49 protein-coding genes and 1 pseudogene (1 of these 50 only partly in view) are annotated in these 51,854 nt (G+C 49.6%); 21 read left to right on the top strand and 29 right to left on the bottom strand.

Going from position 1 to position 51,854, the window contains the following annotated elements; genetic code table 11:
* The 7 genes and pseudogenes from NT073_RS08880 to NT073_RS08850 form a co-directional block, all read left to right on the top strand.
* A pseudogene (locus tag NT073_RS08880) lies at positions 1 to 211 on the top strand (NAD-dependent epimerase); the annotation flags it as partial.
* Positions 212 to 320: 109 nt separating this feature from the next.
* A complete protein-coding gene (locus NT073_RS08875) occupies positions 321 to 1,268 on the top strand; it encodes a hypothetical protein (RefSeq protein WP_297371938.1) in 948 nt (315 codons plus the stop codon).
* A gap of 112 nt (positions 1,269 to 1,380) precedes the next feature.
* Positions 1,381 to 2,205, top strand: a complete 825-nt coding sequence (locus NT073_RS08870) for a hypothetical protein (protein ID WP_297371935.1) — start codon at positions 1,381 to 1,383, stop codon at positions 2,203 to 2,205.
* A 70-nt stretch (positions 2,206 to 2,275) separates the two neighbouring features.
* Positions 2,276 to 3,244 carry a glycosyltransferase family 2 protein gene (locus tag NT073_RS08865; protein ID WP_297371932.1) on the top strand — a complete coding sequence of 323 codons (969 nt, stop codon included), beginning with the start codon at positions 2,276 to 2,278 and terminating at the stop codon, positions 3,242 to 3,244.
* Between the two features lie 76 nt (positions 3,245 to 3,320).
* Positions 3,321 to 4,109, top strand: a complete 789-nt coding sequence (locus NT073_RS08860; RefSeq protein WP_297371929.1) for a TauD/TfdA family dioxygenase — start codon at positions 3,321 to 3,323, stop codon at positions 4,107 to 4,109.
* A 149-nt stretch (positions 4,110 to 4,258) separates the two neighbouring features.
* Entirely contained in the window at positions 4,259 to 5,233 is a 975-nt protein-coding gene (locus tag NT073_RS08855) for an aldo/keto reductase (protein WP_297371926.1), read from the top strand.
* Positions 5,234 to 5,263: 30 nt separating this feature from the next.
* On the top strand, positions 5,264 to 6,034 hold the full coding sequence (locus tag NT073_RS08850) for a glycosyltransferase family 2 protein (RefSeq protein ID WP_297371921.1): 771 nt from the start codon (positions 5,264 to 5,266) through the stop codon (positions 6,032 to 6,034).
* A gap of 71 nt (positions 6,035 to 6,105) precedes the next feature.
* Here NT073_RS08850 and NT073_RS08845 read toward each other — a convergent pair whose 3' ends face one another.
* Both NT073_RS08845 and NT073_RS08840 read right to left on the bottom strand, forming a co-directional pair.
* A complete protein-coding gene (locus tag NT073_RS08845) occupies positions 6,106 to 6,867 on the bottom strand; it encodes a cupin (protein ID WP_297371918.1) in 762 nt (253 codons plus the stop codon).
* Between the two features lie 44 nt (positions 6,868 to 6,911).
* The gene (locus NT073_RS08840) at positions 6,912 to 7,355 is read right to left on the bottom strand and encodes a hypothetical protein (protein WP_012929648.1); all 444 of its coding nucleotides are present in this window, start codon (positions 7,353 to 7,355) and stop codon (positions 6,912 to 6,914) included.
* A gap of 53 nt (positions 7,356 to 7,408) precedes the next feature.
* On the opposite strand from NT073_RS08840, the gene NT073_RS08835 reads away from it, so the two are divergent.
* The gene (locus tag NT073_RS08835; RefSeq protein WP_297371915.1) at positions 7,409 to 8,380 is read left to right on the top strand and encodes an alpha/beta fold hydrolase; all 972 of its coding nucleotides are present in this window, start codon (positions 7,409 to 7,411) and stop codon (positions 8,378 to 8,380) included.
* Here NT073_RS08835 and NT073_RS08830 read toward each other — a convergent pair whose 3' ends face one another.
* The 6 genes from NT073_RS08830 to NT073_RS08805 form a co-directional block, all read right to left on the bottom strand.
* Positions 8,381 to 9,256, bottom strand: coding sequence for a MerR family transcriptional regulator (locus NT073_RS08830; protein WP_297371912.1), 876 nt, complete (start codon positions 9,254 to 9,256; stop codon positions 8,381 to 8,383). It lies immediately after the preceding gene.
* 162 nt (positions 9,257 to 9,418) lie between these two features.
* Positions 9,419 to 10,819, bottom strand: a complete 1,401-nt coding sequence (locus tag NT073_RS08825; protein WP_297371909.1) for an MBL fold metallo-hydrolase — start codon at positions 10,817 to 10,819, stop codon at positions 9,419 to 9,421.
* A 64-nt stretch (positions 10,820 to 10,883) separates the two neighbouring features.
* Positions 10,884 to 11,690, bottom strand: a complete 807-nt coding sequence (locus NT073_RS08820) for a sulfite exporter TauE/SafE family protein (protein ID WP_297371906.1) — start codon at positions 11,688 to 11,690, stop codon at positions 10,884 to 10,886.
* A 108-nt stretch (positions 11,691 to 11,798) separates the two neighbouring features.
* Complete coding sequence (locus tag NT073_RS08815; protein ID WP_297371903.1) at positions 11,799 to 13,301, bottom strand: amino acid permease; 1,503 nt, start codon at positions 13,299 to 13,301, stop codon at positions 11,799 to 11,801.
* Between the two features lie 165 nt (positions 13,302 to 13,466).
* Positions 13,467 to 16,556 (bottom strand): protein translocase subunit SecDF, encoded by a 3,090-nt coding sequence (secDF, locus tag NT073_RS08810; protein WP_297371901.1) that lies wholly within the window; start codon positions 16,554 to 16,556, stop codon positions 13,467 to 13,469.
* A gap of 139 nt (positions 16,557 to 16,695) precedes the next feature.
* The gene (locus tag NT073_RS08805) at positions 16,696 to 17,079 is read right to left on the bottom strand and encodes a hypothetical protein (protein ID WP_012929641.1); all 384 of its coding nucleotides are present in this window, start codon (positions 17,077 to 17,079) and stop codon (positions 16,696 to 16,698) included.
* 162 nt (positions 17,080 to 17,241) lie between these two features.
* Here NT073_RS08805 and nadC point away from each other — a divergent pair, with 162 nt between their 5' ends.
* Positions 17,242 to 18,075 carry a carboxylating nicotinate-nucleotide diphosphorylase gene (gene nadC / locus NT073_RS08800; RefSeq protein ID WP_297371898.1) on the top strand — a complete coding sequence of 278 codons (834 nt, stop codon included), beginning with the start codon at positions 17,242 to 17,244 and terminating at the stop codon, positions 18,073 to 18,075.
* A gap of 77 nt (positions 18,076 to 18,152) precedes the next feature.
* Here nadC and NT073_RS08795 read toward each other — a convergent pair whose 3' ends face one another.
* Together NT073_RS08795 and NT073_RS08790 are read right to left on the bottom strand one after the other, a co-directional pair.
* Positions 18,153 to 18,512, bottom strand: a complete 360-nt coding sequence (locus NT073_RS08795; RefSeq protein WP_297371895.1) for a hypothetical protein — start codon at positions 18,510 to 18,512, stop codon at positions 18,153 to 18,155.
* 251 nt (positions 18,513 to 18,763) lie between these two features.
* Positions 18,764 to 19,744, bottom strand: a complete 981-nt coding sequence (locus NT073_RS08790) for a pyruvate dehydrogenase complex E1 component subunit beta (RefSeq protein WP_297371892.1) — start codon at positions 19,742 to 19,744, stop codon at positions 18,764 to 18,766.
* Positions 19,745 to 20,198: 454 nt separating this feature from the next.
* Between NT073_RS08790 and NT073_RS08785 the strand changes: the two genes are divergently transcribed.
* Positions 20,199 to 22,640, top strand: coding sequence for a TonB-dependent receptor (locus NT073_RS08785; RefSeq protein WP_297371889.1), 2,442 nt, complete (start codon positions 20,199 to 20,201; stop codon positions 22,638 to 22,640).
* A 17-nt stretch (positions 22,641 to 22,657) separates the two neighbouring features.
* On the opposite strand, the gene NT073_RS08780 is transcribed toward NT073_RS08785, so the two are convergent.
* Both NT073_RS08780 and NT073_RS08775 read right to left on the bottom strand, forming a co-directional pair.
* The gene (locus NT073_RS08780; protein ID WP_297371886.1) at positions 22,658 to 24,985 is read right to left on the bottom strand and encodes a two-component regulator propeller domain-containing protein; all 2,328 of its coding nucleotides are present in this window, start codon (positions 24,983 to 24,985) and stop codon (positions 22,658 to 22,660) included.
* A complete protein-coding gene (locus NT073_RS08775; protein WP_297371882.1) occupies positions 24,975 to 25,604 on the bottom strand; it encodes a thymidine kinase in 630 nt (209 codons plus the stop codon). Before NT073_RS08775 ends, NT073_RS08780 begins: the two co-directional genes overlap by 11 nt.
* A gap of 217 nt (positions 25,605 to 25,821) precedes the next feature.
* On the opposite strand from NT073_RS08775, the gene NT073_RS08770 reads away from it, so the two are divergent.
* Positions 25,822 to 27,090, top strand: a complete 1,269-nt coding sequence (locus NT073_RS08770) for a hypothetical protein (RefSeq protein ID WP_297371878.1) — start codon at positions 25,822 to 25,824, stop codon at positions 27,088 to 27,090.
* Positions 27,091 to 27,182: 92 nt separating this feature from the next.
* Positions 27,183 to 29,282 (top strand): helix-hairpin-helix domain-containing protein, encoded by a 2,100-nt coding sequence (locus NT073_RS08765; RefSeq protein WP_297371876.1) that lies wholly within the window; start codon positions 27,183 to 27,185, stop codon positions 29,280 to 29,282.
* An 83-nt stretch (positions 29,283 to 29,365) separates the two neighbouring features.
* Here the strand turns inward: NT073_RS08765 and NT073_RS08760 are convergent, their stop codons facing one another.
* Together NT073_RS08760 and NT073_RS08755 are read right to left on the bottom strand one after the other, a co-directional pair.
* A complete protein-coding gene (locus NT073_RS08760; protein ID WP_297371874.1) occupies positions 29,366 to 30,112 on the bottom strand; it encodes an ATP-binding cassette domain-containing protein in 747 nt (248 codons plus the stop codon).
* Between the two features lie 126 nt (positions 30,113 to 30,238).
* Positions 30,239 to 30,970: an ABC transporter permease gene (locus NT073_RS08755; protein ID WP_297371871.1), complete on the bottom strand. Its 732-nt coding sequence runs from the start codon at positions 30,968 to 30,970 to the stop codon at positions 30,239 to 30,241.
* 173 nt (positions 30,971 to 31,143) lie between these two features.
* Between NT073_RS08755 and NT073_RS08750 the strand changes: the two genes are divergently transcribed.
* Both NT073_RS08750 and NT073_RS08745 read left to right on the top strand, forming a co-directional pair.
* Positions 31,144 to 31,818 (top strand): SDR family oxidoreductase, encoded by a 675-nt coding sequence (locus NT073_RS08750; protein WP_297371868.1) that lies wholly within the window; start codon positions 31,144 to 31,146, stop codon positions 31,816 to 31,818.
* A 143-nt stretch (positions 31,819 to 31,961) separates the two neighbouring features.
* Positions 31,962 to 32,876 (top strand): ROK family protein, encoded by a 915-nt coding sequence (locus tag NT073_RS08745; RefSeq protein WP_297371866.1) that lies wholly within the window; start codon positions 31,962 to 31,964, stop codon positions 32,874 to 32,876.
* A gap of 83 nt (positions 32,877 to 32,959) precedes the next feature.
* Here NT073_RS08745 and murB read toward each other — a convergent pair whose 3' ends face one another.
* Positions 32,960 to 33,985, bottom strand: a complete 1,026-nt coding sequence (gene murB / locus NT073_RS08740) for a UDP-N-acetylmuramate dehydrogenase (protein WP_297371863.1) — start codon at positions 33,983 to 33,985, stop codon at positions 32,960 to 32,962.
* 121 nt (positions 33,986 to 34,106) lie between these two features.
* Here murB and NT073_RS08735 point away from each other — a divergent pair, with 121 nt between their 5' ends.
* Both NT073_RS08735 and gmd read left to right on the top strand, forming a co-directional pair.
* Entirely contained in the window at positions 34,107 to 34,688 is a 582-nt protein-coding gene (locus tag NT073_RS08735; RefSeq protein WP_297371860.1) for an SPOR domain-containing protein, read from the top strand.
* Positions 34,689 to 34,774: 86 nt separating this feature from the next.
* A complete protein-coding gene (gmd, locus tag NT073_RS08730; RefSeq protein WP_297371858.1) occupies positions 34,775 to 35,887 on the top strand; it encodes a GDP-mannose 4,6-dehydratase in 1,113 nt (370 codons plus the stop codon).
* Positions 35,888 to 36,023: 136 nt separating this feature from the next.
* Here the strand turns inward: gmd and NT073_RS08725 are convergent, their stop codons facing one another.
* The 14 genes from NT073_RS08725 to NT073_RS08660 form a co-directional block, all read right to left on the bottom strand.
* A complete protein-coding gene (locus NT073_RS08725) occupies positions 36,024 to 37,544 on the bottom strand; it encodes a Do family serine endopeptidase (RefSeq protein ID WP_297371855.1) in 1,521 nt (506 codons plus the stop codon).
* A 209-nt stretch (positions 37,545 to 37,753) separates the two neighbouring features.
* Positions 37,754 to 38,200, bottom strand: coding sequence for an Hsp20/alpha crystallin family protein (locus NT073_RS08720; RefSeq protein WP_297371853.1), 447 nt, complete (start codon positions 38,198 to 38,200; stop codon positions 37,754 to 37,756).
* 225 nt (positions 38,201 to 38,425) lie between these two features.
* Positions 38,426 to 39,187 (bottom strand): ribonuclease III, encoded by a 762-nt coding sequence (gene rnc, locus NT073_RS08715; RefSeq protein WP_297371850.1) that lies wholly within the window; start codon positions 39,185 to 39,187, stop codon positions 38,426 to 38,428.
* A 3-nt stretch (positions 39,188 to 39,190) separates the two neighbouring features.
* Positions 39,191 to 40,441 carry a beta-ketoacyl-ACP synthase II gene (gene fabF, locus NT073_RS08710; RefSeq protein WP_012929622.1) on the bottom strand — a complete coding sequence of 417 codons (1,251 nt, stop codon included), beginning with the start codon at positions 40,439 to 40,441 and terminating at the stop codon, positions 39,191 to 39,193.
* Between the two features lie 147 nt (positions 40,442 to 40,588).
* Entirely contained in the window at positions 40,589 to 40,828 is a 240-nt protein-coding gene (locus NT073_RS08705) for an acyl carrier protein (RefSeq protein WP_012929621.1), read from the bottom strand.
* A 155-nt stretch (positions 40,829 to 40,983) separates the two neighbouring features.
* Positions 40,984 to 41,832: a TIGR01459 family HAD-type hydrolase gene (locus tag NT073_RS08700; protein ID WP_297371847.1), complete on the bottom strand. Its 849-nt coding sequence runs from the start codon at positions 41,830 to 41,832 to the stop codon at positions 40,984 to 40,986.
* Positions 41,833 to 41,947: 115 nt separating this feature from the next.
* Complete coding sequence (locus tag NT073_RS08695) at positions 41,948 to 42,637, bottom strand: SCO family protein (RefSeq protein ID WP_297371845.1); 690 nt, start codon at positions 42,635 to 42,637, stop codon at positions 41,948 to 41,950.
* Positions 42,606 to 43,220, bottom strand: a complete 615-nt coding sequence (locus tag NT073_RS08690) for a membrane-binding protein (RefSeq protein WP_297371842.1) — start codon at positions 43,218 to 43,220, stop codon at positions 42,606 to 42,608. Before NT073_RS08690 ends, NT073_RS08695 begins: the two co-directional genes overlap by 32 nt.
* Positions 43,177 to 43,980: a YHYH protein gene (locus tag NT073_RS08685; protein WP_297371944.1), complete on the bottom strand. Its 804-nt coding sequence runs from the start codon at positions 43,978 to 43,980 to the stop codon at positions 43,177 to 43,179. Before NT073_RS08685 ends, NT073_RS08690 begins: the two co-directional genes overlap by 44 nt.
* A gap of 117 nt (positions 43,981 to 44,097) precedes the next feature.
* Positions 44,098 to 44,628, bottom strand: coding sequence for a periplasmic heavy metal sensor (locus NT073_RS08680; RefSeq protein ID WP_297371839.1), 531 nt, complete (start codon positions 44,626 to 44,628; stop codon positions 44,098 to 44,100).
* On the bottom strand, positions 44,607 to 44,930 hold the full coding sequence (locus NT073_RS08675; RefSeq protein ID WP_297371836.1) for a hypothetical protein: 324 nt from the start codon (positions 44,928 to 44,930) through the stop codon (positions 44,607 to 44,609). The genes NT073_RS08680 and NT073_RS08675 overlap by 22 nt, the downstream gene beginning before the upstream one ends.
* Positions 44,931 to 45,088: 158 nt before the next feature.
* Entirely contained in the window at positions 45,089 to 45,679 is a 591-nt protein-coding gene (locus NT073_RS08670) for an RNA polymerase sigma factor (RefSeq protein WP_297371833.1), read from the bottom strand.
* A 23-nt stretch (positions 45,680 to 45,702) separates the two neighbouring features.
* Positions 45,703 to 46,743, bottom strand: a complete 1,041-nt coding sequence (locus NT073_RS08665; protein ID WP_297371830.1) for a hypothetical protein — start codon at positions 46,741 to 46,743, stop codon at positions 45,703 to 45,705.
* 105 nt (positions 46,744 to 46,848) lie between these two features.
* Positions 46,849 to 48,222, bottom strand: a complete 1,374-nt coding sequence (locus tag NT073_RS08660; RefSeq protein ID WP_297371827.1) for a glutamine synthetase family protein — start codon at positions 48,220 to 48,222, stop codon at positions 46,849 to 46,851.
* 211 nt (positions 48,223 to 48,433) lie between these two features.
* Here NT073_RS08660 and NT073_RS08655 point away from each other — a divergent pair, with 211 nt between their 5' ends.
* The 5 genes in view from NT073_RS08655 to NT073_RS08635 are tightly spaced (at most 40 nt apart) and all read left to right on the top strand, a layout consistent with a single transcriptional unit that may run on beyond the window.
* Complete coding sequence (locus NT073_RS08655) at positions 48,434 to 48,742, top strand: hypothetical protein (RefSeq protein WP_297371824.1); 309 nt, start codon at positions 48,434 to 48,436, stop codon at positions 48,740 to 48,742.
* A gap of 40 nt (positions 48,743 to 48,782) precedes the next feature.
* On the top strand, positions 48,783 to 49,532 hold the full coding sequence (locus tag NT073_RS08650) for a CPBP family glutamic-type intramembrane protease (protein WP_297371820.1): 750 nt from the start codon (positions 48,783 to 48,785) through the stop codon (positions 49,530 to 49,532).
* A 16-nt stretch (positions 49,533 to 49,548) separates the two neighbouring features.
* Positions 49,549 to 50,694 (top strand): histidine kinase, encoded by a 1,146-nt coding sequence (locus tag NT073_RS08645; protein ID WP_297371817.1) that lies wholly within the window; start codon positions 49,549 to 49,551, stop codon positions 50,692 to 50,694.
* Positions 50,695 to 50,713: 19 nt separating this feature from the next.
* Complete coding sequence (locus tag NT073_RS08640) at positions 50,714 to 51,556, top strand: type II CAAX endopeptidase family protein (protein WP_297371815.1); 843 nt, start codon at positions 50,714 to 50,716, stop codon at positions 51,554 to 51,556.
* 9 nt (positions 51,557 to 51,565) lie between these two features.
* On the top strand, positions 51,566 to 51,854 hold the beginning of the coding sequence (locus NT073_RS08635) for a LytTR family DNA-binding domain-containing protein (RefSeq protein ID WP_297371812.1). 395 nt of this gene lie beyond the right edge of the window; only the first 289 of its 684 coding nucleotides appear in the window; the start codon lies at positions 51,566 to 51,568; its stop codon lies off the right edge, out of view.

The raw sequence follows: 51,854 nt of genomic DNA, 5'->3' as shown, positions 1-51,854 counted from the left end.
GGAAGCGATTGCGTTGTGTGAGCAGATTTCGGGCAACAAGATGAACTACCAGTACTCGGAGACCAACCGGAGCGGGGACCACATCTGGTACATCTCGGACCTGAGCAAGTTCAAGGCGCACTATCCGGGCTGGGACTGGACCTTCGATCTGAAGGAGACCATGACCCAAATCCACGACAGCATGGTAGCCCGTTTGTCTACCAGTATTTAATTGTAACCGGTATGTACCCACGGGTCTTCAGCCCGTGTTTTTACGTTCTCAACTACACGGGCTGAAACCCGTGGGTACATAGGCTTAACTACTATAAGATCTGAATTCAATGACTTGGCATAAAAAAGGACTGGTTTATAAGCCCGATGGGTCAAAACCGTTCAGCCGTACTCACGCACAGGTTCCCTTTGGTTTCCCGATGCAGGACAAAGTGCGGGTTTATTTTTCTACCCGCGACGAGCACAGTGCATCAGCTGTATCGTTTGTTGAGCTGAATCCGGATAATCTGTCGGAAGTAACGTATGTACACGACAAGCCCTGTTTACAGAAAGGGGCTGTTGGTATGTTTGACGAAACCGGAACTATGCCATCCTGGTTTTTACCTGTAGGTGATGAAATCTGGCTGTACTATACCGGCTGGAACAAAAGCGAAACGGCCAGCTATCGACTTGCTATTGGGTTAGCCATTAGTCGGGATGGCGGCTTAACGTTTGAGCGTAAGTATACGGGCCCTTTGCTCGACCGCTCTATCTACGATCAGGTCTGGATAGCGCAGCCCTGCGTGATGCGGGAGGAGCAACTCGACGGCTCTGTTCGCTGGCGGATGTGGTACCTGTCCTGCACCAAAATAGAGGTGATCGACGGGCATCCCGAGCCGTTCTACGATGTCAAGTATGCGGAATCGGAAGATGGTATCGACTGGAAACGTACGGGGCATGTGTGCGTAGGTTACGACGAGTTCACGGATGCCATTGGCCGGCCAACGGTGTACAAAGACGGTGATTTGTATAAAATGTACTTTTCGTACCGCAACGCAACCAACTACCGCACCGATGTTGAACGGAGCTATCGGATCGGTTACGCCGAGTCGAAAGATGGCATAAGCTGGGAGCGGAAAGATGAACTTGCCGGTATAGAACGGTCGGCAGAGGGCTGGGACTCAGTCATGATGGACTATTGCCATATTTTCAAACACCAGAGCCAGTGGATCATGTTATATAACGGAAACGGGTTTGGTGCATCGGGATTTGGCTACGCAAATCAGCCAGGGAGTTGATCAGAATCAATAAACGACGCGTTGTATTATCTCCGGATACCACCCTACTTTGTGACAAAAATTAAACAATTGACAACAGCAGCGAAAATCGCGCATTGACAAGTTTTCTTTTATGAAAGAAGTTGCAAAATACCTGATAAAAGTTGACGCCGAATTTAAGGATGGACGGATCGTTCCTGAAGTTCCTTATGAGGAGGTGATGCGGTTGGTCAACGAACCAAACATCGTTATTATCAGAACCGGTATCCCGGAAAATACGCTCCGTAGCGTCATTGCTACTACCCGCGCCTGGGCCGACACAACCCCGCTGGCCGAGGGACCGGATACATTTGATAACAACCAGCATAAACAGCGTCTGCACATCGCTAAAATCCAGCAGGCGCCCCAGTTGTTTCACGACCATACCTTCGATGCCATTCTGGACCTCGACGAGTCGATGAAGCAAACACTGCTGAGCGTTTTTAACCCAATGCGGCAATTCTGGAACGACCTGACCGGCAACACCGAAGAATATGGAATTCATAAAGGCCAGCCATATTTCCATCCACAGGTAACGCATTACCCACTGGGTGGCAGTTTCTTTGGGCGCCACTGGCACCCGCTCAATCCGCAGAAGGTGGGCACCATTCTGGCCCTGAATCAGTACGGAAAAGACTACACATCGGGCGGAACCGGCTATGTTATCAACGACCACATTGTTGAGACAGAAGGCTTCCAGGATATGGGCGACATCATTCTGTTCCGGTATGATCTGCCGCACTGGGTTAGCCCATCGAGTTTTGCCGACCGTTTCAGTTGGGACGATCCAGCCGGACGTTGGGTGGCTATTTTGCCTTTCTATGACCCCTGGGCAAAACCCGCCGATAAAGATGAACCGCAGGGCTGGAAAGCTCATATTCAAACGGCCAAAAACACTTCCTCTGAAGTTGCGGTTTAATGCTTAGTTCACGGTTTTGGGAAATGCTATACAGTAGCGTCTGCCAAAACTGATTGACTCCCCGTTCTTTATGCCGAAAGTAAGCGTTCTGATTATTACTTATAATCAGCAGAATTTCATCCGTCAGGCCATCGATAGTGCGCTGGCTCAACAAACTACGTTTCCAATTGAAATCCTGGTTGGCGATGATTTCTCGAAGGATGGAACAAGGGAAATTATTCAGGAATATGAACGCCAGCATCCTGGTCTGGTACGCGGTATATTACACCCGCGTAACATGGGTAAGAACGGGGGGATTAATTTTCTGGAAACGCTGAAGCAGGCCAAAGGTGAATATTATGCCCTGATGGATGGTGACGATTATTTTACCGACCCGCTTAAAATTCAGAAGCAGGCCGATTTGCTCGATGCCCATCCGGATTATTCGATGGTTTTCCACAATGCGTTGATTACCTACGAAGATGGCAGTCCGTCGCATGTGCTGAACGGCCCCGACACAAAGCCGTTTTACACCATTGAGGATCTGATTGGCGAAGACGAAATCTGGTTCATGGCTACGTCGAGTACCATGTATCGAAACTCAATCAAAGAGTATCCGGCCTGGTTTAGCGAATCGGTTAGCGGTGACATCCCCCGGCTGATCCTGAAGGCCAAGATGGGTAAAATAGGGTATATACCCGATCTTATGTCGGTTTATCGGAAAAACAGTAATGGTACCAGCTATTCCGATAAGTACGACGATGCTGTTTTCCTGCAAAACCGAATTGATATGTACTCGAATATCAACCGCGAGCTGGACTACCGTTACGACGGCTTATTGAAAAAAAATATAGCCCGATATTATCGGATGATGCTGAGAAGCAAGCAGTTTCGTGATTCTTATTTTGCAAAAGTACGGCTCGCTTTTCGCTATTATAACTTGGCAAAACCAAACTGGGTTGACTTGAAATCAGTCATTTATGACTATTTAACGCCACCTGTTTTACAGCGTGCTTACGGAACGGTAGCCATTGGCCTACACCGTATTCTAAATAATTGATCAGTTGGGTTACACGTATTTGGGTAACCGTTTGACTTTTTCTATTTTGTGAACAAATAACGAAACTAAAAAGGCTATGAATTTTTTTCAGCAAGTTGTCTATACTACGCCGGAAGAAACGATTCAGAACGTGAAAGAAGCCGTTCAGAATAACAAGCTGGTTTTTCTGTCGGGCTTTCGCGAAGACTTGCCAGTACACGATTTTTACAGCAAACTGTCTGAGACGATTGGCCGCATCCATGCCGCCGACGAAGACCTTGCCACCGGTAAAATGACCGGAAATCGTTGGATCGACATTACCTACGACCCGCAGATTCCGGACCGTTACCGCTCCAGCAACACGCGTCAGCCCATGCATACGGATGATTCGTACGTTGAGCTGGGTGGCGAAGAGGCTGTAAACTTTTTCTACTGTGCTTCCAGAGCTAAAATAGGCGGAGCCACTACGTTCTTCGACCTGCCCGATCTGGTTGAGTGTATGAAGCTGGATGGGGAAGAAGCCCTGCTGGAAGAACTGATGGCTACCGATGTTATTCACGCCAAAGGTGGTGCCCGGAAGGTTCGGAAAATCATTGACAAAGATGGCGAAGGCTATCTGGCCAACTGGAATTACTTCTGCCTGTCGCGGGAGGAGAATACGCCGGAAGTGCTGGACCTCTGCGAGCGTTTTCACCAGTTTCTGGAGTCGCGGATCATGAATGCCGGTGTTATTTTACCGGTTCAACTGCAGAAAGGCGAAGCCGTTTTCTTTCACGATGATCGGGTGTTGCACGGCCGGAACGCGTTCTTTGCCGAATATCCGGGTCAGCGCAGCCTGATCAAAGGAAAAATCATCATCACGCCAGCCGCCGACGCTGTTTATTGATCCCATTTCCTGAATAAGACATTTCCCTTAAGTCGACCATAATCGCCGGAAGAGAAAGCGCTTTTCAGACTAATTACAGTCTGGTTATCCTTAAGCAGTTGACTTTGGTCGATGGCTTAAGGACAACCAGACTGTTTCATTACTTACTTATGCCTGAATCCATAAACGAGCAGCTTACATCCCGACTGGGGTTTGGTACCTGGCAGTTTGGCGGTCCCAACGTCGTAAACGGCAACCCGACAGGCTGGGGTGGAGTTGACAAAACGGAGGCCATCCGCGCCGTACATGCCGCCCTGGATGAGGGAATAAACTTCTTCGATACAGCTGATAGCTATGGCCGGGGACAGGCCGAAACTATACTGCATGAAGCGTTTATACAGAAGTCAGCGGCAAACGCCCTGATTTGTACCAAATTCGGTAACCTGCAAACGTCTGAGGGACAACCCATACAGGACTATAGCGCAGCCTATATGACCGAAGCCGTAGATGCCAGTCTGCGTCGGCTGGGTGTCGATACGCTCGACGTGCTGCTATTGCATAGCCCACCGGATGCCTTCGACTGGTCAGTCTACGACCCGAAACCGTTTGAGGATCTGGTGCAGGCGGGAAAAATTCGTTCGTATGGGGTTAGTTCCCGGTCGGTGTACGGCGCCAGGCGCGTTATGGAGGCTGGCTTTGGCAGTGTATTAGAAGTGATCTACAATGCGCTGGACCGCCGGGCCGAGGATCTTCTCTTCATTGGTCCCAATGCAAGCCAGTATTTTTTTATCGGGCGGGTACCGCTGGCTTCCGGTTTTCTGAACCCGGCTTATCTGACACAGGACCCCGTTTTTCCGGCCGATCAGTACCGGCATTATCTGCCCGAGCGTGACCGGAACTGGCTCCTTGAGTCTATTCGTAAACTGGCTTTTTTAGACGATCAGCCCGGTGGAATGGCAATTTCTGCCTTACGATTCAGTTTATCCAATGAAGCTATTGGCGTAGTTATTCCCGGTATGCGGAACGAGCGGCAGGTCGCTGCCAATCGCCGGGCCGAAGAGTTGGGGCCGCTATCGTCTGATGTACTATCCCGCATTCGGCAGGCCGTTCCTGATGTAGCCGATCATTGGAAACCCAAAGTTTAGCTTTACCAACTGTTATTTCTATTTTTGTGTATGAAATTAAGCGTTGTCATACCTGCCTATAATGAGGAAGAGTCGTTGCCGCCAACTCTTCGATCGCTCTACCAGACGCTGGCGAAACATGGCATTCCCCACGAAATCTGCGTGACAAACGACAATTCGAAGGATGGTACGCTGAAAACATTGGAGCAGTTAGCTGCTACTGAAATTCCAACGCTGGTTTATTATACCAACCCGGGTCCCAATGGGTTCGGATATGCCGTTCGCTATGGATTGGAGCGTTTCTCGGGCGATTGTGTGGCTGTCTTCATGGCTGATCTTTCAGACGATCCTGAAGACCTGGTACTGTTCTACAACAAAATGCTGGATACGGGTGTCGACGCTGTGTTTGGCTCACGATGGATAAAAGGCGGGAAAGTAATTGATTACCCCCCCCTGAAAAAATTCATTAACCGGATTGCCAACTTTATTGTCCGGATGGTAATGGGTATCAAATACAACGATACTACAAACGCTTTCAAACTTTATCGACGGGAGACCATCGAAGGTGTCAAGCCGTTTCTGTCCCCCCATTTCAACCTCACCGTTGAGTTGCCCCTGAAGGCCATTGTCCGGGGTTATACGTTTGATGTCGTTCCCAATAGCTGGACCAACCGGAAATACGGCGAATCGAAGCTAAAAATTAAAGAAATGGGTAGTCGCTATTTCTTTATCCTGATGTACTGCCTGATCGAAAAGTACTTCTCGCAGGGGGACTTTCGTAAAAAAACACCCGCATCCGTACCCCAGACCGTTAGCCGGTAACGACCGATGGTTTGAACCAGCGTGGTTGATACAAAAAGGGTGATGATTCCTATCCTGCACAACGTCAGGCGCTAAAACAGGACAGATACATAGCTGCAGCCTTCCGAACGGGCCGGATTAATGCCGTGCTCTACATCCGATTCGATAAAGATAAGGTCGCCGGCCTGTGCCTCTTTTTGCGCCCCGTCGATAGGCACATGAACCGGATTATCCAGGATGAGTAGGAGTTCGGCCGCCCGGTGCCTGTGAACCGTCTGTCCTGCCATACCCGCATTGACGCTCACAAACTCTATGGCTACACGGTCGCTCATGATGGTCGGGTAGGGCGACAGCTTGTGGCTACTCCCGTGTTGATTGGTGGTCGGGGCAATCTCCCGCCAGTCGGCCCAGAATGAACCACCCAATAGCCTGTATAAATCCAGATCGGGCATTTCGTTGGACGTGTAGCGTATCAGGTAATAGGTAAGGGGCTGACTGGACTTGTTGTCAACCCGGTAGTCATCGCCGGGCATAATCATAACGACGCTACCGGGCACCAGGTTTTTATGCTTTCCTCCAAGTAGCAGCGTTAATTCACCCGATCTGACGAGCAGCATCACTTCCTCATCGAGTTGCTGGACAGGCTGAGCGGGCTGATTGGCCTCCAGGGTTATTGCCTGAATCAGGAAGTGGGGGAAATCACGGGTGGTACCTTCGGCTAAGGTTCGTTCTTCATGACCAGTCTGTACAGAAACAGCGGAATGGCTATAAGAAAAGACGGTTGATAGAACAGCCTGCGGAAAGGCCGAGCGGGTAAACAGAACAAACACCCAGAAGAGCAGGATGGATTTCATGGATAGGGTGGCTACTGAATTCAAGCGGTTTATACAATAGTCTGCTAGTTGAACATGCCTTTAAGGCCCGGAATCTGATAAAAAGCGAGTGTTTGCACGATGGCCCACACCAGGGCGCTGACGAGCATATACAGCACCACCTGTCCGCGTTTAACCCCAAACGACAGAGCCAGAATGGTACCGCCAATTGGCGTAAGAATAAGGGGTGTCAGAAAGGCGATACCCGCCAGGCCGGAGCGTTTCCAGATACGGATAGCCATGCGGGTGCGTTTGGTAAAGCGTTTGGGGGGCTGTTTTCGGTAGCGTTGCAGCAGAGTTTGTAAAGCTGCTCCGGCAAACGTAACGATCACTACGCTGATCATCATGCCCAGTGCCGTACATACTGTTGTTTCCAGCCAGCCTAAGCCCAGTGCTGCACCTGAGATTGGCCCGCCCACAAATTTTATGGTGCTGGCAATAACGACAGATATATATTTGGCAAACTGCATAACTATAAGATGTGGTGAAACAACACCGTAAATGTATTCGTTGTTTGGTTAATATGCCGCTCATTCATTCGCCTTATTCCGGACCGCCCGCTTATCAATACAATGGCCATTTGCAAACCATCATTCCCAGCCTGACACGCGCAGTGACCGGAATCTCCTATGAGCGCGAACGCCTGATACTGACCGATGGTGATTTTGTTGACCTGGACTGGATTAAGCAGGGACAGAAGCGGCTGGTAATACTCACCCACGGCCTGGAAGGGGACAGTAACCGACAATACATTCTGGGAACGGCCAAGTTATTCGCCCAGCACAACTACGATGTTCTCGCCTGGAACTGCCGGTCGTGTAGTGGTGAGATGAACCAGGCTTTCCGCCTGTATAATCATGGCGAAATTGGGGACTTTGGCGAAGTGATAGATCATGCGCTTCAAGCAAAACGGTACCAGGAGCTTATTCTCGTTGGTTACAGTATGGGCGGCAACATCACACTTAAATACCTCGGAGTGCACGGAAATCAGCTTTCCAAAGCAATCAAAGGTGGTATTGCGATCTCGGCGCCAACGGATTTAGGTGCCAGCGCCTGTCTGCTCGACCGCCCATCGAACCGGTTTTACCGGAATCGCTTTATGAAAAAATTGCTGGTTAAAATTTCCCGGAAGGCGCAGATGTATCCTGGGCGGCTGGACATGAGCAAGATCCGACAGGTGAAACAGTGGAAAGATTTCGATGAGTTCTTTTCAGCCCCGGTGAACAATTACCGCGATGCTGACGATTTTTACACCCAAGCGTCGGCCGTTAATTTCATGCCGGATATTGCAGTGCCTACATTGCTGCTCAATGCCCAGAACGATCCACTACTTTCGGCAGAATGCTCGCCTGAAGCATTAGCAAAAGTTCATCCGCATATTTTTCTGGAAACACCTCGTACGGGTGGTCATGTTGGTTTTCAACTGGTTCGCGACCCGTATACCTATGCCGAACGGCGCGCACTTTGGTTTGCCCAGCGTTTGACGAATGCCTGACTAGCTGGCAAGGCGCATCAAATCATTGATTTGGTTGACGATGCGGGTATTTTCCGGCGTCTCGATGTCCTGCCCCACCACCTGATAACCTGTTAACAGAATTTGTGAATCAGGAAAAGCCTTTGCCAGTCGATCGACATAGGGCTGCACTTCATGGTTGGAGGGCACCGATGTAATGACCGAGAAAATACAATCCGGTTTATACAACGAGTGGGCAAATACCAGTTCATTGAAGGGCATGCTCTGACCCAGGTAAATCACCTTGTTAGCACGGCAGCGAATGATGTAATGCGCAAATAAAAGGCTGATCTCGTGGAATTCGCCTTCCGGCAGGAAGAGCATATACTTTTTGCCGTTACTCGGTGTAGTGGCAGATAATCCGTCAATAGCAACAATCAGTTTCTGCCGGATCAGGTTCGTGATAAAGTGCTCCTGTGCCGGGCCTACAGAACCCGTGAGCCAGAGCGTACCAATACGGCTTAGAAATGGGTAAACGATGTTGATCATCGTATTCTCGAAACCGAACTGACTGATATTGGTATTGATAATTTTTTCGAATCGATCTTCGCTCAGATCAAGCATCGAGATCGTCAGGGCATGAATCTGATCCGGGTAATTGAGCTGCCGTTCGGAAATTTTCACGACTTCATTGCTCAGTTCTTCTGACGACAGCTTCGCGATCTCCGAAATTTTGTATCCATGATCTTTTAACAGCGAAATATTCAGAACACGCTTGAGGTCCTCATCACCGTAAGAACGAATGTTGGTATCGCTTCGATCTGGCGTCAAAATCGCGTAGCGTTGTTCCCAGATGCGTAGGGTATGGGCTTTAATGCCAGACAACTGCTCTAAATCTCTGATTGAATACGTACTCATGGTCGCAACAATTAATAAACTATCAACGAAGATAAGTGAATTTTGTTTAATCTTTTCTCTGCATCTATTAAACAGAGTATTCGCCAAATTCGTTGGTTTCCAGACAAACTTCTGTCGGGAGGTTTCTAACGAAGTAAGAACCGAGCGTATACAGCGAATTTATTATAGAACAGACACACCACTTGTCACTGTGACGGCTGTATTCCGAATAGCCGCTAGTCCACCTTCTACATTTATAACGTTGTCGAACCCACGGGCTTTCAGAATGGAATTAGCCACCATGGAGCGGTATCCACCGGCACAATGCACATAAACCGGCTCATGACGTGGTATGTCGGCCATGTGGTCGTTGATGTTGTCCAACGGAATAGTGCTGGCTCCGGCAACGTGTTCTGCGGCAAACTCGGTTGATTTTCGTACATCGACAATCGGTATATGGGGGTTCTGCTGCCACCGGCTGGCAAATTCCTCTGCCGGAATGGAGTCGATCTGGTCCACTTCTTTCCCCGCCTTTTGCCAGGCCGAAAAGCCCCCTTCTAAAAAGCCGATGCAGTTATCGTAGCCAACACGCGCCAAACGCAGAACAGTTTCGCCCTCCTGGCCCTCAGGCGCGACAAGGGCAATAGGCTGCATTAAGTCCGGTATCAACGCACCAACCCAGGGAGCAAATTGCCCGTTCAGGCCAATATTGATAGCATTTGGAATAAATCCTTTAGCAAAATCAGCCGCTTCCCGTACATCCAGAATCAATGCTCCGGTTTCGTTTACGGCTGCTTCAAAGGCATCGGGCGAAAAGGTCTGACTACCCCGCTGTAAAACGCGGTCGATGGATTCATAACCTTCTTTATTGAGCCGGGCATTTTCGGCAAAGTAAGCAGGTGCTGTGGTAAGGCCATCGAGTACTTTCTCAATGAACTCCTCCCGAGACTTAGTGCGAAGCGCGTAGTTAAAACGTTTCTGGTTACCCAGCCTGTCGGTTGTTTCCTTACTCATGTTCTTGCCGCAGGCCGACCCGGCCCCGTGTGCGGGGTAAACGATTACATCGTCGGCAAGAGGCATGATCTTGGTTTGAAGACTGTCGTATAACATACCTGCCAGATCATGTTCGGTCAGATCACCTTTAATGGCCAAATCTGGCCGGCCAACATCGCCAATGAACAGAGTATCGCCAGTAAAAATGGCGTGGTCTTTTCCGGTTTCGTCGATCAGCAGGTAGGTGGTCGATTCGAGTGTGTGACCGGGTGTATGCAGCACTTTTATGGTCAAATGCCCGAGGGTGAAAGTTTCGCCGTCTTTGGCATGATAAGCCTCATAGGTGGTGTTGGCATTCGGGCCGTACACAATTGTAGCGCCTGTCTTTTGGGCTAAGTCGATATGACCGGATACAAAGTCGGCGTGGAAGTGAGTTTCGAAAACATACTTTATTTTGGCACCCGCCTTATCGCTTTTCCGGATGTAAGGCGATGTTTCCCGGAGGGGGTCAATGATGGCGGCTTCGCCGTTACTCTCGATATAATAAGCGCCCTGGGCCAGACAGCCCGTATACAGTTGTTCGATAATCATAGTGTAATGCGGGTGCCAGCCCCTGCTTTGTTTTGTAGTTGTGGATTGTAACGGCAGCGGCTGGTTATCCACGGCATAATATTTCCCGAATAAGCATGTAAATCGCCACGACCAAGACAAACCAGCCAAACCCTTTTCTGAGTTTATCGGGTGGTACAAACTGAGCCGAGTACATACCAATGAAGATCCCGATAATGGATAAACCGGTGAAAGGTAGCAGAAAATTCCAATCCGGCTGTGTATGCTGAATGTCGCCCATAAACCCGACGAATGAATTGACGGCGATAATCAGCACAGAGGTCGCCACGGCTCTGGGCATAGGCAATCCGGCCAGGAGTACCAGCAGAGGCACGATCAGAAAACCGCCCCCGGCACCAATTGTACCCGTTAATAAGCCAACCGCTAATCCATCTAGGGCCAGACTGCCGTAGCGTGGGCGTCCATCGGCAGCTTCGCCCTGCTCCGGGCGGTCGTTTTTAATCATGGCACGGGCGGCAATAATCATTACAATAGCAAAGAAGTACAGAATAGCCTCACTTTTGGATAAGACAAACCGCTCGAACTGAAACAGCGGGTCGGGGAGGGCCGGAACCAGAAACCGGCGACTTAAGTAAACCGATACAAACGACGGAAGCGCAAACGCTGCCGTTACGCGCAAATCGACCTTTCGATGCCAGATGTGGTTCACCGAACCCACCAGTGAAGTAGACCCTACCACAAACAGCGAATAGGTGGTAGCCAGTACGGTGGGTATCTGAAATACATACACGAAAATGGGGACGGTCAGTATGGAACCGCCCCCACCTGCCAGCCCAATTACCAGGCCTACCACGATGGCCGATGCATACCCAAACAACTCCTGTTCACTCATTGTGGGGCAAAACTACACTTGTTTAATCTATCAACTAATGGAAATGCCCTTCGATGTTAACATCGAAGGGCATTTCCATTAACGTATAAAATTCAACTGACTGGTAGCCTATTCCTGAGGCTTATTCAGATGACTATGCTTACGGCTGTAAGTGAAATACACAACCAGCCCAATAGCACACCAGATTACAAAAGAAATTTTGGTGTCGGTCCTGAGGTTATACATTAAGTACAAGTTTGCCAGAATACCTAAGGTGGCTATGAGCGGTAAAACCGGCGTCCGATAAGGACGTTCTAAATTAGGTTCCCGAACCCGCAGCAACCAGACGGCTCCGCAGATCATAGCAAATGCCAGCAGAGTTCCTGAACTTGTCAACTCCGATACTTTGTCGATAGGTGTTAAGGCAGCAACTATTGATACAATCAAACCGACCAGAATTGTGCTTTTCCAGGGGGTTTTAAAGCGTGGGTGAATAGACGCAAACAGACCTGGAGGAATCAGGCCATCCTTGGCCATGCCAAGGAATACCCGGGTTTGACCGAGCATCATCACCAGCATAACGGAAGTTAATCCACCCAAAGCAGCAATAGTGATAATGTAAACGGCCCACGTTAAACCTTTATCGGCAAAAGCCTGTGCCACAGGAGCTTTCAAGTCGAGACTTTTAAACGGTACCATGCCCGTCAGCACCAGAGAAACCAAAATGTAGAGTATTGTACAGATAATAAGCGAAGCAAGAATAGCAAACGGTACATCTTTCTTTGGGTTGATTGCTTCTCCGGCCTGGGTAGAAACAGCATCGAACCCGATATATGCGAAAAACACGATACTGGCCGCTGTCACGATACCATTGAAGCCGTAATGCTGCTGACCCGAACTGTCGACAATTGTATCGGGTATGAATGGTACCCAGTTGGTTGTGTCGACGTAAAATGCACCGACAACAATCACAAAAATGACTACGGCCACTTTCACAATAACGATAATATTGTTGGTACTGGCCGCTTCTTTAATACCCCGCACCAGAATATAGGTCACCACCAATACAATCAGGAAAGCAGGTAAGTTGAAGGCAAATGTAAAGTCTGGAATAGCTTCGCCGGCAGCTCGCAGCTTTTCGGCTTTTTCCTGAGCTGTAATGGGGTCATTCATTAGCCACAAAGGTGGGTTGATCCCGAACAAGTGAAGAAGTTTTTCGAAATAACCGGACCAGCTTACGGCCACGGTTGTGGCCCCCATCATGTACTCAAGAATCAAATTCCAGCCGATGAGCCAGGCAAAGATTTCGCCGACCGTTCCGTACGAATACGCATAGGCTGACCCTTCTACGGGCAGGATTGACGCAAACTCAGCATAACAGAGGGCTGCAAATGTACAGGCTATACCCGCCAGCACAAACGACAACGCAAGAGCCGGACCTGCCCAGTCATGAGCGGCAATACCTGTTAATACGAAGATACCGCCCCCAATAACGGCGCCAATGCCCAGCGAGGTTAATCCCCAGCGTGTTAGCACGCGTTTTAGTTCGCTCTTTTTCATGTCTGCCTCATAAGCCGCTAAAGGCTTTTTGCGCCAGACACTTGTATCAACAGGTTTTAGTTTGGTTTCCATGCAGGATTAATTAGAGTTTGGTGATTGTGTCGTTCAGGGAAATATCTTAAGCATTTAGGCGAAATATACGAAATATAATGAGTGAAAGAGCGAAAGAGTGAAAGGGCGAAGAAAACGGTTAACCAGATTTCGCTCTTTCACTCTTTCGCTCTTTCACTCTTTAAATTAGGACTGTGAAGGGCGGATCAACGGTTTTTTGTCCTTCTTCTCCTTCTTGGCAGTAAACTCTTCGGGCGTAGCCGGAGCTGCACTTGTGAAGTCGGCAGGAATAGCATCGAACCCGGTTTTCTTATCAGCCGCAGTGGCTATAGTGGGTGTGAGCGCTTCCTTTTCCTGAGCGTTGGTCAGGGCATCAACTACAATCGGGGTGGCTACGAACAAGGATGAATAGGTACCTACCACAACCCCAATAAGCATGGCGAACGAGAAACCACGGATGGTTTCACCACCGAAGATGAACAACACCAGCAATACCAGAATGGTTGAGAAACCGGTTACGGCCGTGCGGCTCAGGGTACTGTTGAGGGCGTTATTAATAATCGTGGCAATGGATTCTTTCTTGCCTTTGTTTTCGGCCAAATACTCGCGTACCCGGTCAAAAACCACAACGGTATCGTTCATGGAGTAACCCATAATGGTGAGCAGGGCACCTACAAACGCCTGGTCAACATCTAGTGAGAAAGGCAGCAGACCATTAAAGATCGAGAAAATAGCCAGAATGATCAGTACGTCGTGGAACATGGCAACAACCGCTCCATAACCAAAAGCTAGTTTCTTGAAGCGAATCAGGATGTACACGAATACTACCGCTACGGCCAGCAGGATCGACCAAAGGGCCGAGGTCAGCAAGTCGTACGCGATGGTCGGACCAACTTTCTGCGAACTTTCAATCTTGGCCGGATTGCCTTTAATGGCGCTAAGGCCCTGATAAATGGTCGCTTCGGCTTTCTTATCGGCACCCTGCGAATTATCATCCACCAGATAAGGCGTCGTTACTTTCACCTGATTGGCACCGATACCCGTACCACCATAGGTTTTCACCTCAGGCGAGCCACCTAAAACGGTTTCCAGCGAGTTGCGCACGTCTTCTGTACTGACAGTCTTCTCGAAACGAATCACATACGACCGGCCACCCTTGAAGTCAACACCAAGACCAAATCCTTTGAAAACAGCGGAGATAATACCGGCTGCAATGATGATCGACGAAACCGTGTAATACAGTTTCCGGCGTGATACGAAATCGAAGTTAGAATCGGCAAACAGATTCTTCGCCCAAGTCGAACTAAACGACAGCGTCTTGCCATTGCGGATGTAATATTCCAGCAACAGGCGGGTAATGAAAATAGCCGCAAACAAAGACGTTAGAATACCGATGATCAGCGTAGTGGCAAAGCCCAGAATCAGACCCGTTCCGAAGATAAACAGAACGATACCCGTCAGGAAGGTCGTTACGTTGGAGTCAATAATTGATGACAGTGCGTTCTTAAAACCATCAGAAACCGCCAGCTTAAACGTCTTGCCTAGCTCCAGCTCTTCTTTGATACGTTCGAAAATCAGTACGTTCGCATCAACGGCCATACCAATCGACAGTACGATACCGGCAATACCCGGCATAGTCAGGACGGCTCCTAGTGAGGCCATCACGCCCATCAGGAAGAACAGGTTAACGATCAGGGCGATGTCGGCAATGAAACCAGCACGGTTGTAATAGAATACCACAAAGGCCAGTACCAGCAGAATACCGATAATCGACGAAAGAACACCGGCGCTTACAGCTTCCGAACCCAGGGTGGCACCCACCACGCTCTCTTCAACGATGTTGGTCGGAGCAGGTAGCTTACCGGCCTTCAGTACGTTGGCCATATCTTTGGTTTCTTCTACGGTGAAGTTACCCGAGATGCTCGAACGACCGTTGGGGATTTCATTCTGTACGTTTGGCGCAGTATATACCAGATTATCCAGCAGAATAGCCACCGGGCGACCTACATTGGCAGCCGTCAGGTTCTTCCATTTACGAGCACCTTCGGGGTTCATGTTCATCGTCACCTCCGGACGGCCACGGTCGTCGTAATCATTCGACGCTTCTGTAATCACATCACCTTCGAGAGGAGCGCGTCCACCGGCTTTCTTCAGGAAATACAGGGGCAGAATTTCTTTACCATCCGTGGCTTTGAATGTCTTACGATCCCAGGCAAAAAAAGCATCGGCCGGGAAAAGACCTTTCACTTCAGGTGCGTTCAGAACGTCGTTGGCCCGGGCAGTATCTTTCAGGTAAACTCCCAGTTGATCCTGGCCGACGGGCAAGAATAACTGCGTCAGCGCGGTGCCCTGAGCAGAAGCCGCTGCCGTGTCGTTTTTCGCTGTCGAATCTTTCTTGCTTCCCTGCGCCAGTTGCGACTCAAGGCTCGATGCACCCTGTGCTGCCGAACCTGTTGCTGGCGTTGTTGCCGTTGTTTTCAGTGCGGCCTTACGGGCGGCTTCCTGGCTGAGCAGATACGCACCCATGCCTTCAATTGCTGGCGCAAGTTCGTTCAGGCGGTATACCTCGGTAAATTCAAGTTTAGCAGCACCTGTCAACAGACGACGGATACGCTCGGGGTTATCAACACCCGGCAATTCAATCTGGATACGGCCCGAACCTGGCAACCGCTGGATGTTTGGGTTAGCCACCCCAAATTTATCGACCCGCGCCTGGATGATCTGGAAGGCCCGCGTCGTAGCACCGTTTACTTCATCGTTCAATAACTTCCGTACTTCGGTATCCGACGATTGGAAGTTGATCTTGCTGCGGTTGGCACTGGTGGCAAACACAGAAGCAAGTTTGGTATCGGGAGCCAGTTTCTTGAACTCACTAGCAAACAGATCGACAAAGCTGGTACTGCTTGTTTTCTGATCTTCAACGGCCAGTTTCAGTGCTTCGTTGAATTTTGGGTCGCGGTTGTTACCCGACAGGCTGCGAAGAATATCGGCAGGCGATACTTCGAGCACAACGTGCATACCACCTTGCAGGTCAAGGCCAAGACCGAGTTCGCGTTCGGTAACTTCCTGAAGCGTGCTGCCCAGATAAATAGGTTCCTTCCAGAGGGAGTCGAGGTAGTGTTGCTTCTTGTCGCGATCAACTACGCCCTGTTTGTTAGTAGCGTAAGCCTCGGCATCGGCTTTAACGCCCCGAGAGACAAACGTGAACGACAGGAAGTAGATGCAGATGGCTGCAATAACGCCTGTCAGAATGATAATTCCGGTTCTGTTTTGCATTGGTTTACACAGGCTGCTGCCCGTGATTTGGCTATAAGTTACTGGGATAAAAAAAGATGGAGCCAGCACTGGGGCATAGCTTCGGGAAATAAACAGCGGGTTCAGGTCAATAGGCTGTTATTGGCCTGTCTGTAGTAGACTAGGGTGCATTCGTGGCTATATGATGCCCGAATACATGCCTGAAAAAGGAGAAATAGAAATGTGGTAAAGTAAAAAAACGAAGCAGCGGAACGCTCAGCAGCATTAGAATGAGCAGCGCAGGAGCAGGCAGCAGGAAGGCACTCTGACCCGACTCGCCCAACTGAATGGCGGGGGTAACAACGGCCTCGAACTGAGCCGCACTCAACGTTGCCGACGATGGTGAATCCGTGGCTTTTCCCGATTTTGCCTGTTCGGCAACCGCTTTGTGCGTTACGGGTGCTTTAGCCTGTGTCACGTTGCCATGCCCCCAAACGGCCGTAAACAGCAGCAGGGTCGCCAGCACGAAACTGGAAAAGCGTTGTATGACACGGGGTTGCTTCATATTATTCCTTAGCGGATGACAAATTTCGTACCATTTTTGATGGAATGCAAGTACTATGAAACAGGATTTTCAAACGTTAAATTAATCTCTGGCCGGGGCAACTGCGGAATACCGTAACTAAAGTAGAGCCACCCGTCGAAAAAAATCTGCTACCTTGCATCTATGAATCTACACGAGTTTATTCAGTTAGCCCTTGCCGAGGATGTCGGCGATGGCGACCATACATCGTTATCGACTATTCCGGCCGATGCGCAAAAGCGTGCCCGGTTATTAGTTAAAGAAACGGGAATCCTGGCGGGCGTTGAGGTAGCGAAGGCCGTATTTGCCGAAGTAGACCCCACTTTTGAGGTAGACATTCTCCTGCACGACGGGGCCAGCATCAGCCCCGGCGATGTGGTGCTGACCGTGAGCGGCAATGCTCGGAATATTCTGACGGCCGAGCGCCTAGTCCTGAACTGCATGCAGCGGATGAGCGGCATCGCTACGCATACCCGCGAGTTAGTCAACCTGCTGGAAGGAACGCGGGCTAAACTCCTGGATACGCGCAAAACCACACCCAACTTTCGGATTTGTGAGAAAATGGCCACGAAGATTGGCGGTGCCGTAAATCACCGGTTTGGGCTTTACGACATGATTCTTATCAAAGACAATCATGTCGATTATGCCGGAAGCATCGAAGCGGCCATTACCAAAGCCGTTACCTATTTGAGCGAAACCGGCCGGAAGCTGCGCATTGAAGTTGAAACCCGAAATCGCGCCGAAGTGGAGGAAGTTCTCCGCGTTGGGCAGGTTGATGTTATTCTGTTGGACAACTTCGCTCCTGATGGGATTCGGGATATGGTGCGCCTGATCAACGGTCGCTTTGTGACAGAAGCGTCGGGGGGCATCGACGAAACTAATTTGCGGGCCTACGCCGAAACCGGCGTCGATTATATTTCGTCCGGTGCGCTAACCCACCAGATCAAAAGTCTGGATTTAAGTTTGAAAGCTTATTAGTTTTGAAAGCTTATTGGTTATTCGTTAGTAGTTAATGGTGGCAGGTAATAAAACAACTACTAACGAATAATCATCACTCATTTTGCGGGGTTCTCATCAATGCCTAAGCGGGGTAGAGCCGGGTTGAGGACGCGGGGAACAACCTTAACCCGAAAAACCCGGGCACCCGCTACGTTGAAATCACAACTGTAAAATTCCCGTTGCTTTACACCCCGATACACCGCCGTATAGTTGACCTTGGAAGGCCAGTTGTTCAACGCCAATTCAGCCGTAATGGCATCCACCGCTTTTCGGAGATTAGAAAAGAAAATGACCGTTGGTTCCCGCTGACGTAATGTCGTTAACGTACCAACATGCTGGACCGTGACTTCATAAATAATACGGCCACTCTGCTTAAGAATCGCTTTTTTGGGCGTCTTTTCGGACAAATCGTTCATACATATCAATAATACGAAAAACTATTTGATTATTTTTCAAAGCGTAAACTTTTCAGATCGCCTTATAGTTTTACCTACAACTACGCGATAATGATTTGCCCGGCCATATTTGAATGGCCGGGCATTTTTATTTAACCTGCTTCAGAAAGCCTCGTCGTCGCCGGGTTTTTGACCTGTCGGGTCGTCAGAACTGGCAAATAAAAAGCGTCGACCTGGCAGGCCGACGCTTTTTACAATCGAAATCAGTATACTTACTTCTTATACATCACCGTTTCTACCGCTTGAAGCGTACGCTTCACGTTCGGTAAAATAGCTTCGATGAGGGTAGGCGCGTAAGGCAACGGCAAGTCCATACTGTTAACCCGAACAACGGGCGCATCGAGATAATCAAATGCATTCCGCTGAATGTTGTAGGTCAATTCCGACGAAATGGCGGCTAATGGCCAGGCTTCTTCAACAATAACGCAGCGGTTCGTTTTCTTAACTGAGTTGATGATAGTTGCATAGTCGATCGGACGAACCGAACGAAGGTCGATCACTTCTGCCGAAACGCCATTCTTGGCCAGTTCATCGGCAGCCGCGAGAGCTACTTTCATGATCTTACCAAACGATACAATCGTAACGTCGTTTCCTTCCCGAACAATGTTGGCCTGCCCAATGGGAATCAGGTATTCTTCTTCAGGAACTTGACCTTTGTCGCCATACATCAGCTCCGACTCCATGAAAATAACGGGATCATTGTCGCGGATACACGACTTGAGCAACCCTTTCGCATCATACGGATTTGACGGAACTACCACTTTCAAGCCGGATGTATTGGCGAACCAGTTTTCGAAGTTCTGCGAGTGCTGCGACGACAGCATCCCCGCATTACCCGTTGGGCCGCGGAATACGATGGGGCAGGAGTACTGACCGCCCGACATCGACATAACTTTGGCTGCTGAGTTGATAACCTGATCAATCGCCACGAGCGAGAAGTTGAAGGTCATAAACTCGATAATTGGGCGCAGCCCATTAATGGCTGATCCAACGCCAATACCGGCAAAACCAAGCTCGGCAATGGGGGTATCGATAACCCGTTCAGGCCCAAATTCATCCAGCATTCCCTGACTGACTTTGTAAGCTCCGTTGTATTCAGCGACTTCTTCGCCCATCAGATAAACTTTCGGATCCCGGCGCATTTCTTCCGTCATTGCCTCCCGCAGGGCTTCACGGAATTGTATTTCTCTCATAATGAGTGCGTTGATTGCATTTGGTTACTCGTTCGGGCCTGTTTGGCACGTGAACGAGGTGGCAGAAAAACGGTCAAAATTAGGCAAAATGCCCTGATTCATCAAATCGCTTTTCAGGCTTCTTTCGCCAGTGAAAACATCGGTCTCGAATCAATCGCAGATATTCCTGCTTTTTAGGTTCAATGCGCCTTGTGGTGAAGGTAAAAACGGATGAGAAACCACAAGGCTCGCATCCCCTTTGCAAAAAATCGCAGGTAGTCGTTAGCGCGGTGCAACTAAATCACATGTTTTCTCATCCCTTCAAAAAAGGCAGTCAGCAGCGTGAAATGTTAAATTTCCATAACGACATATATCCTTGCCAGATAGCCACATAGCTTTGCGTCAACGCTATCAGACAAAAGCCGGTAAATCGGCCCATGTCCTAATTTGCTGATTAATGCCACAACCTTCTGTTATGAAAAACCTTTTCCTGATTGCCCTCTGGCTAATGCCATTAATGGCGTTTACACAGACAAACCCCGGTCGTATCAGCGGTACACTTACCGACTCCACTACAGCCAACTCTGTTCCTTTTGCTACGGTAGCGCTGCAAATCCCAGATGGCACCTTAATAAAGGGGGTAACTACAGATGAAAAAGGAAATTTTTCGATCGAACAAGTAGCTCTTGGCACGTATAAAGTTGTCGTTTCTTTTGTTGGCTATCGCACCCGGACGATTGACAAAATTGTCATTACTGCCGAAAAACCTGCTGTGACCCTGGCACCCATTCCGCTGGCGTTGGATAGCCGTAGTTTGAAGCAAGTAGATGTAGTTGGGCAAAAGGCGCTGGTGGAAGATAAAGGCGATCGACTGGTGTACAACGCCGAAAGAGATGCGTCGAATACGGGTGGAACAGCCGCCGATGTACTGCGGAAAGTACCGATGCTGACGGTTGATCTGGACGGAAACCTGAAGATGCGCGGGAGTGGCAACATCAAGGTGCTGGTCAATGGGAAGCCGTCGAGTATCATGGCGCGTAATCTGGCTGATGCGCTGAAACAAATGCCCGCCAATAATATTAAGTCGGTGGAAGTGATCACCAGCCCCGGTGCCAAATACGATGCAGAAGGCTCGGCGGGGGTCATTAACATTATTACTAAAAAAGCGGTACAGGGAACGAACGGAACGGTCAATGCCACAGCAGGTAATCTGAATCGCTCGCTGGGTGGTAATCTGAACATCAAAGGCAAAAAGCTAGGGTTTGCCGTTTCACTCAACGGGTATCAATACCGTAATATTGGCGAGAATACCAGTACGCGCACATCGCTTTCGGACGGAGTACCAACCAGCATTCTTCGGCAGAGTACGTATCGTGATAATACCGGTACTGGCGGTTATGGCGAAATGAGTCTCGATTACGACCCCGATACCACAAACCGCATTAACTTTTCGGCCAACGCCTGGGGCGGAAACTTTCCCATGAACAGTACCCTTAACAGCCGCCTGACCGATGCGCAGGGACTTGTGTTGCAGGAGTATCACCGAGACATCCAGTTCCGTAATCCCTATGGTAATACCGAATTCAATCTTGGCTGGACTAAGTCATTCAAAAAACCGGGGCAGGAGTTTTCCCTGCTCACGCAGTACGCCCGGATGCCGGACAACTATTATTATACCATCCGGCAAAATAACATGGGTTCGGAAGTGCCCACGTATCTGGAACGAAGTACGAATCTGAGCCGCAACAACGAATACACGTTTCAGGCCGATTATACGCATCCGTTTACGGCACGTACCAAACGAGATACGCTCAATTTCAAGCTGGAAGCGGGAGCCAAAGCGATTCAGCGCAGTATTGGCAGTGAGTTTGTTATTGAACAGGCTACAACTGGCCTTGATGCCGACTACATGGTCGACCCGAGTCGCTCCAACGATTTTATGTACGATCAGCGGGTGGTATCCGGGTACACCTCTTTGAAGGTCGATACGAAACGGAAGTGGAATCTGACGGCAGGGGCTCGTTTGGAGCATACGACTATATCGGGTGATTTTATATCGACGAAGACCGCCTTCAACAGCCAGTATCAGAACCTGATTCCGAGTTTTACCCTGGCAAAAACCCTTCGGGACAAACATACGTTCAAGGTTAGTTATACCCAGCGGATCTCCCGCCCGCTGATCTGGTACCTAAATCCGTTCCGGAACTCCAGTGATCCAAATAACATTCAGACCGGCAATCCGTTCCTGAACCCTGAGCTGACCCATGCTACCGAATTGTCGTATAGCACATTCGGGAAGGAAGGCTCGTCGTTTAATGCGGCTTTGTTCTGGCGGCAAACTAACAATGCCATTGAGTGGCTGTCGACGGTCAATCCCCAGGGTGTTGCGCTGACGACGCCCCAGAACATTGGTCGTAATGCCAGCTATGGAGCTAACATGAACCTGACGCTTCAGCCGAGTAAGCAGCTCAATGCTACAATTAGCACCGATCTCACCTATGTAGATTTAACCAGCCTGGCGCTCAACCAACGGACAAACGGCTGGGTCTGGAGCGTAAGCCCAAATGTGTCGTACAAACTCCCGAAAGACCTTACTATACAGGCCAACGGCTATGTTGGCTCAGGTTGGATATCGCTGCAAAGCCGGAATTCGGGCTGGTATTATTACGGCCTGTCTGCCAAGAAGGAGTTGATGGATAAAAAAATGACCCTTACCCTGAACGTCAATAACCCGTTCAACCGGAGTGTTCGGATAACCGGCGATCAGTTTGCGCCCAGTTTCACGGCTCAGAACACGTCTATGTTCGTTAATCGCTCGGTGCGGCTGACGCTGAGTTATAAGTTTGGGCAGATGAGCTCGGGTGGTAAGCAGAGCAAAAAGATACGCAACGACGACAGCAAAGGTGGTGGGCAATAAGCCCGACCCACGGGTTATCAGCGAACTACAGCCAGTTTGCCGGCTAGTCCTTCGGAGCCGTCGGCCGTAACAACTACGACCAGATAAATGCCCGTTTGCGCCATACGGCCCCGGTAATCGCGAAGGCCCCAGGTAGCGGTCCCCCCCTGCGACCGGGTTTCATACACAAGTTGCCCGCCCGCATCAAGGATTTTTACCGTGGCATTGTCCGTTAAGCCATTGATGCCAACCGTGCCCCCGAAGTCCGGGCGGACGGGGTTTGGGAAGATCGTCAGCTTGCTGAGCGCCAAAGCGGGTTCTGTGGCGGTGCTCTGGTAAGAAACCAGGCCGTTGGGCTGGTCTGCCGTTCCGGTTTCGATGAATACCTTGCCGCCGACAGGCTCGATAGCCAGCGCCTGAACCGTGTTGTTCGGTAAGGGACTGTTGGCTGCGGTAAACGTGTTGAGCAGTTGCGAACCATCGGGTGCAACCTGGTACAGACCACTTCGGGTACCTAGCCATTTTCGGTTGCCGCCATCGACAGCAATGGCCGTGATCAGCTCATTGGCCAGCAACCGACGCCGGTTAATTACGGGCGGCTGGGCGTCAATGGCTGCATCGAACGCGCCCGCCGGATTATCAAAAACCGTTGGCCCCAGATCAGTCCCTACCCAGATCGCGCCCGTCCGGTCTTTCACCAGTGCCCGAATGGTGTTGGTTAATAAGCCGCCCTGACCTGTTCCGGTACCTAAAAATCGGATGCGGTTTGTTTGAGGATCAAAAACCTGCAAGCCGCCACCCAGATCGGGGCGAAGCCACAGGAAACCGTTGTCGTCGGGTACAATCTGGACGATGTTTGTCTGGTTGACGGTCGGAAACGATTGAAACTGTCCATCGTGCCGACGAACGTGCAGAGTGGCCTGGGTAGAGGTTGTTCGCCCGGTTGTCAGCCATAGATTTCCGTCGATATCTGTGGCTAGGCTGGTGATAAACGGACTGATCGCTACGGGGAGGGTAACCGACGTGGGAGCAACTACCGTTGTGGCCTGCCCGTCTGCCCGGCTCCAGAGTCCCCCGCCGAAACTACCCAGATAAAGTTTTTGCTCGACCGATACATAGGCGGCTGCGTTGAACCCGCGTGTCAGGCCGGAGATCGGATTACTGGTCCAGCGTTCAGTTGGCACCGATAGTACATCAACAGGCGGCTGATTGCCCGCCAGCGGGGTAGCGTCTAAGGGACCAGCAGGTAAGGCAACCAGCGTTTGGGCGTAGACGTATAGTTGAGGAAACAAATCGCGGGATGGGCCTTCCGGAGCAATTCGTTGAAATGTACTGGCATTGCCCGCCAGCAGACCGCTTGACGCATCGGCAACCCATACCGTGTTGCCATCGGCGAGTGCCTCCCTTGGATTATTCAGTAAAGAGCCGGTTAATGAACCAGGGCCCGGAAGAGTTACCGCCTGATTGGTCGCCAATATTAGCCCGTTACCAGTCGGAAACTGCCGTATGAGTGGATTTGTGAGTGCCTGTACCAGTACCCATCCGCCCGACTGGCGTTCATACACACCCTGCGCATTGACAGTAGCCGACAATCGTCCCTGGTTACTCACAATGGACTCAAGTTGTGGGCCCGGTTCGGCAACCGGCTTCCAGTTGGCGGGGTCCGCGATATTTACATTGGCCGCGAAACGCACCACCCGGAGCCGACGTCCGCTATCGGTAGCTCGTAGCGGTGCAGTCAAGGCATAAAGGCTATCATTTGTGGCGGCTGTTTGAAAAACAGGAAGCGGGGTGCCATCCGCTCGCAGACTAAAATAAGTATCCCGGATTTCGTTCTTCTGTAAATCCAGTACGACAAGACCAAAATCGGTACTCAGATAGGCGAACGAGCCAATTCGATTAATGTGGTTGATGCCTCTGGCGCTAGGGAGCGCCGATGCAGTAACAATAGTGTTTACATTATCGACGGTTCTGGGCTCGTTGGTGCCGGTCAGGTTCAGAAAGTCAATATTACCGTTCTGGTAACCGATGAGCAGCCGTTTCTGATCGGGCAGATATAGCAGGCGGCTGATACCCACGTCGCTCAAACCATCCTGTTTGCCAAGGGTGGTTGTTTCGCCGGTAGTTTTATTGTAGTAGAAAAAACCATTTTGGGTGGCAGCGTACACGGTTGTACCAACCACCGCCACCGAGTGTCCGGATTGATAGCTAACCTGTGTTTGCCAGCTACCGATCTGGGCAGACGCCGGGCAAGACGTGACGAGTAGACGGACAAAAATTGAAAGATGAAAGATCAATGATGAGTGGTCGATCAGCTTTCCGAATCTGGTTTTTACTGAAGCAATATGAATTACATCATTCATCATTCGCTATATCTTCGTAAGCCCACTCTTTTCGGCCCGCATCATTGCCAAGGTTGAAACATCGTCGGCAGCGGGCTTCGTAACTGTCTGTTTCGCCCAGCAACACACGCTCTTTGGAGGGTACCAGCCGGTATGAGTACTGGGCTATGTCTCCACAGACTACGCAAATGGCATGGACTTTCGTTACATACTCAGCAATGCTCAGCAGTTGGGGCATACACCCGAACGGCTTACCGGCAAAATCCATGTCTAGTCCGGCAACGATAACCCGCTTTCCCTGATTGGCCAGCTGCGTGCACACATTCGTGATGTCCTGGTCGAAAAATTGGGCTTCATCAATACCAACTACGTCACAATTCCCGGCTAACGCTAAAATTTGGCTCGCTGTTTGCACGGGAACAGATGAAATCGTGATGGATGAATGCGAAACGATATTTTCGTCATGATACCGGGTGTCGAGAGCGGGTTTAACGATTTTGACATTCAGTTTCGCTATCCGGGCACGGGTAAGCCTGCGAATTAACTCTTCCGTTTTTCCGGAGAACATCGAGCCGCATATAACTTCTATCCATCCGGTACGAAGATGAGGTGGTTCGCGCCGACGAGAGGGTTCAATAAACATCAGATAAAGATCAAAAAGACAGATAAACACCGCCGGGTTGCCAAATTAAACGTGGGGTGCCATGAACAATAGGAACGAATACTGTTTCATATATCCACACGGTTTGCCCATTGTCGGTTTAAACTACGGAGCAGAACCCGCTGCATTTGATTTCTTCGTTGATAACAGCCGGTTTGTAGCCGAAAGTTATATATTTACAAAACAAAGGCTTTTCCTAATGTCGAACAAGTTTAACGCCAACGCCCTTTCTGAATACAGTAAGTCGTATGCTCGTCGGATAGCTTCTGACTTCTACCAGCAACATTCGACGATGAATGGCCCACAGATTTTATCGCTGACACCCGTCAGCCAGATCAATCTGTTTGTTATTAGTAGCTTATCCGATAAGTGGCAGGCCGATGCTGCCAAGTTTCGCAGTCCCTATTTCGACTTTACGAATGAAGAGGTTCAGGAAGCCTTAAGCAACTTCATGAACGTGGTCTCGCAGTATATTTCCGTTCGTCGTGAGCATCTGGAACCACTGCTGGCCGACGCTACCCGCCGGACTATTGTCATGATTTTTGACCCTCGTGCCTATTTTGATGACATGCTCCGTAGCCAGCCGGAGTTTACACTAACGGCCGACGCCCTGAAACAAATTATTCGGTATACGAAAATCAATCAGTTCATCCCGGCGCACATTCTGCAACGGATGAACGGGAAGTCGTTTATCTACGCTAATCAGGCATTGACGTATCTGGATGAAGTGCTGACGCAGCGAGGACACGAATTAGAGAAGTACGACAAGTTTGTCGAACTATTCTCGGAAAAACTACCGATGGATGTGTCGTCACTGCTGCGGAGTCATGTTCCGGATACGATTCCGGCCGCTCCATTACGGTCTTTCTTTGATACCGCTACCGACACCTCAGTACCGCCAGCCCCGTTAGTGGCTCAGGAGCCAGCAGCAACTGGTGATGATCCTAAACCAGCTATTCCATCACAGCCTTATCAGGAACCTATGGTCAGCCATGTAGAAGAGTCCAGTTCTGGAGGGGCCATGTTCCTGGGTGATACTGCCGGGCCGGAGCCCGTAGCGCCGAGTGCCCAGCCGTCGCAACTGTCGGCCGATAGTCCAGATGTGCAGCGTCCTGCAACAGATACAACCCAACCCGCAGGTTCCACCGACGGACAAACTACGCTGAACGACACCCTTCGGGAAGCCACTTCTTCCGAGCCGACGACCGTTGCCGAAACGTTTCACCGAGCACCCATCGAGAGTATTGCGCGAAGTATCTCGCTAAATCAGAAGTTCCGGTTTATCAACCAGCTTTTCAATGGGAATGCCAGCGCCTACAACCAGGCCGTAGAAGAGATCGATACGCTCAACAATTATGGTCAGGCGCTCGATTTGATTTCATACCGCTATGCGTCGCAGTACATGTGGGACATGAGCAGTGATGAGGTGAGTGAACTGGTTGAAATATTGAAGCGCCGATTTGCGTAAATGATCGTTTGTCTGCTTTAAGGTAAGTTTGTGGCTTTTGTAGGCTGTACTCGTCTAAGTCCGTATGTGTAACCTATTCAGCACAAAGGACTTTGCGGCTTATTTATTTGCTTGGGGTTGCTTGTTGGCTAACCGCTTACCCGGCTTTTTCACAGAACAATAGATCCGGCGGTCAGGAGGCCGTGCCATCGGCCGATGCCTTGACTCGCTACTTACAGGATTTGTTTCCGGTACAAACGGAAGGAATCGATTATGCCGCTGTCTACGATGCGCTGACACAACTCTACGCCAACCCAATAGACCTCAATCTGGCCACCCGCGATGAACTGGAAGTCACTTATTTGCTCTCCGAACGCCAGCTAACTAGTTTGGCCGCTTACCGGGCTGAATTTGGTGATTTACTCTCTGTCAACGAGCTACAGGCTGTTCCTGATTTCGACTTGCCTACCATCCGGAAACTACTACCCTTTGTCAGGGTAGCCGACAATCGGGGCCTGTTTGGTGCTCTACCCACGGCTACCGATAATTACCTGATTCTGCGCTACGAACAGGTATTGGAGCAACAGAAAGGCTTTTCTGAAGCCCTTCCCGATAAGAAGGGAAATCTTCCTACTCGTTATCAGGGTGGTAGCGGGCAATGGTACGTCCGCTACCGATACAGTCGCCCCCGTGCCTTCAGCGTTGGATTAACGATGGAAAAAGACCCCGGCGAAGCGATAAACTGGCAACCATCGGCACGCCAGTACGGAGCCGATTACATATCATTTCATGCACAGCTGCAAAATCGAGGCAAATGGCGAAATATTCTGCTGGGTGATTATCAATTGCAGATCGGGCAGGGACTAGTGCTATCGGCAGGCTTTGTTCTGGGCAAAAGTGCGGAAACGGTGCAGACGGTTCGCCGACCGACGCTGGGTGCCCGCCCCTACACTTCCCTCTCCGAATACGGTTATTTTCAGGGGGTGTCTGCTACGTATGCTGTTCATAAAAACATAGACCTAACGATTATGGCGGCCCGCAACCGGCGCGATGCAAATACGGCTGCAGATAGCCTGGAAACGGGTGTTGTAACTACGTCTCTGCAAACATCCGGCTTGCACCGAACGCCATCTGAACTGGATGACCGGGGTAGCCAGCTTGAAACAAATGTTGGCTTCCATTTGCTTTACCACACCCGTAGCCAGCGGCAACTTGGCCTGACGGTCCTGAAAACGACGTTTGATACGTTTTTTCAAAGGCGTAATCTACCCTATAACCGATATGAGTTTACTGGTACTCAAAACCTGGTGGTTGGTTTGCATGGCGGGTACATCTGGCATAACTGGAATTTGTTTGGTGAAGTGGCCCGTAGCAGTGGTTCCGCCACTAATTCGGGCGGTATAGGGGCTGTTGCGGGGGCGTTGGCCAGCTTAACGAAAAAGCTTGATCTGGCCATTACGCTTCGGCATTACGACCGAAATTTTCACAGTTTTTACAGCAATGGGTTTAGCGAAGGCAGCCGGACAATTAACGAATCGGGTGCTTACCTAGGTTTGAAATACACCCTTTACCGAAAGCTGTCGGTTGGTGGATTTGTCGATTATTTCCGCTTCCCGTGGCTAAAATATTTGGTAGACACACCGTCAGGAGGGTTCGACTATCTATTCCAGCTCCGGTACACACCCAATCGTCAAACGGCCTTTTACGGCGTCTATCACGAAGAGCATAAAGAGAAAAACTTCACTGTCGATAAAGTAAAAGCGGTTACGGGTACCACTCGCCGTAATTATGCACTCAATGCCGATTATACCCTGACACCGGGCCTGAAGCTTCGATCAAGAGTGCAGTGGGGCGGGTTTCGCTACGCTGGTCAGTCGGCGTCGCTTGGATTTGCGGTGGTGCAGGATGCCACGCTGGAGGTGAAACGGCTAAGTTTAAGTGCCCGGATAGCCCTGTACGGAACAGACGACTACGACAGCCGTCAGTATGTGTACGAGCGCGATGTGCTCTATGCTTTCTCCTTTCCTGCCTATTATAATCGGGGTGTCAGGCATTATGTGCTGGCTCAATATACCCTGAGCCGCCATCTGGACATCTGGGTGCGCTGGGCAAGAACTGATCTCACTAATCAGGATACCGTTGGCTCCGGCCTCGACCAGATCGATGCATCTCACAAGTCGGAAGTGAAAGTACAGGCCCGCTGGCGGTTTTAACGGTTTTTGCCAGGATCGACAGGACAAAACAGGAATACGTTTTACGAGGGAAATCTTGCCTTATCCTGGTAAAAGAACTTGTTTTATTTCTCCATTTCCCGAATCAACTTGTTAGCGTTGATGAACTCGTTTAATTCTTTTACGCCCGACTTCGTAAGGGTGCTACTGTCGCCCTGCCAGAGTTTTTTCCCTTCGTAGAGAAACATGATTTTTTCGCCAATCTCCATCATCGAGTTCATATCATGCGTAATGACAACGGTCGTTATCTGAAACTCGTCGGTGATTTCGGAGATAAGCTGATCAATCTTGATCGACGTGAGTGGATCGAGACCCGAGTTAGGCTCATCGCAAAACAAATACTTGGGATTCAGGACAATGGCGCGGGCAATACCTACCCGTTTTTTCATTCCACCGCTAATTTCAGACGGCATCCGATCCCCCGCATTTTCCAGCCCTACGCGTCGCAGACATTCCTGAGCACGCTCAACTTTCTCACTTTCCGACTGTTCGGTGAGCATATCAAGCGGAAACCGGACATTCTCCAATACCGTTTTGGAATCGAACAACGCCGACCCCTGAAACAACACACCCATCTCCCGCCGAATTGCCTTTTGTTCATTCAGATCGCTGGTCAGGAAATTACGTCCATCATACAACACTTCGCCTGTATCGGGAGCAATCAGGCCAATCATGCACTTGAGTAATACGCTTTTACCAGTACCACTACCGCCAATGATCAGACTGGTATCGCCGGGTTTAAAACTGCCGTTGATACCGGCCAGCACCTGGCGGCCACCGAATGATTTCGTTATGTTTTTAATGTCGATCATAATAAAGAGCGAAAGAGCGAACTCGGACCGCCGAAGCGGAGCGAAAGAGTGAGATAGAAACTGACCGTTTTCCTCTGGCGGTCCGACTTCACTCTTTCGCTCCGCTTCGGCGGTCCGAGTTCGCCTTTACGTAAGTAACAATTGGGTTAGAACGAAGTCGGCGGCCACAATGGCAATACAGCTATTGGTAACGGCCGATGTGGAAGCGGCCCCTACTTCGAGCGCCCCCCCGCTAACGTTATATCCCTGAAAGGCCGAGATCGTTGAAATCAGGAAAGCGAACACCACGGTTTTGATGAGTGCAAAGGCGATGCCGAAGGGCTTGTAATCGAAACGAAGACCGGTTACGTATTCTTCTGCCGAAATAACACCCGCCAGCGTTCCGGCAATATAACCGCCCAGAATGGCCAGAAAAGCAGCCATGATAACCAAAAGCGGAAACATCAGCACCGAGGCAATGACCTTTGGGAGAATTAGATATGAACTCGAATTGATGCCCATCACTTCCAACGCATCGACCTGCTCGGTAATACGCATCGTGCCCAGTTCACTGGCAATATTGGAGCCAACTTTACCGGCCAGTACAATACACGATAAGGTTGGAGCCAGCTCCAGAATAGAACTGTCGCGTACGATAAGGGCAATAATGTATTTGGGAACGAACGGGTTGGTGAGGTTATAAGCCGTTTGAACGCAGGTAACGGCCCCAATAAAGATGTTCACCAGAGCTACAATAAAAATTGACCCAACGCCAATGGACGTGCATTCATTTATGATCAGGCCAAGGTACACACTAAGTTTTTCCCGATTACGGAAAAGGGTGCCTAAAAAGAGAAAGTAACTGCCTATTCTTGACATAAAAGCGTGTAGAAAATCGAATGAATCTCGTCAGGGTGGTTCTGCTAGTATTCATTCGGGAGAACCGCTGTAAAGAGAGAATGGTTTCTAACGTAACTTGCAGCCTCGTTTATCCCGCCTATTAACAGGTTAATAAGCTAGCCAACGGGTATAAAACGAACTATGCTTCGTCTATGAATCCATTAGTTGTTGTAACCGGAGGCTCAAAAGGCATTGGTCGTGCCATTGCCAACCGATTTGTTGTCGAGGGCTTTGATGCCGTAGTTTGTGCCCGCTCGGTAGAGAATGTAGAAGGGCCGGGCCTTTTCCCCTTTGCGGCCGATTTGTCCACCCGCGAAGGCGTCAATAGTCTGTTACAGTACATTCATTCCCTGCAACGACCCGTAGATGTGCTGGTCAACAATACCGGTGTGTTTCAGCCAGGGCAAATCCACAACGAAGCGGAAGGGACCTTTGAGCAGCTTATGAGCACCAACGTGGCGAGTGCTTATCACCTGACACGGGGCCTGGTGGGCGATATGATCGCCCGTCGGCGGGGGCATATTTTCATGATGTGTTCAACCGCCAGTATTACCGCCTATACCAATGGTGGCTCTTACTGTATCTCTAAATTTGCCTTGCTGGGCATGAGCCGCGTTTTGCGTGAAGAGTTGAAACCGCATGATGTGAAAGTGACGGCTATCCTTCCCGGTGCCACGCTAACCGCCAGTTGGGAGGGAACAGACTTACCCGACGATCGTTTTTTAAAGGCCGACGATGTGGCCGACAGCGCCTGGGCGGCTTACGCTCTTTCTAAAAGTGCAGTTATGGAAGAGATACTAATTCGCCCTCAACTAGGCGATATTTAAGTAAAGTCAACGCGCCGTAAACGAACTAAGCAGGTGAACCGCCGGTAACATATGCCCAACCACCACCTACTTTTCGTATCTTGCGCCCAATTCATCCGTTCCTGACCTGATAACTGTTCACTATTAACTGATTATTATTACGAATGGCTTCCGTTGAGTATTTGGGTATTGACGTCGGCGGTACGAACGTCAAAATGGGTATTGTCGATGCAAATACCGGTAAAATCTCCAATTTTTATAGCCACGACACAATTAGCTGGCGGGAATCGGGTCACTTTGTTGAGCGCTTCGGCGACGCCGTTGCCTTGCAATTGTTATCGAACAAAGATGTAAAGAAAGTCGGTATCGGGTTGCCCGGTATGATTAACCGCGAGCGAACCATCCCTCTTGAAATCACGGCAATTCCTGAAATCAATGGTACACCGATGGTCGACTTGCTGAGCAAGCGTTTTCCGGGTACTCAGTTTTTTCTGGCCAACGATGCTAACGCAGCTGCTTTAGGCGAATACTACTTTGCCGAAGAAAAGATAACCGAAAACTACATTTTTATCACCCTCGGAACGGGTGTTGGTGGTGCGGCTATTATCAATAAAAAAATCTTTACCGGTGGCGATGGTAACGCTATGGAGCCTGGCCACATTCCTTCCCGCCATGGTCGGGTGCTAGAACGTAACATTGGTAAAAAGGAACTCCTCGACCTGGCCAACGAACGTCGGCGCGAATACAAAGGCGAGACGCAACTACCCGCCGACGATAGTATCTCGACAACGGGTTTAGTGGCTGCCGCTGCCGAAGGGGACGAGCTAGCCCTTCAAATCTGGACCGAAGTAGGCGAGATTCTGGGCGAAGGCTTAGCCGCTCTAATTAAGATCCTTGATATAAAGCAGGTACTGATTGGCGGGGGACTGTCGGCCTCGTTCGATTACATACTTCCTGCCGTTAATAAAACGCTCGACTACTGGCTCAATCCGTACTACAAAAATGGCTTGAGCATTAAGCGGGCTACTCTCGGAAACGACGCAGGTCTGCTGGGAGCTGCTTCTCTTTGTTTCGAATAAGACCTGAAAGGGAAAATAAAGAATGAGCGGAAAGAAAGGGAATTAGATGCGTAGCGCTTCCCCTTTCTTTCCGCTCATTTCATTTAAATCACATTGACCTCAGGCGTAATCGTTACACCAAATTTGGCCTGTACAGATTCTTGTATTTGTTTGGCAAGCGCCAGAATATCATCGCCAGTGGCATTACCATAATTAACCAGTACCAGCGCCTGTTTGGAATGAACGCCCGCGTCGCCGGAACGATAGCCTTTCCAGCCCGCTTGTTCAATGAGCCAGCCCGCCGGAATTTTCACAACATCGTCGCCCATTGGGTAACCGGGCAGGTCTGGAAATTCAGTCTTCAGCGCATCAAATTGGGCTTTAGGAATCTCCGGATTTTTGAAAAAACTCCCCGCGTTGCCAATTTGTGCCGGGTCGGGTAGTTTACTTCGTCGGATTCGGATAACGGCTTCACTAATGGCTTTGATGGAGAGCGTATCGTCTGTTACGCCCATTTCTACCAGTGTTTCCTGAATGGCGCCGTATCGGGTATGAAACGTAGGTTGCTTGTTAAGCTGAAACGTTACACCTGTGATGATGTACTGGCCCTTTAATTCCCGCTTGAAAACACTCTCGCGGTAGCCAAACCCACAATCGGCATGGGTAAACGTCTTTCGCTCACCGGTGCGTATATGAACGGCGGTAAGCGACTCGAATATCTGCTCCAGCTCAACACCATAAGCACCTATGTTCTGCATTGGAGCTGCCCCAACAGTACCCGGAATGAGGGACAGATTCTCCATGCCCGCGTAGCCTTGTTTGACACAAAACTGCACTAGTTCATGCCAGCTAACGCCCGCTCCGGCGGTCAGATAAACATGGGTGTCGTCTTCACGAACAGCTTCAATACCCTGAATGTTAATTTTAACGACCAGTCCGCTGAAGTCATGACGCAGCAGTACGTTGCTGCCTCCACCCAGAACTAGTTTGGGCTGATCAATAAATTCAGTCAACTGAAGTAAGGTCCGGAGGTCTTCCTCATGACTAATCTCAACCCAATACCGCGCGTTGGCATCAATTCCGAATGTATTGTAAGGCTTGAGCGATACGTGGCTTTGTAAATTTAGCATGTAGTTTACATGATGAATGCCCAAAATTAACCAAAATAGAGGATGGGTTTATAGGGTTACCCGAGGTTTAGGGTATTACAATGACAAAAAGGTTAATTTTGTTTCCTATAAATGACTAGTTATGAAGGGTGAAATTGGCAGTGTACTTATTTTAGGTTTGCTGATAATGACAGGCTGTGCAAGCAACCGCACCGTTACGTCGGGCCGGGCTACAGTTGATTACAATAGTTATAACGAAGACTTATCGTCGGTACGCCCTGTTTATCGGTCTATGCCGGTCGCTTCCGGTACTACAACCGCACCGACAACATCTACAACGTCGGCACCTGCTGTCCGTAAACCCGAAACCCGCAAACCTGCTGCGCCTATTGAGGCCATGCACATAAACCGGCGGCTCGATATGGTGCTCGATACCATTGCCACACAGAATCGGTCGATACGCTATGCGCCCGGCTTTCGCATTCAGGTATACGTAGGCACGCAACGCCAGGAAGTGGATGCCATTCGTCAGCTTATCACGCAGAATTTTCCGGAGCTGAATCCCTATCTGAGCTATAACCAGCCTACCTACCGACTGAAAATTGGTGACTTCATGCGTCGTATGGATGCCGAGCGCTATTATTCTTTAGTCAAACGCATGATTGAGTCTGCTCAGCTTCAGCCAGACAAAGTAGACATACGGCGGAGCTTGTCGATAAAATAAAATAAGTTACAGACTTTTAGTAACATAGGTTATCTTTGGCAGTATAATGGAAATTTAGGAATTGGCCACGCCAGTTACAGAATGCAATGAAAAAAGCGTTAATTACCGGAGTTACCGGACAAGATGGGGCTTATTTGGCCGAGCTACTGTTAGCGAAAGGGTATGAAGTGCATGGCATCAAACGCCGTAGCTCACTTTTCAACACCCAGCGGATTGATCATATGTACGAAGACCCGCATGAGAGAAACGTGCACTTTAAACTTCATTACGGTGATTTGTCCGATTCGACCAATATTATTCGAATCATTCAAGAGATACAGCCCGACGAAATTTATAACCTCGGTGCTATGTCGCACGTGCGGGTTAGCTTCGATGAGCCCGAGTACACGGCTCAAGTAGATGGTATCGGTACGCTACGTATTCTGGAGGCCGTTCGATTACTGGGCCTAACCGAAAAGACCCGTATTTATCAGGCATCTACCTCCGAACTATACGGTGGCGTTCAGGGCCATGCACAGTCGGAGACAACCCCTTTCTACCCACGTTCTCCCTATGCTGTAGCCAAACTTTACGGCTACTGGATTACGGTCAACTACCGCGAAGCGTACAATATGTATGCCTGCAACGGAATTCTGTTCAACCACGAATCACCATTACGGGGCGAAACGTTCGTAACGCGTAAAATAACCCGGGCTGTGTCACGTATTGGACTGGGCCTTCAGGATAAAGTGTACCTGGGTAACCTGGATTCCCTGCGCGACTGGGGCCATGCCAAAGATTATGTAGAAGCCATGTACTTGATCCTTCAGCAGGAAAAGCCGGAGGATTTCGTTATTGCGACGGGTGTAACAACCAGCGTTCGGGATTTTGTCCGGATGTCATTCGCTGAAATTGGAGTAGAGCTGGAGTTTACGGGCGAAGGCGTTGAAGAAGTAGGCACTGTCGTTAGTTCGACAAACCCGGATTTTGCTGTAGAGATTGGTAAGCCCGTTGTTTGTATTGACCCACGCTATTTCCGCCCAACCGAAGTTGACTTGCTGCTGGGTGATCCAACTAAGGCAATGACCAAATTGAACTGGAAACCCAAATACGACCTTCCGGCGCTGGTAAAAGATATGATGAGCGCTGATATTGACCTGTTCCGTCGTGATCAGCTCCTCGCCAAGAGTGGCCATCAGGTATTGAATTACTTTGAGTAATAGTCGGTAAGTCAAAATAGCTTTTTGAAGCGTCGGGTTCCTCAATCCGACGCTTTTTATATATCCAGCGTGTAAAAAAAAACGGTCGGGTTTTTAAACCCGACCGCACAAAAACTTACTGACTTACTAACTTCAATTACACCGGAACGGCGTAGTAGTACATCCGCGAGCTGTTGGGGTACATGCCGATCAGCATCAGGCCTTCGCCTTCTTTAACGGTCGACATGATGGCTTGCAGGTCTTTCGTCGTCTTGACGTTCTTACCGTTTGCTTTTACGATAATGAAACCTTCCTCAATATCGGTTTCGGCTAACTTACCATCGGTAATTTTTTTGACCCGAACTCCGCCGGTAACGCCAAGCTGTTTTGCTTCCTGAGCTGACAGCTCTTCAAAGCTGGCACCCAGCGTACTTAATGAGGTATTGGCTGCGGTAACATCCGATTTTTTGATCACATCCCGGCCACCATTCCGGTTACGAAGTTCGACTTTGAAGTCGCGCTCGGTACCATCCCGGTTAACGGTTACGTTAACCACATCACCCGGACGACGGCGACCGATGATTTCCCGCATCTGCGCATCTGAATCAAGCGGCTGGCCTTCCATTTTTACGATGACGTCACCTTTTTTCAGACCAGCGGCTTCAGCCGCACCTTTTTCAACAACGCTCTCGACGTAGATACCACGACCAATTTTCGCACCTTTTTCTTTAGCTACCGTGCTGTTCAGCTCAATTGGCAGAATGCCGATATAACCGCGTTGGACGTTACCATATTTGAGCAGGTCGGCAGAGACTTTCTTTACAAGTGATACCGGAACAGCAAAGCCGTAGCCGCTGTAATAGCCCGTTGCCGAAGCAATAGCCGAGTTGATACCGACTAATTCGCCACGCAGGTTAACCAGCGCACCACCTGAATTACCAGGGTTAATAGCAGCATCCGTCTGGATGAAGGCTTCAACCGGTGAATCGGGCTTCGCATCCGTTTTGCTGATGTTCTGGTCGAGGATACCGATCCGGCGACCTTTTGCGCTCACGATACCGGCCGTAACGGTCGATTCGAGATCAAGTGGGTAACCAACGGCCAATACCCATTCGCCTAATTTCAGGGCGTCAGAATCGCCCAGGGTAATAGCTGGCAGATTGTTGGCTTCTACTTTAATAACCGCCAGGTCGGTCAGGGGGTCGGTACCGATTACTTTCGCTTTAAAACTGCGTTTGTCTGTCATGATGACCTCAACCTCATCGGCATCCTGCACCACGTGGTTATTGGTTACGATATAACCGTCTTTGCTGATGATCACACCCGAGCCAGATGCCTGGCCCTGTTGACGGCGCGGCTGCCGCTGACCACCACCAAATTCATCGCCAAAGAACTCCCGGAAAATGTCGGGAACCTGTTGCTGACGTACAGTACGGGTCATGGTTGTGCGAATGTGTACAACCATTGGCGTTACGGCTTCGGCAGCCGTAGAGAAGTCACCAGGTGCAGCGCTCGGTCCACCGGGCATAGATGCCAGACGGCCCGTAATCTGCTGAATAGGCGACGCTTCGTTAAGAATTACATCCCGGTTGTTGAAGCCCAACAGGTTGTAAGCGGCCAGCGTTATTACACTCGACAGGAGTGCCATCAACGCTAATAATTTCCAGTTGCTTTTCATAGTTAATGGGAAAATCTAAGTACTCTCTTTTTGTGTTAAGGCCAGATGTTGTCTGCTGGTAGTATAACGGAAAGAAGCTTCCGAAAAATCCGGGTATTGTGCGTCCTTAACAAAATTTAACAGCAGTTTGTTAAAGAGCTTTTTGATTGACTAAAAGCCCGTGGGTGGGTGACTCACGGGCTTTTAACACTTGCGCTTAATCGACTGAATTAACCCCCTATTTCAATTTGCCGGGGTGGTTTTACTTTGGCTTCTTCGCGCTTGGGAATGTTAATCTTCAACACACCATCCGTGTAAGCGGCCTGAATGTTGTCGGCATCGACTGACGTCGGCAGTGTGAACGTCCGCTGGAAGGATGAATAACTGAACTCCCGGCGCGTATACCGCTCATTATTTTTATCCTGGTCTTCTTTCTGACTCTCCTGCGAACCTGAAATTGTTAGGTTATTGTGGTTCAGATTAAGTTTGAAATCTTCTTTCTTAAGACCCGGTGCGGCTACTTCGATCCGGAATCCATCTTGGTGTTCAAGCACGTTTACGGCTGGAACGCTTGCTACTCCGGAGCCATTTGTGTTGAACAAGTCGTTCATGTCGCGGCCGAAAAAGTTCTCGATCAACGAGGGTAAGTGGTTGTTCGTGCGCATTAACGGATTCATGACTAATCAAGATTTTAAGTTGAGAATTAGTTAATAGGTTCTGATAGGTATTTTTCAAACTTCATGCCATAGCCTGAATGACCCTGATTCCGGCAAATTTGTCATTCCGGATGTGAAAAAACAGTCTTATTTGTGCCAATGTGGCGGGCGTGTCCTATAGAAAAAGCCACTCTGGCGGAGTGGCTCATGGTTAATTTATGGCTATCGCCAGCCTGAAGTCGTGACCTATTTGGTTGTCAGCATTTCGAAAGCCTTTTCGGCTGCGGCCTGTTCGGCTTTTTTCTTGCTGTAACCGCTTCCTGTAGCAAATGGCTCATCGTCGATGACAACCTGCGAAATGAACTCGCGGAAATGGCTGTTCCCTTTTTCAGAAACAATTTCAAAGCGGATTTCTTTGCCTTCGCGTTGCGCCCACTCAATCAGACGGCTCTTGTAGTTGCCATTGTTCTGGACGACGGACTCAATATCGTAATGGGCCAGCAAATCTTTAAGGATAAATCGGCGTGAAAACCGAAACCCTTTATCCAGATACACCGCGCCAACCAGCGCTTCCAGCGCATCGCCATACATGGATGTACGAGCGGGCAGGCTGCGCGTCCGACTTCCGTCATATTCAATGAGCTGATCGAGGCCAATTTTACGGGCAATTCCGTTTAGAGTTTCCCGGTTAACAATTCGGGAACGGATCTCCGTCAGGAAGCCTTCATCTTTGTATGGATACTTCTTGAACAGAAATTCGGCGATAACCATACCCAGCACGGCATCGCCCAGATACTCCAGCCGTTCGTTCGATTCCCGAAACCCCTCAATAGCCGTCGCTTTCGACGCCGATGTATGGCGGAGCGCCAATTGATACAAGCCAAGGTTTGATGGGCGTGCGCCAATGATATGCGCAATGGACCGGCGCAGATTTTTGCGCGGATCAGCGCTGCCACGCTTGAACCAGTCGAGAGGATTGAATAAACTACGGGGCAGAGCGATTTGCACGACTCAGCTAAGTTTACGGAAGATAACGATGGCGTTGTGCCCGCCAAAGCCAAACGCATTACTCATCACAGTTGTCATGGAGCGCTCCTGTGCGGTATTGAACGTTAGGTTAAAGCGGGGGTCAATCTCGTCGTCGTCGGTGAAGTGATTAATCGTTGGCGGAACAAGCTGATGTTCCAGTGCTTTAATACAGGCAATGGCTTCAACGGCTCCGGCGGCACCCAGTAAATGCCCTGTCATCGACTTCGTTGAACTGATGTTCAACTTAAACGAATGTTCACCGAATAACTGATGAATGGCTTTTAACTCCTGAGGATCACCAATGGGTGTTGATGTACCGTGCGTGTTAATGTAGTCGATTTCAGTTGGGTCAATTCCCGCATCGGCCAGTGCATCCTGCATTCCCAGGAAAGCACCCAGACCATCGGGGTGAGGGGCGGTAATATGATAGGCATCAGACGACATCCCCCCGCCAATTAACTCAGCATATATTTTAGCACCACGAGACTGGGCATGCTCATATTCTTCCAGAATGAGTGAGCCAGCTCCTTCGCCTAGTACAAAACCATCCCGATCCTTATCATAAGGCCGCGATGCCGTCTGGGGCGAGTCGTTGCGTTCAGATAGGGCCCGGTTGGCATTAAATCCACCAATACCTGCCCGAGTAACTGCGGCTTCTGAACCACCTACCACACACATGTTCAATCTGCCCAACCGAATATAGTTGAAGGCATCAATAATGGCATTGTTTGTCGAGGCACAGGCCGAAACGGTTACGTAGTTTGTTCCCCGAAAGCCGTACCGCATAGAAATCTGGCCCGACGCACTGTCTGCAATCATGCGGACAATAAAGAATGGGTTAATGCGGGGTGTACCGTCGCCTTTGGCATAGTCGATCATCTCATCCTCGAAGGATTTAAGGCCGCCAATGCCAGACCCCCAGATAACACCCACCTTGTTTTTGTCGATTGTGTCAAGGTTTAATCCTGAATCACGCACGGCTTCGTCGGTAGCAATGAGCGCGTAATGAGTAAACGCGTCCATTTTACGGGCTTCCTGTCGGGGAATAAATTGAGTAACATCTACGCCCTTGAGTTCGCAGGCAAACTGCGTGCGAAATTTGCTGGCGTCAAACTTTGTAATGGGACCGGCCCCGCTTACACCGGCGGCTAAGCTGTTCCAGTAAGAGGCTACATCATTGCCGATCGGTGTCAACGCACCGAGGCCGGTCACTACTACGCGCTTGATTGTCATACGGGTTTACTACGAAATGAAAAAAGAAAAACAACGCCGATACCGTATTTGTTGGCGTTGGCTTCAACACCCAGTACCAATTCCAATTCAGTCAATTGGACAGGTACCGAGGTATTCGTTATGACGTTTGCTTGATCTTACTGCGACTTATTTACCGATGTTTTTCTCCAGGTATTCGATGGCCAGGCCAACGGTAGAGATTTTCTCAGCTTCGTCGTCAGGAATAGGCAGGTTGAATTCTTTTTCAAATTCCATGATCAGCTCAACTGTGTCGAGCGAATCGGCCCCTAAATCGTTGGTGAAGCTTGCCTCTGGCGTAACTTCTGATTCTTCAACGCCTAATTTTTCAACAATGATATTCTTTACTTTCTGTGCAATGTCCGACATTTTAGTAGTCTGTTCGAGTTAAAAAACTGCGCAAAGAAACGTATTTACCTTTGTATTATCAAACAATTTTTTAGCGGATGAATCGCTCGTATATAGGCTGCTGAGCGGGGTATTTGCTTCACTAAAAGCTTGTTAAATGGTAAATGGCAGCCGCTTTACCGAATGATTACCGACTTGCAGATGTAGGTAGGAATAATGCCGGTACTGCGAATTAAGACCTCGGCATCCTGTGGCTGGGTATTCCCGGTCAATACTAAGGCCGTATCCAGCCCAAATTTATTACCCCCTAAAATATCCGTTCGAAGGGTGTCGCCAACCATCAGAATATCCCGTTTGCTGATGTTATCGTCAGTCTTTAGTCTTTCGTAGGCAAACATAAACAGTTGCGCATCGGGCTTGCCAAACCGGATGAACTGTTTTCCAACGATGGTTTCAATCATTTTGGCTACGGCACCAATCGCAATGGCAATACGGGTCTTTGAAACAGGGTACGTCGTATCGGTATTCGCCACAATGACCGGAATGTTTCTCTTTCTAAGAAGGTTGACCGTTTTGGTTAAATCGGTATTCCAGTCGAACCCTTCATCATCGAGTAAAACAAGGGCATTAATATCGGCTACATCTTTCAAATCGACCTGGCTGATGGGCAGTGTTTTGAGGCCTGTCGTTTCCAGATAATGAGCTGACTTTTCGGTGCCCAGATAGGCAACGGTGCCGTTATGTACTTTCAGGTCCAGGTATTCGCGGGCGAGCATACCGGACGAGATAATGCGTTCGGGTTGTATGGCGTAAAAGCCCTGTCTGTAATAGGACTCGGCAAGCTCATGCGGCCCGCGCGACGCATCATTGGTAAGTACGTAAAACTCTTTGCCGGTTTCCTGAAGCCAGTTGAAGGTGTGCTCTATACCAGGTAATAACCCCTCTGAGTTTTTCAACACGCCGAATGCATCGAAGAAGATAACCTTATATTTTTCTGCTACGGTTTTGAAATCGGTAGTCTGCATGAGGGCACACGGAAAAATGGATCACAACGTCCGGCTCTCCCGTCAGCGAATAGTAACGAGGGGCGTTGCAGGCAATAGATTATTGGTAAAAGTACGACGCGGCCCGAATTTTTTATCAGATTTCTCCTAATAACAATTTGATGTCCGTAATTAATTGATCTATAGCCAGCGGCAGCGTCCCATTATAAACCCCTCGAATTCGACGATTCTGGTCGACGAGAATGATATGTTCTGTGTGGAGAAACTCGGTAGAGTCTTTGGTGAAACCGATGGTTTCCTCGGCAAAATATGACTGGCGGGCCAGCGTATAAAGTTTGCCCCGATCGCCGGTAAGCAGGTGCCATTTATTGGCTATAACTCCCTTCTCAGCAGCGTATTTACGAAGCCGTGGTATTGAGTCTAGCCAGGGAGTTACGCTGAAGGAAAGCAACGCTACTCGGGGCTCATGCCGGAAAGTATCCTGAACTGCCCTGAGCAGGTTGGTCATCTTCGGACATATAGTCGGGCAGGCCGTAAAGAAGAAATTGGCGACGTGAATTTTATTCGCCAGAGCTTGCTGAGTAACGAGCGTATTTGTCTGGTCGCGAAAGCTGAAGTCGCCCGTTCGATGGGTGATTTTAGCGTTTACATCAGCCGGATCGCTAAGCCATACGGGCGTAAAATCTGGTGTGTTGTAATACGGGACAGCCTCTTCAGTAGACGACGCGTGCGTATCGCCTGCTGATTCCTGTTTATGACACGCAACCAGACTTAGTGCCCAAACGACCGCGATACTAGTGTGAAACAGTAATCGAATCCCAGACATTAACACAGTTCTTAACTCCTGTAAATCCATAGTTACGGCCGTTTCGGGCTACATAATTTACTTTTGGACTTCCATCGGCGTACCACATCCTTTGTGAGCCATGTTCATGTCCTTCATGGTAATGGCCATCTTGTGCTGGCTGTCCGTTCGGATACCATTCTTTTCGACTGCCTTCATACACATCGCCTTTAAACTGATAAATAAAGGCCGGTTTGCCCGACTCGTACCAGCCGTGTTGCTCACCTTCCTGCCAGCCATTCTTATAATGGCGAATCTCCTTTAGCTGATGGTTTGAATACCATTGCCGGTGAGGTCCCTCAGCCTTGCCTAGATAATACGAACCTAAAAAAGTGGTATCGCCGGTAGGCCCGAGCTGATAATACCAGCCACTGAAGAGTGTGTCTTGCCGCCATAATTTACCCTCCCGCTTTTGCCATCCGCGCAGGTCTGCCGAAGCATATACATGCGGAATGGTGGTAGCCGGTGCGCTTTGCCTACAACTGCCTAACATGAGCAGCAGCGCGGCTATCTGGCTCAACTTATTGCGTGACAGTGCCCGCTTTACCATAATATCCGCTGCCATTGAGGTAAGGGTCTTCGGCGGTGATGTGATAGTGATAGATTCCGTTCGGATAGTCAGCCGTCGCGCCCGTGTGTCCGTGATACTTATCCAGATCGGCATTGGTGATGGTTTTGCCATTTTCTACCGGGCCGTATACCGGAAATCCATCCAGCAGAAAACCCAGCAGTGCATCTTTGCCTTTCGCTTTCGTCAGATAGGTTGGCTCAATGTGGTAATGGTACTGCCCCTGCTGCTGTGGGTGCCCGTTGTACTGATCGAAGCCGTTTATTTCGTTCGTTAACACGGCCCGCTGCGCTGCGTATTGATTAAAAAAAGCAACACCGTTCAGGGAGACCCCGATGGCTCCCAGCGGTGTTTCGGCATGGACTGCATCAACGACCGGGTTCATCGGTATTTTGAACGTCAGGTTTACCTCGGCAATCCGGTTAGGGTTAATGGCGTATTTAGTATTTGTACCGTTATAGGATTCATAGAGGGTACTTTCCCAAGCTGTTCCCTGGTAATATGGACTTTTGTGGTCGGGACGTCCCTTGGTCTTGATAACAATGTTGGTTCCTTCTACGTAAATCTCGGTAGCTCCGTAAATCTTTTTGTACACGTCCGGAACGCCCGTACCGATACTGGTAGCCGTTGAGCTTGTTGTTCCGGTTGTAGTGGTGATTGAAGGAGAAACAGAATCATTACTTTTCTGACAGGCTATAAATGCTGCGAATGAAAAAAGCAGAAGCAGAATACTCGATTTAGATGCGGCTGACAGCATGTTCATAAGCTATGTTGGTTGACGGTTTAATGGGTGGTTTGTTGTACCAAACAGCATCTTGCTGCTTAGTACAACCTCGTCACTCAATACCGTTAGACGCTGTCCGCTTCGTAATTCCTACGGGCGAGGTGCCAAATCTTCGGGCGCTCCCGGCGGTGGGCCACCCATACCGGGGCGACCCTGTCCGAGTGGGCGTTGCTGACGGCCAAAGAGTCTGGCTAAATCACTGACCAACCGATTGAAATCTTCCTGCTGGTCGGGGCGGCATAGGGATTTAATTTGCGTAAAGTGATCGAAGTTCAGTTGAGCTATCGACCGTTGGTTGTCTGCAATTTGTTGGCTCAGAGAATTTGCCCGTCTGGCATCGTAGGTAGGAGTTTCCAGCAAACCGTAGTAGGTGCGGTATAATTGCGCCGTCTTTTGGTTCAATGTGTGAGTGTGTTCCTGATGCTCCTTAACCAGTTGGCGGTAGCGCACCTGCTGGCTGGCGTCCAAATGAAGCCGCTCGATAATTACGGCTGCGGGACCTTCTGCACCGGGTCTGCCAGGAGGTCCCTGCTCAGGCTTAAAGAAAAGAAACCCGACGGTCAGCAGGTTGAGAAGAAGCAGGCCGACGACGGCAAAGGTTAGTAGTTTAGTTCGCTCCATACGTCGTAGAATTGAGTCGTTGCCGGGTAAAGCTGCATATCGGTTACCACCGTATTCAATGCGCTGGCCGTTGCGTTTGTCGATGCCGACTGTTGCGTCGATAGATGTACATTTAGTAAGGTCAACAAAGCAAAAGAGGCCGCAGCCAGCCACACGGTTCGGGTTGGTACGTATACAGTTTGTGGTGCTGAAAGCAGCCGATCACGGATTTTAGCAAACAAAAATGGATTTGGTTCAGTCCGTTGGAGGTTATCTAAGCTGTCCAGTATATCATTTATCCATTTCTCTTGTTTGGGTTCCATAGTGCGTTAGACGATAAGAGTAAGCGATTCCTACGGCATGAAGGTGAATTGTAATTAACTGTACCCACGGGTTTCAATCCGTGTTTATTCATCTACTAAAAATACGAGTTGAGTTTATACGTATGCTGAAAAACATGGGTTGAAACCCGTGGGTACGGTTAACCATTTAGCGTTTTGTAGAAACCTGCCAGTTGCTTTTTTAGGTTCTCTGTGGCTCGTTGTAATAACGACTCAACAGCACCAACGCTGATTTGCATGATAGCCGCCGTTTCAACATTGGTTAGTCCTTCTACTTTAGTGAGGATATAGGCTGTTTTCTGTTTCTCTGAAAGCGTGTCGATGGCCTTAAACAAGATAACAGCCTGTTCCTTGTTTTCCAGTGTGATACCAGGGTGCGAAAAATCGGTGGGCTGGTAGAGCGTTTCGCCCGTATGCGAATCAAACAGGCTCGTCAGGAAGGCAAAGCGTTTCTGGCGCTTCTGATGTTTGAGGAAATCGAGCGATTTATTGACCGCAATGCGGTAGAGCCAGGTTGCCAGGCTGGCGTCGCCGTTGAAGCTCCCGACCGACCGAAATAACTCTACGTATACATCCTGGGTGATTTCTTCGGCATCCTCGCGGTTTCGGACATAACCAAGCGCCAGGTTGAAAACCCGGGTTTTGGTTCGTTCATACAACTGCCGGAAAGCCTCCTGATCTCCCTGCCGAATAGCTTCAAGCAGTACAGCCAGATCGTTTATGTCGGTCACGTTTACGCAGACCGCCAGGGCGGTTAAATACCCAACGCCTTCAGAATTTTGTCCGCATCGAAAGAGTCAATTGATGGGAAATAAATGTCGTAGGCCTCCTGCTGGAGCTTAATGGCGTAGGTACGGTGGAAAAAATAACGACCGTATTTTATGACATAGTTGAGTATGAAAAACCGATAAGCCTCGGGTAAAAACCGAATTTCGTTTTCGGTAAGGGGGAAAATGCGATGATATTCTTTTAAAAACAGTAAAAAACGGTCTTCCATCAAGGGACCGATCACGTAACTAAAAACCGTTCGATCACCTGCATTCGAAACAACACGGCTGAAAAAATAGAAATCCATGACCCGGTAACTAATCCGGAACCAATCATAATCCCAACGGGAATAAAGCTCCAGATCATTGGTAACCGAGAAATTGCCGATGTTCCAATCCACAAATACGGGCATTGTTTCGACCGTTCCGGCAACCAGTTTCTGGCGATTTGCAAGGAATAGTTCGCACTGGTTTTTCAATTCATCGATGTGCATCCGGTGTTCAAACTGGCCAGTTTCGGTTTCCAGCAGATCGAGCAAATCCCACACATCAGACCGCAGGGTTTTACTCGATTTAGGCAGCACCGGGCTAACCCGTGAACAGGCTTTATGAAACCGGGCTACTTCACGACCGAGGAGTTGAATGTGGTGGTCTTCCAGCCGACGGGGTAACTTCAACTGAATGCGAATTGGATTATAGAACACGACCCAGGCATCAATAAACCCATCCCGATGCCGGTACGTATATACATGGCCGTCGCGGACCAGCGATTTGGCTAGTACGTTCTCAAACGGATAAAGCAGATTATTCGCCAGCGCATGAATAATATGATGATCTTCCAGAAACTGCTCGTATTTACCGAAATAGGACAGTTTGGCGATAATGTGGTCGCCATCCTCAAACGTAACTCTGAAGACGTGATTGGTCGAAACTTTGGCACTGATATCTTCTATAGTATCAATCTGGACAGACCCATCAAAATCTGCCCAGGCTTTTTTTATAATCGATGAATAATCAACAAGGCGCATTTTACATTGGTAAAGGGGTGTAGCAGGGAAATAGATGGAGTAAGTCAACTAATTTGCAGACCTTACTGCACCCCTTTACCAATAGTACTTACTACACCAACATCACTAAATAATTTCAAAATATCGTTTCAATTCCCAATCGCTGACCTGGCGGATGTACTGCCGCCATTCCCAGTCGCGGGTGCGGGTAAAATGGTCAACAAACTCAGCGCCAAACAGTTCAGTCGCCACTGGCGAATGGGCCATGGCGTGCGTCGCTTCAGCTAAATTTGAGGGTAGGATGCCGTTTCGTTTATCTGTGTACCCATTGCCAACCGAGGCCGGTATATCCAGCGACAGTTTATGCCGGATACCGTACAAACCCGACGCCAGCGAGGCAGCTATGGCCAGATAAGGATTCGTATCGGCCCCAGATACCCGATGCTCCACCCGAGTATATGCTTCTTTGTGGTTTAATACCCGAAGCGCCGTAGTGCGGTTATCTACCGACCAGGTAACGGTGGTGGGTGCCCAGGCCCCTTCAACGAGCCGTTTATAGCTGTTGATAGTCGGAGCAAACATGGGTGTAATGTGCGGCAGGCAATACAACTGCCCGGCTATGAACTGGCGCATTAGTTCACTCATGTTGTCGGGCTGAGTGGCATCATAGAACAGGTTCGTTGTCTGTTCGGGATTCCATAAACTTTGGTGAATATGCCCGCTGCAACCCGGCAGGTCGGCGTTCCACTTGGCCATAAACGTAGCCACGATGCCATGCCGATACGCGATTTCCTTCACGGCGGTTTTGAACAGAGCCGCTTTATCGGCCGCCCGAACGACTTCATCGTGCATGATGGCGGCCTCGTACACGCCCGGTCCGGTTTCGGTATGCAGCCCTTCCAGCGGAATATCAAACTGACCCAGCATATCGAAAAGGTCGTGGTAAAACGCACTTTCGAGGGAAGGGCGCAGGATGGAGTAACCAAACATGCCCGGCGTTAGCGGCTCCAGATTTTGAAAGCTCTTGTCCTGCAAGCTCTTTGGCGTTTCGCGGAAGTTGAACCACTCAAACTCCTGGGCATATTCGGCATGGAAGCCCATGTCGGTGCACTGACTGGCAATGCGTTTGAGCAAACTGCGCGGACAGGCCGCCAGCGCGTAATGCGTAGGTTGTTTGTCTGGAGCAGGGGTAAAGTCGGCCAGGAAAAACGGGATGTTGTCTTCCCAGGGCAGTTGCCGAAAGGTGGCCAGATCCAGCCGAACGGGCGCGTCGGGGTAACCGGACTGCCAGCCCGTTGTTTGGCCATTGTCGTAGGGCGTGTCTGACACGTCCCAACCCCACACGACATCGCAAAAACCGAATCCATCGGACAGGCCATCCAAGAATTTCTGGCGGTGAATGATCTTGCCACGCAGCACTCCGTCAATATCGGTAAAGCCGTATTTGATTTTCGGGCTGTCGCTTTGTTGTATGAAGTCGATAATGTCTTGCTGATTCATGGATTGCCAAATGTCGGTAAAGGCGAGTCAGGTTGGTCAAAGGTACTGACATCATCCCAAACTTCGCCCATTTCCTCCCAAAGTACGGGGGCTTCATCACACTGATTTTAGGGGGCGGAATCCATGTGCTTGTTTTGATCCATCGAAACGGCGCAACTGATGCCGAACACACAAGTAAACCTCAACACAAGCTATTTACAGACCTTATCTTATGAAAACGACTACCAACGCCTTCGCCCTCCTGTTTGCCGCTATCTCGTTCACCGCCTGCACACACGAGTCCATCGAGCCCGTACGGCCAACAACTCCTGTTCAGCCCGTTTTTCAGATGGATAGTATTCAAGAGGTTCATATCCTGCCTGAGAAAACGGAGCAGGCTGAATCTCCTTTCTACTATGGTCTCGAAAACGTAGGTCAAAAAAATGGCCCTATCCCTTCCGAACAACCCCACGTAATTATGCCATCGCCCCGCCAGGCGGTGATGCCGGTCGTCAAATCGGATACCCTCGCGCAATACTAATCCTTCCCATTTCTTAATCCCTTACTCTTGCAGTCATCTCATGGAAACGTTACAAGCATCTTTCATTGATTTTCAGCATTACCTTCGTCGGCCACAATACCGCCAGCCCCTGTCCGACCGGCCCGGCCAAAAAACGGCGCTGACACTCCAACGGTTTCTTACTGCATATCCCCTGTTATTGGGGGTACTGCTCATCGCGGCAGGGAATGTTATCGTAGCCCGGCTCATAACGGGAGAGCCTATTTTCAGGCCACTTCTGGTACGCTACAGTTCATCTGTTGGTCTGCTCCTATTGGCGTCAGTACTAGCCGTCATGATTGAGGAGGCTATTTTTCGATCTATCCTCCGGGTCTCGCCTAAGCGAATACGAAATTTAGGAGCCCTTTTGCTCTGTATTTTACTAGGCTATTTCTACCGCCCCCTAAAAGAAGAAGCCGGAACGTTTGCCGGGTTTGGGCTAGTAATCGCTTGGGCAACTATTAGCTTTGGATTGGGTCAATACCTGAAACGGCCGCTCGTTTTCGCCCGTATCGAACGGTTCTGGAAAGCCAACTTCCGATGGATTTTGTACGGAACAGGTTTAGTTTATGGCTTCATGAAAATCATAGACGATGTATACACCCTGCACCATTGGCAAGCGCTGTTGTTGCCTCTTTTCCTGATGACGTGGCTGCTCAATGGCTTTTACTTCGGCTATGTCCGAATGAAGTACGGTTACTGGTACGCCGTCATCATACATTCGCTGGTATTACTGGCCGCCATGACACCGGAAGCAATTTGTTTACTCTAAATTTGATTAAACATAAATGGAACTTACGCTAAAGGAAGTGACGCAACAACCGAACAACCCCATCCGCCAACAGTGGCTCACCCCCCAGCGTATACTTCTCTGGGAGAAATGGGGAATATGGATTGTTATCGCCGTAGGCATTGTAATACTCTTGTATACTGATTTTGGGGATTTTGTCCGCGGATTCAAGGATGGCTTTAAGGATACTGGTCGGAAAGATACAACTGCCTTGATTGGAGCGATTATTGGCGGGCTATTTGGGCTTTTGGTGATTGTTGGGTTACTGTCGGGTATTGCTTATGTCTACTATGTGCTATTCCACCGGCATGTGTTCAAAAAAAATCAGATAGCCTACACCATTCTGTACATTGTCTGTTTGCTGCTGTTCTGGAATCTTATAAGCGATGGTCTGACGAGACTGTTTGCGAATTTTGACCTGGCCCGGAAGCGGGAGGCAAAAGCCTATAACGAGATGTTTGCTTCGACTCTGACCTCGCTGCTGCTTATTTACATGGTTGTTTACGGGTTTATTGTCGACTTCCGGAAAAGCCGGAAGCTGCAAGTTGCCCTTATTCAGCAGCGCACTCAGGCCGAACTCGACGCGTTGAAAGCCCAGGTCAATCCGCACTTTCTGTTCAACTCGCTCAACAACATCTACGGCACGGCCATTTTGGAAGATAGCCCCCGAACGGCCGAGAGCATTCAGCAGCTATCGGGTATTGTGCGCTATGTGATGGAAGAGTCGCGGCTGCAAACGACCGATATTCAGCGGGAACTCCGTTTTCTTGATGATTTCGTCGAGTTGCAGCGGCTCCGTCTCCCGAATCTGGACAATATCGACATTCAGGTAACCATCGACTGGGACGAGAAGCCCGCCCGAATTGTGCCCCTGCTATTAAATCCGCTCATCGAAAATGCGTTCAAATATGGCATCAGTATGCAGTATCCCTGCTTTGTCCACATTCGATTGCGCGTACAGGAGGGAACGCTTCACCTCACCACCGAAAACAGCGTTCTGGCCCGTACAGATCTGGAAAAAGGAACCGGGCTGGGGATGGCTAATGTTCGTCAGCGGCTTAGGCTGGCCTATCCGGATCGGCACACGCTAACGGTTAATGAGAATAGCGATACTTTTTTGATAGATTTGACTATAAAGCTTTAAACTGTAACTATACCTGATCATGACGACCGTTGCCTCCGATTTAGCTGAAGAACATATTCAGCCAGTTAACCCCACTGAAAACGCCTATCCAACGCTCACGCAAATTTGGATGTTGGTGGGTGTATTTATTCTGGCGCAGATACCCGCTGCCATACCAATGATTGGCCTTAAGGCCGTTGCCGATAACTACGGGCTGCCCTTTCTGGATACCATAGGGCAAACATTGGCTTATACCCTTGGCATGATGCTCACTATCTGGTATGCGTTCCGCAAGCGGGGTAGCCGTGCGTTGTCATTTGCGTCGGTTCCCGTTTCGGCGTATCTGGTATCGGCGGTCGGGTTAATTGCGATGGGCGTGCTGGCCGAGCCTATTGTGAGCGCCATTCCCATGCCTGATGCCGTGCAAGAGATGATAAAAAAAATGTTCAACAAAAACATGGTTGTATCGGCAGTAATTGCCGCGCCAATCTTGGAGGAGATTTTGTTCCGGGGTATTATCCTGGATGGTTTGCTGAAAAACTACCGCCCTACCAAAGCTATTATCTGGTCGGGAGTGATTTTTGGCCTTATTCACCTCATTCCAGCTCAGGCGCTAAACGCGGCTTTCATTGGTATTGCGCTCGGCTGGTTGTATTATCGTACTCGTTCGCTTACACTCTGTATGTTTTTGCATTTTGTGAACAATGGCCTCAGCTCGCTCACGTTGCTGACTGACGAAGCGCTGGACATGAGCCAGAATCAGACCCGCGAGTGGATGGGCAGCGATTTAATGTATGGCACTTTGCTGATTGGTTGTTTGCTGACGTGCCTGGTTAGCTACAGATACCTGAACCGGATTCTACCAACTGTACAGATTAATTAGTCTTAACCCATGCCGCCTACCCTCCGTTGCATAGCCATTGACGACGAACCGATTGCGCTCGATATTATCAAAGCGCACGCTTGTAAAGTGCCGTTTCTGGACCTGAAACGAACGTTCGTGAACGCCTTCGAAGCCCTTACTTTCCTGAAAACAGAAACTGTTGACCTGATTTTTCTGGACATCAACATGCCCGATCTGACGGGGCTGGACTTTGCTCAGGTAGTTGGTAACAAATCGTTGGTGGTGTTTACGACGGCTTACCCCGAGTATGCCTTGCAGGGTTTTGAACTGAGTGCGC

This window comes from Spirosoma sp. (assembly GCF_026391055.1).
Lineage (GTDB): Bacteria > Bacteroidota > Bacteroidia > Cytophagales > Spirosomataceae > Spirosoma.
Note: the sequence above shows the minus strand (reverse complement) of the source record. Positions and strands in the feature narration are given on the sequence as shown.

What these genes read in the sequence shown, in the direction of transcription:
- NT073_RS08655 (WP_297371824.1), top strand. Translation starts at nt 48,434, where the DNA reads ATGAAAACGACTACCAACGCCTTCGCCCTCCTGTTTGCCGCTATCTCG.
- NT073_RS08795 (WP_297371895.1), bottom strand. Translation starts at nt 18,512, where the DNA reads ATGAACGATTTGTCCGAAAAGACGCCCAAAAAAGCGATTCTTAAGCAG.
- NT073_RS08755 (WP_297371871.1), bottom strand. Translation starts at nt 30,970, where the DNA reads ATGTCAAGAATAGGCAGTTACTTTCTCTTTTTAGGCACCCTTTTCCGT.
- NT073_RS08850 (WP_297371921.1), top strand. Translation starts at nt 5,264, where the DNA reads ATGAAATTAAGCGTTGTCATACCTGCCTATAATGAGGAAGAGTCGTTG.
- NT073_RS08735 (WP_297371860.1), top strand. Translation starts at nt 34,107, where the DNA reads ATGAAGGGTGAAATTGGCAGTGTACTTATTTTAGGTTTGCTGATAATG.
- NT073_RS08680 (WP_297371839.1), bottom strand. Translation starts at nt 44,628, where the DNA reads ATGGAGCGAACTAAACTACTAACCTTTGCCGTCGTCGGCCTGCTTCTT.
- NT073_RS08790 (WP_297371892.1), bottom strand. Translation starts at nt 19,744, where the DNA reads ATGAGAGAAATACAATTCCGTGAAGCCCTGCGGGAGGCAATGACGGAA.
- NT073_RS08780 (WP_297371886.1), bottom strand. Translation starts at nt 24,985, where the DNA reads ATGATGAATGATGTAATTCATATTGCTTCAGTAAAAACCAGATTCGGA.
- NT073_RS08745 (WP_297371866.1), top strand. Translation starts at nt 31,962, where the DNA reads ATGGCTTCCGTTGAGTATTTGGGTATTGACGTCGGCGGTACGAACGTC.
- NT073_RS08685 (WP_297371944.1), bottom strand. Translation starts at nt 43,980, where the DNA reads ATGCTGTCAGCCGCATCTAAATCGAGTATTCTGCTTCTGCTTTTTTCA.
- NT073_RS08865 (WP_297371932.1), top strand. Translation starts at nt 2,276, where the DNA reads ATGCCGAAAGTAAGCGTTCTGATTATTACTTATAATCAGCAGAATTTC.
- NT073_RS08750 (WP_297371868.1), top strand. Translation starts at nt 31,144, where the DNA reads ATGAATCCATTAGTTGTTGTAACCGGAGGCTCAAAAGGCATTGGTCGT.
- NT073_RS08695 (WP_297371845.1), bottom strand. Translation starts at nt 42,637, where the DNA reads ATGTCTGGGATTCGATTACTGTTTCACACTAGTATCGCGGTCGTTTGG.
- NT073_RS08760 (WP_297371874.1), bottom strand. Translation starts at nt 30,112, where the DNA reads ATGATCGACATTAAAAACATAACGAAATCATTCGGTGGCCGCCAGGTG.
- NT073_RS08700 (WP_297371847.1), bottom strand. Translation starts at nt 41,832, where the DNA reads ATGCAGACTACCGATTTCAAAACCGTAGCAGAAAAATATAAGGTTATC.
- NT073_RS08660 (WP_297371827.1), bottom strand. Translation starts at nt 48,222, where the DNA reads ATGAATCAGCAAGACATTATCGACTTCATACAACAAAGCGACAGCCCG.
- NT073_RS08870 (WP_297371935.1), top strand. Translation starts at nt 1,381, where the DNA reads ATGAAAGAAGTTGCAAAATACCTGATAAAAGTTGACGCCGAATTTAAG.
- gmd (WP_297371858.1), top strand. Translation starts at nt 34,775, where the DNA reads ATGAAAAAAGCGTTAATTACCGGAGTTACCGGACAAGATGGGGCTTAT.
- NT073_RS08840 (WP_012929648.1), bottom strand. Translation starts at nt 7,355, where the DNA reads ATGCAGTTTGCCAAATATATATCTGTCGTTATTGCCAGCACCATAAAA.
- NT073_RS08805 (WP_012929641.1), bottom strand. Translation starts at nt 17,079, where the DNA reads ATGAAGCAACCCCGTGTCATACAACGCTTTTCCAGTTTCGTGCTGGCG.
- NT073_RS08855 (WP_297371926.1), top strand. Translation starts at nt 4,259, where the DNA reads ATGCCTGAATCCATAAACGAGCAGCTTACATCCCGACTGGGGTTTGGT.
- NT073_RS08785 (WP_297371889.1), top strand. Translation starts at nt 20,199, where the DNA reads ATGAAAAACCTTTTCCTGATTGCCCTCTGGCTAATGCCATTAATGGCG.
- fabF (WP_012929622.1), bottom strand. Translation starts at nt 40,441, where the DNA reads ATGACAATCAAGCGCGTAGTAGTGACCGGCCTCGGTGCGTTGACACCG.
- NT073_RS08825 (WP_297371909.1), bottom strand. Translation starts at nt 10,819, where the DNA reads ATGATTATCGAACAACTGTATACGGGCTGTCTGGCCCAGGGCGCTTAT.
- NT073_RS08705 (WP_012929621.1), bottom strand. Translation starts at nt 40,828, where the DNA reads ATGTCGGACATTGCACAGAAAGTAAAGAATATCATTGTTGAAAAATTA.
- NT073_RS08645 (WP_297371817.1), top strand. Translation starts at nt 49,549, where the DNA reads ATGGAACTTACGCTAAAGGAAGTGACGCAACAACCGAACAACCCCATC.
- NT073_RS08650 (WP_297371820.1), top strand. Translation starts at nt 48,783, where the DNA reads ATGGAAACGTTACAAGCATCTTTCATTGATTTTCAGCATTACCTTCGT.
- NT073_RS08815 (WP_297371903.1), bottom strand. Translation starts at nt 13,301, where the DNA reads ATGGAAACCAAACTAAAACCTGTTGATACAAGTGTCTGGCGCAAAAAG.
- NT073_RS08845 (WP_297371918.1), bottom strand. Translation starts at nt 6,867, where the DNA reads ATGAAATCCATCCTGCTCTTCTGGGTGTTTGTTCTGTTTACCCGCTCG.
- NT073_RS08775 (WP_297371882.1), bottom strand. Translation starts at nt 25,604, where the DNA reads ATGTTTATTGAACCCTCTCGTCGGCGCGAACCACCTCATCTTCGTACC.
- nadC (WP_297371898.1), top strand. Translation starts at nt 17,242, where the DNA reads ATGAATCTACACGAGTTTATTCAGTTAGCCCTTGCCGAGGATGTCGGC.
- NT073_RS08860 (WP_297371929.1), top strand. Translation starts at nt 3,321, where the DNA reads ATGAATTTTTTTCAGCAAGTTGTCTATACTACGCCGGAAGAAACGATT.
- NT073_RS08835 (WP_297371915.1), top strand. Translation starts at nt 7,409, where the DNA reads ATGCCGCTCATTCATTCGCCTTATTCCGGACCGCCCGCTTATCAATAC.
- NT073_RS08665 (WP_297371830.1), bottom strand. Translation starts at nt 46,743, where the DNA reads ATGCGCCTTGTTGATTATTCATCGATTATAAAAAAAGCCTGGGCAGAT.
- NT073_RS08720 (WP_297371853.1), bottom strand. Translation starts at nt 38,200, where the DNA reads ATGAATCCGTTAATGCGCACGAACAACCACTTACCCTCGTTGATCGAG.
- NT073_RS08820 (WP_297371906.1), bottom strand. Translation starts at nt 11,690, where the DNA reads ATGAGTGAACAGGAGTTGTTTGGGTATGCATCGGCCATCGTGGTAGGC.
- NT073_RS08690 (WP_297371842.1), bottom strand. Translation starts at nt 43,220, where the DNA reads ATGGCAGCGGATATTATGGTAAAGCGGGCACTGTCACGCAATAAGTTG.
- NT073_RS08640 (WP_297371815.1), top strand. Translation starts at nt 50,714, where the DNA reads ATGACGACCGTTGCCTCCGATTTAGCTGAAGAACATATTCAGCCAGTT.
- secDF (WP_297371901.1), bottom strand. Translation starts at nt 16,556, where the DNA reads ATGCAAAACAGAACCGGAATTATCATTCTGACAGGCGTTATTGCAGCC.
- NT073_RS08675 (WP_297371836.1), bottom strand. Translation starts at nt 44,930, where the DNA reads ATGGAACCCAAACAAGAGAAATGGATAAATGATATACTGGACAGCTTA.
- NT073_RS08830 (WP_297371912.1), bottom strand. Translation starts at nt 9,256, where the DNA reads ATGAGTACGTATTCAATCAGAGATTTAGAGCAGTTGTCTGGCATTAAA.
- murB (WP_297371863.1), bottom strand. Translation starts at nt 33,985, where the DNA reads ATGCTAAATTTACAAAGCCACGTATCGCTCAAGCCTTACAATACATTC.
- NT073_RS08770 (WP_297371878.1), top strand. Translation starts at nt 25,822, where the DNA reads ATGTCGAACAAGTTTAACGCCAACGCCCTTTCTGAATACAGTAAGTCG.
- NT073_RS08725 (WP_297371855.1), bottom strand. Translation starts at nt 37,544, where the DNA reads ATGAAAAGCAACTGGAAATTATTAGCGTTGATGGCACTCCTGTCGAGT.
- NT073_RS08875 (WP_297371938.1), top strand. Translation starts at nt 321, where the DNA reads ATGACTTGGCATAAAAAAGGACTGGTTTATAAGCCCGATGGGTCAAAA.